The sequence below is a fragment of the Telluria sp. AIW5 genome, from assembly GCF_056680575.1.
The window spans coordinates 916,015-973,685 of the sequence record NZ_CM155289.1 but is presented as its reverse complement, the minus strand read 5'-3'; the positions used below and the strand labels follow the sequence as shown (position 1 = coordinate 973,685).

Sequence of the window (57,671 nt, the reverse complement as noted above, 5' to 3'; positions counted from 1 at the left end):
TGCTGCGGTCGCGAGTATGATGACGCGACCGCGCTGCTTCTCGCTTTGCAGCCAAACAATGAAGTCTTCACGGAAGGGGACGTGAGTAACTGCGAAACGACCTTTTGCAGCAATTCTGTGTTTGAAATCAGCAATGCATCGTTGGCTCATCAACCAATACAGCAAGCGGAAGAATTCCAGAGGATTGCGTTTGAGGATGGACACGATCGATTCGACTAAAGTGTCAATCGGCGTGAGCGTGCCGTCGAGATCGACCACCAAGGGCCCTTGGTTGCAGTACACAGTGTCCCTTATTAAATTAGTCATTTCTATCTTCAGTATGATGTTTCCTTAATGACACGGAATTATTACACCTACATATTCGCGAGTACATTTTTTTTTATCATTTATGTAGAAATTTCAGGATGCGATGCAACGGTTTGTAAAATTTCCAAATGGCAACTGTTAATTTTTAGCCTATTTAAGTTTTTTTTATCTCTTCGTAAAGATTCTGGCGCGCTTGAGGCCCTTCCTCTGCACGGCCGCGTCGCCGTAGTTCGCGCAGCGAACCGTAGGCAGTTGCGCTAGTCGCAAGGCCACGCTTAAGACACGCTGCCAACAACGTACTCGCTACGAATTTGCGCAGGTATCGGGCTCCGACGTGATGCGCACGACCTAACCGAGGCCCATCACTAGGCGCCCTCGGCCTTCGGCTATGGCTCGCCCTGGCAGCGCTTCATCGGCATCGCGGGGGCCAAGGTGCTGGGACTCGGTGTGTCGATGGGACCGGTGACCTTCTACCACGTCCTCGAGGATGCGCTCGGCGATGCGTTCCCGGTAGCGGTCTGGGACGAGCGCAGCTATCGCCTGCCCTGCCTGGACCGGGCAGGCCGGCGCTGGGAGGTGCCGGTGCGTCCTTTCGCACCCGCGGTCGCGGCGCGCCGGATCGACTACGCGGCACGCGAGGATTTGCGCGAGTGTTATCGCCAGGAATTCGAGCGCTCCGGGCTGCGCGTGAACGGCAAGATCGGCGATGCGCAGGCATGGTTCATCCCGGCGCAAGGCTTCTTCGACCATCTGCAGCGTCTCGCCGCCGACGATATCACGGTCTATTCGACACCCGAACAGCTGGCCGCCCGGCCGCTGTCGTAAAGCGCAGCATCAGCGCAGCGGCACTCCAGTGGCACCTCGCAGGCAAGCGCCCGTCCGCTGTGCCGCACGCGCCGCCATCCAGCGGTGGCGGCGCCGACTCCGCTTGTATATCTCCCTCGCCTCCCTATCCTGAAATAATCGTCAACGAACGGATGCGAGGTACGTGATGGACACCGTAGGGGGAATCGATATCGAAGAATTCGGGCGCGGCCTCGGGGGTACCGTGCTGCTGCCGGGCGACCCGGCGTATGACCAGTCGCGCATGGTGTGGAATGCGATGATCGACAAGCGCCCGGCGCTGATCGTGCGCTGCGCCGGGGCGGCCGACGTGCGAACCGCGGTCGACTTCGCCCGCAATAACGGCTTGCCGCTGGCGGTGCGCGGCGGCGGCCACAACATCGCCGGCAGCGCGCTGGTCAACGACGGCCTGGTGATCGACCTCTCGGCGATGCGCTCGGTGCAGGTGGCGCCGCACAGGATGCGCGCCTGGGTCGAGGGCGGTGCGCTGCTGCGCGACCTCGACCACGAGGCGCAGGCGTACGGGCTGGCGACGCCGCTCGGCATCAACTCGACCACCGGCGTCGGCGGCCTGACGCTGGGCGGCGGCTTCGGCTGGCTGACGCGCAAGCACGGTCTCGCCATCGACAACCTGGTCTCGGCCGACATCGTCACCGCCAGCGGAGAGCGGCTCCATATCGATAGCGACAATCACCCTGACCTGTTCTGGGCGATCCGCGGCGGCGGCGGCAATTTCGGAGTCGTCACCAGCTTCGAATTCGCCCTGCACCAGGTCGGCCCGCTGGTCACCGCCGGCCTGATCGTCTTTCCGTTTGCGCAGGCGGGTACGCTGCTGCGCAACTACCGCGACTATGTCGAAGCGATGGACGAGAATGTGTCGGTCTGGGCCGTGTTGCGCGGCGCCCCGCCGCTGCCCTTCCTGCCCGAATCGGTGCATGGCACCGGCATCATCGCCCTCGCCTTTTTTTCGCCGCTGCCGCCCGAACAGGTGCAGGGCGCCATCGACACCGTGCGCGGCTTCGGCACCCCGGTCGGCGAACACGTGGGCGCCGTGCCCTATAGCGCCTGGCAGCAGGCCTTCGATCCTTTACTGGTGCCGCCGGCGCGCAATTACTGGAAGTCGCACAATTTCAATACGCTGTCCGACGCCGCCATCGACGTCGTGATCGACTACGCCGGCAGGCTGCCCTCCCCGCAAAGCGAGATTTTCCTCGGCCTGCTCGGCGGCGCGGCGAATACCCGTGCGCCGGACGAGACGGCCTATCCGCACCGCGCCGCCCTGTACGCGATGAACGTGCACACCCGCTGGAACGAGCCGTCCGAGGATGCCGCCTGCCTGGCTTGGGCGCGCGAATTTTTCAAGACGGCGGCGCCCCATGCCGCGGGCAGCGTCTACATCAATTTCCTGAACGAGGATGAAGTCGACCGGATCGCCGAAGCCTACGGCCCGAACTACGCCAGGCTCAAGCAGATCAAGGCGCACTACGATCCGGACAATTTGTTCCGCACCAACCAGAACATCCGGCCCGGTGCTTGATACACGCCAGCGTGTATGTAAAGTACCGGGTCTCTTTGACATACCTGCGCGCATCCTGACGGCACCCGTCCTTCCCTGAAAGTAGAGCAGGCGGCCGCGTTCTAAATAAGCGTTAACAGACATTAACCAACCACAACGTCATATCGCCGCGCGCTTCCCATATGATATATTGGTTTCAATAAAAACGTGATTAGGAATTACAAGTGCAATTAATTCGCATATTGAAGAGTACACAGCCAAACGGGATGGTGCGTGTAACAGGTGTCGTTGAGTACAACGATGGGGTGGTTGAAGATTATTGGTTTGAGTTACCTGAATCGTATGAGCCGTCTTCAAGCGGCAATCCATGGCTGGCGATTCTGCTGCCGATTGCGGCCACACTTGGGGAAGACCTCAGCATTCCGCTCCCAGTAGATCCAGCGCTACTTCGCGGTGCCGAAAGCATCATGCGGCTGTGGAAGCAGTGGCGAAAAGAGATGCGGATAGTTGGCATCGCTACTGGGCCACTCCAAGCTGTGCCCGTTCAGAATCGCACGATGGCATCGTTCTTTTCAGCCGGCGTTGATTCGACCTTTACGGTGTTGCGTCGGCCGGATGTAAAACATTGGATAACGGTGCAAGGTTTCGATATGCCCGTTTCCAAAACTGAAGAGTTCGCACAACACTGTACTCGGCTTGCGGGAATGGCCAAGCACTATGACGCTACATTTATACCGGTGGTAACCAATATTCGGGAAACCCGTTGGCAAAAAGCGCATTGGGAACTAATTTCCCATGGTCCAGCTCTGGCTGCAGTCGCCCTTATGTTCGAACATCATTTCCATGAGGTTTTGATCCCCGCTTCTTACGACTATACCTGCTTGGACCCTTGGGGTTCGCATCCTCTCTCGGACCCGCTCTTTTCTACCGTTCATACGAAAATTGTGCACGAAGGAACCGCGTACACACGGACCGAGAAGATTGGGTATTTGTCTGGCGACAAAAAGGCCTTAAGTGAACTTCACGTTTGCTACCGGGGCGCTGACTCGAAAGGCCAGGACCATCGAAACTGCGGACGCTGCGAAAAGTGCTATCGGACGATGATCGCGCTTGACTTGTTTGGGAAGCTCGACGATGCAACTTTGTTCGATCGATCGACTTTTGACGTTAAGCGAATCTCCAGGATATACATCAGCCATGACCTTGATGAGAAATTCTTCATCAGTCTGCATCGCACCTCGGTTGAGCGGAATCGTCATGACATCGCCGATCAGATTTCAATTGCGATGAAGCGCTCCAAATACATCAAGAAGTTAGATCACCTTAGCAAGATTCCAGTTGTGTGGCGCCCAGCCCAAGCGCTGACGCGTTATCTGCTTCGCGATTCGCCCAAGTAACTTAAAGGTCCAAAGAGACTTTCACTTACGCAGGCATTTTGCGAAATCGTCGAAGGCACCGAAGGCTCGCTGCCGGCCACGCTCTCGCTCGCACAGGCCGACCGCCGGCGTTCCCGCGTCGCGCCGTGGTGCATCGCCGCGCCAGCGCAAATCGAAGAGCGCCGGATCGGCGAACAGGCCACGCTGCGGATGGCGCCCGAGATAGAGCTGCCAGACCGGTGTGTGCAGGTCGTCCCCCGCGCGCAGCACGCCGCCCTCGTCCGGGCGCAGGGGCCCGTCGACCAGGTTGCCGTCAAACGTGGCGCTGCTGGTCGGGAAGCGCACCTGCACCCCGGCCGTATCAAGCACCGTGTTGTCGACCAGCCGGGTGCCGGCCGCGCTGTTGATGTAAATGCCGACATCCGAACAGCCGGCCACCAGGTTGGCGCGCATGATGCCGCCATCGTGTTCGGTGATGCAGCGCCTGTCGCGGCAATACGGTTTGCCGCTGCCGCCGCCGCCAAAGGACAGGCCGATGCGCTGGCCGGGCTGCCCGCTGAGCGCCGCTTCGCACAGCACCACGTTGCGCTCGAACACGGTGCGCTCGGCGGCGCCCTTGGCAAACGCTCCATAGCTGGTGCGGTCGCCCCAGGCCTTGACGAAGTCGTGGATCAGGTTGCCGCGAATCATCCAGTCGCTGGCCGCGACGAGGTCGATCGGCGTGACCGGGTGCGAGGTTTTACGGGGCGCCCCGTTGCCCAGGGTGTTCGCTTCGATCAGGCCGGCATCTGGAAAGGTGCCGCCCTCGCCGTTGATTTTGAAATGGGCGTTGAAGTCGCGGATCGTGTTGTTGCGAGCGACGAAATGGTGGGCCTTGCCGACCACGTGGAAAGCGTGGTTGCAGTAGTCGTCCTGGTCGCAGGCGCCGCGCAGGCCCAGGTTTTCGAAACGCCAGTACGGCGCCGTCACCGTGAACCCTTCGCCGGTGGCGACGGCGATGGACACCGTGCCCGGGCGCGCCGCGCGCACGACGATCGGGGCCGCCGCCGTGCCGGGCCGACTCGCGTAGACGGTGGCGCGAAGCGCGTACTCTCCGGGCAGCAAGGTGATGACATCGCCCGGTACGGCATCGGCCATCGCCCGCCGCGCTTCCTCGATCGAGGCAACCAGCCGCTCGCGTCCCGGCGAGGCCGGCGGGCTTTCCGGCTGGGCGCCCAGGGTCAGCGGCGGCAGGGAATACGCTGCCGCCTGCCCGCGGTCGAGCTCGAGCAAGGTGGCTGAAGTAAAACGGCCCGCGCCTTCGATCACGGGGTTGTGGCCGCTCGTGCGCTTGAGGATGTAAGGGGCCAGCGCACGCGGCGTGACACCCTCGGACTGCAGATAAGCCAGGCCGGCGGCGCCGGCCGCTGCCGCCAGTACCAGCGGTACGGCCAGCACCGTGAACAGCTTCATGCGGTGGTCTTGATGTTGTGGCGGCTCATCAGGTCATACATGGTCGGGCGGCTGATGCCGAGGATCTCGGACGCCTTGACGATGTTGCCGTCGACCCGCGCCAGCGCTTTCACGATGGCCTTGTACTCGGCCTCGTCGCGCACTTGCCGCAGGTTGATCGGTTCCTCCTCCAGGCCTTCGCCCGGCAGCCCGAGGTCTTCCGCGACGATCGTGTTCCCATCGGCCATGATGACCGCGCGCTTGATGTAGTTTTCCATCTCGCGCACGTTGCCCGGCCAAGGATAAGCCTCGATGGCGGCGATCGCATCCGGCGCGAAGTGCAGCGCCTGGCGCGCTTCCTGGGCGCAGAACTTGTTTTTAAAATGGTGGGCCAGCAGCGCGGCGTCGCCTTCGCGTTCGCGCAGCGGCGGAATCGTCACCACGATCTCGGACAGGCGGTAATATAAATCCTCGCGGAAGCGGCCGGTGGCGCACAGTTCCTTCAGTTTCTGGTGGGTCGCGCAGACGATGCGCACGTCGACCGGGATTTCTTCGTGGCCGCCGATACGCTCGATCACGCGCTCTTGCAGGAAGCGCAGCAGTTTCGCCTGCAGCGGCATCGGCAAATCGCCGACTTCGTCGAGGAAGAAGGTGCCGCCATGGGCCAGTTCGACTTTGCCCTTGGTCTGCTTGGCCGCGCCCGTGAACGCGCCCTTTTCGTAGCCGAACAATTCGCTTTCCAGCAGGTTTTCGGGAATCGCCGCGCAGTTGATCGCCATGAAGCGCTCTTTGGCACGGGGCGACAGCGCGTGCACGGCGCGCGCCAGCACCTCCTTGCCGGTGCCCGATTCGCCCAGCAGCATCACCGAGGCCGAGGTCGGGGCGACCTTTTCGACGTTGCGGCAGATTTTGAGCATGGAGGGTGCGCGCGAGATCACGCCGGCCATCGGCGAATCGGCCTGTTGCTGCTGCATGCGGCGGTTTTCCTGCTGCAGTTCGTGCAGGAAGAAGGCGCGCTGGATCACCAGGTTCAGCACCTCGGGGTCGCAGGGCTTCTGGTGGAAGTCGTACGCACCGAGGCCGATCGCCTTCACCGCGTTCGCATGGTCCTGGTTGCCGGTCAGGACGATCACGCGCGTGTCCGGCGCCAGCGCCAGGATCTGCTGCAGGGTCGCCAGGCCCTCGGTCGAGCCGTCCGGGTCGGGCGGCAGGCCGAGGTCCATCGTCACCACCGCCGGCTCGTGGCGGCGGATTTGCGCCAATGCCGCTTCGCGGTCGCCGGCGACGGCGACGTCATAGGCATCGAGGCTCCACTTCAGCTGCTTTTGCAGGCCGGGGTCGTCTTCAATGATCAGGAGTTTCTGTTTGGTCTGGGTCACAGTGGTAAATCCTCGGGTCAGGCTGCACGGTCGACGAGCAGCGCATCCTGCTGGTACAGGGGCAGGATGACTTTGAAAGTGGTGCCGTGCGCGGGCCTGCTGGATACTTCCAGGCGCCCGCCCAGCTCATTGATGTATTCGCGGCTCTCGAACACGCCGATGCCCATGCCGGCCGACTTGGTCGACTCGAAAGGCTTGAACAGGCGCTCGCGAATAAAATCTTCGCTCATTCCTTCGCCGGTATCGGTGATCTCGATACGCACCGCATCGCCTTCCTGGTGCAAAGCGATGGTGACGCTGCCTTCTTTCGGCGTCGCTTCGATCGCGTTCTGGATCAGGTGGCCGACGACGCGCTCGAGGCGCTCGCGGTCGGCCAGCACGCGCAGGCCGGTATCGCGCACGTCCAGCTGCGGACGCGGCTCGAAGGCCGCCTTGTTCGCTACCGCCTGGCGCACGACCTGGTCGATTGCCAGCGGCACCGGCTTTTCCTCGACGTCGATGCGCGAGAGCTTTTGCAGCATCAGGCGCATCTTTTGCACCGAGAGCGACACCGTTTCCAGCATGTCGGCCTGGAACTCGGGGTTGTGCTTGTGCTTCTCGGCGTTCGCGTTCATCAGGGACAGTTGCGAGACCAGGTTTTTCAGGTCATGCACGACAAAGGTCGACATCCGGTTGAAGGACTCGAACTGGCGCGCCGTCATCAGTTCGTCGGCCGCGTCCTGCTGGGCGAGATAGCTGGCGGCCTGGCTGCCGGCGATCTCCAGCAAATCCAGCACTTCCCAGTTCAGTTTCACGCGGCTGCGCGCGGTATGCAGCACGACAAAGCCGAACAGTTTCGTCCCCATCATCAGCGGCACCACCAGCCAGCCGCGCGGGAAGGTGCGCAGCCATTCCGGCAGCACCAGGCCCTCGTATTTTGCCGGGTCGTCCGCGTATTCGTCGAGGTCGATCACCCACTGGGTCGATTCGAGGAAACGGCACAAGGCCGAGTCGCCCGGCTCAGCCACGTCCGGCAGCGGCACTTCCCAGCTCGCGACCGGCTCGAAGCGGCCGCTGCCTTGGCCCCCATCGCGCCGTTGCCAGAGCGCCCCGCCCGGGCTTTCGACCAGCGCCGCCACGGCCTGCACGGTGCGCGCGCCCAGGTGCGGGCCGGCCTCGGACAGGGTGCGCGTAAAACGCATCCACTCTTCGCGGTAGTCGTAGCCGTAGCTGTAGAAATGCTTGCTGATGAAGACCTTGAGCCAGGCGCGGAAGGTGCCCGAGAACAGGATCCCGGCCAGCAGCAGCAGCGCGCCGAACAGGAAGGTCACCTGCATCACCGTGCCCCAGCTGCCGCCGAAATAGCGCAGGTAGTAGCCGGCCGAGCCCATCGCCAGCAGGTAGATGGCCGAGCCGAACAGCGCGGCCGAGTGGAACATCGCGCGGCGCGACACGGCCAGCGGCGAGCGCCAGGATTTGGCGCGGCGCATCGACAGCGCCAGCAGCGGCACCGTCAGCGCATTGATGATGCCGCGCGCGGCCCAGATGTCGGGGTCGACTTCGCGGAACAGCATCGCGTGGCTGTACAAATAAAAGTCATAGGCGAACATGCCGCCGATGCCGAGGCAGGCGAATTTGATCGCCCAGCGTTCCTGCGTCGTCTTGTTGCGGTAGGCCTGCTCCACCAGCAGCATGCCGCCGACTGCCTGCACCACGCGCACCGTCACCGGCAGCACGCTGTCCAACAGGGCCAGGTCCCAGTAACCGAGACAGGCCGCGGTCAGCGCGAGCAGGTAGCAGATGGCCGCCGCGAACAGGGCCGGACGCAGCTTGAGGGGCAGGCGGCTGCCGGGCTGGCGCCAGTCGCCCAGCAGGACGACCAGGAACAGCGACCAGACGGCATTCCTCGCCACCTCGAAGCCGTTCGAGAGGCTGGTCCACATCAGGAGGTCGGTGGCGGCCCAGGCCAGCGAGGCGGCCCAGAAGCTCGATGCCAGGCAAGCGGCCACCAGCAGCGGCCCGTGCGCCCGCCCGCGCCAGCTCGTCAGGAGCGGCACGCCCAGCAGCAGGAAGCCGACGGCCGCGAGGCCGTAGCTGTAGGTGGCGATACTGGTCAGGGAAACACTATCCATGTAGAGAAGCCGGGCAAGTCATTATCGGCGTCCCGCCGTGGAGTCTCGGAAAGCGCGAGAAACCGTAGCGAGCCGAAGGAGTGTCGTCCGGGAAGCGCAGCTGTACGGAGGCACAGCGGGCTATCGCCTTGGCGGCGCAGGCCGACAATCCGACGCGCAGTAGGTTGATCTCGCTTTCCTCAGCGGCCGCTGCGGAATAGCACGACCTTCAACGTGTTAATAAGCACCAGGAAGTCGAGGAACAGGCTGTTGTTCTTCACGTAGTACAAGTCGTACTGCAGCTTTTGCAGCGCATCCTCGGCCGAGGAACCGTAGCCGTAGCGCACTTGCGCCCAGCCGGTGATGCCTGGCTTGATACTGTGGCGGACATTGTAGTACGGGACCACTTCGATCAGCTGCTCGACAAAGTAGGGACGCTCCGGGCGCGGGCCGACGAAGGACATCTCGCCCTTGAACACGTTCAGGATCTGCGGCAGCTCGTCGATACGGGTCTTGCGCATGAAGTTGCCGACGCGGGTGACGCGCGGATCGTTCTGCGCGGCCCATTGCGGCTTGCCGCTCTTTTCGGCGTCGGCGCGCATGCTGCGGAACTTGTGCACGAAGAAGCTCTTACCGTCCTTGCCGACCCGTTCCTGCGAATAGAACACCGGACCGCGGTCCTCGAACCAGACCGCCAGCGCGGCCAGCAGCATTAGCGGGAAGGTCAATGCCAGGATGATCGTGCTGCAGACCAGGTCGAAGGCGCGCTTCATGAAGATGCGGATGAAACTCTGGTCGAAACCGCCGCCAAAGACGAGCCAGCTCGGCTGGATCGAATCGACCCGGATCTGGCAGGTTTCGCGCTCGAAGAAGGTGGCGGCGTCGGTGACCTTCAAACCTTGCAGCTTGCAGTCGAGCAGTTCCTTGATCGGGAAGCCGCCGCGCCGGTTCTGCACCGAGACCACGATTTCCGACACGTTGTACTGGCGCGCCAGTTTGACCAGCGAATCGCCATCGCGCATTTTCAGCAGTTCCGACTGGGTGACGCAGAGTTCCTCGCCCGGCGCCGGGATGAAGCCGGCAACGTCGTAGCGGTGGTAGCGGTTGGCCCGTTCGGCCAGTTCGCAGCATTCCTTGGCCAGCGGACCGCCGCCCAGGAACATGATGCGCGACTGCAGGAAGCGTGCTTCCGAGGTCTTGAAGAAGACCATGCGCGCAACGAAGATGCCGACCGCCGCCAGCGCGAACACGATCAACAGGATGCTGCGGCCGAAGGCCAGGTCGGGCTCGATGTAGAACACGAGGGTCAGGATCAGGAAGCCCATCACGAACGAAGGCATCAGCTTCATCAGGAACGGGTGGCGCAGGCCTTCTTCGAAATCGAGCTGGTACATCCCCATGGCGCTCATGCTGAACACGATGGCCAGCGCGAACGCGACGGCCGAGGTGAAGAAATGGTCGAGCGATGGAATCGTCACCGTGGTGCCGACTTCCATGTAGCGCAGCGCCGCGCCCGCGTAGGCGGCGCCGAGCAGCACCAGCACTTCCACGAGCAGCAGCACGGATACGATCTTCGACACGTAATGGTTTGAAATCCTGAACACGTCAGCCTCCGATTCTTTTCACTTACCTGGATGCCACCTGGGGCGTCTGCACCAGCAGGTCGTTGACATACCAATCCATGGCCTGGCGCAGGCCTTCGCCGATCCGGTGCGTGGGCGCATAGCCCAGCAGCGCGGCGGCCTTGCCGATGTCGGCTTGCGAGTGGCGCACGTCGCCACGGCGGAAGCCGACATACTCCGGCTGGTGCGCGTCCACATGCGGGAAGCGCTCGCGCAGCAGGTCGCGCATCATCGCGTACAGGCCGTTCAGGCTGGTACGTTCGTTGAGCGCGACGTTGTAGACCTGGTTCGCCGCTTCCGGCCCTGCCATTGCCGCCAGCAGGTTCGCTTGCACGACATTCTCGATGAAGCAGAAATCGCGGCTGGTTTCGCCGTCGCCGTTGATGCGTACCGGCTGGTTGCGGATCAGCGCGGCGACCCACAGCGGGATCACGGCGGCGTAGGCGCCGTGCGGATCCTGGCGCGGACCAAACACGTTGAAGTAGCGCAGCCCGATCGATTCCATGCCGTAGGTACGGCCGAACACGTTCGCATACAGCTCGTTGACATACTTGGTCACGGCATACGGCGACAGGGGACTGCCGATCACGTCCTCGACTTTCGGCAAGGCCGGATGGTCGCCGTAGGTCGAGCTCGATGCGGCGTAGACGAAGCGGCGCACCTTGGCATCGCGCGCAGCGACCAGCATGTTCAGGAAACCGGTGACATTGGTCTCGTTGGTCGTGATCGGGTCGTCGATCGAGCGCGAGACCGAACCGAGGGCGGCCTGGTGCAGCACAAAATCGACGCCGGCGCAGGCGCGCGCGCAATCGGCCGGGACGCGGATATCGCCTTCGATGAAATTAAATTTCATCCAGGCGCCTTCCGTGACAGATTCTTTCACCTGCTCCAAGTTATGCCGATGCCCGGTGGCGAAATTGTCGAGTCCGGTCACACGTTGGCCGAGCTTGAGCAAGGCCTCGACCAGGTTCGAGCCGATGAAGCCGGCCGCGCCGGTAACCAGCCACTGATGGCTTTGCTGGCCCAGCTGCTGCCTGAGGTCTTGAATCTTATTCACAGTATTCACAACACTTTCTTGTTAATGCACGTCGCGCAGTTCGGACGGTGCTGAACGCACAAAGCCGCCGCGGTGGCGCGGCGGCTCGGCCCGTGCAACTTTTACAGGCGCCAGACGCAGTAGCCAGCCTCGCGGATGGCTTTTTCGTCGAATTGTGACTTGACGTCAATGAAGCAGCCGCCGTCGTTCAGCTTGGACTGGAAGTCGGTCAGCGACATCGCCAGCACTTCCTTGTGCGGCACGGCGGCGATCAGGGCATCGGCCTTCGGCAGGCTGTCCCAGCTTTCGAGCTTGATGCCGTATTCGTGCTCGGCTTCGCCGGCGTCGGCCATCGGGTCGTACACGTGGACGTCGACGCCGTAGCTTTGCAGCTCATGGACGATGTCGGCCACTTTCGAATTGCGCAGGTCCGGGCAGTTTTCTTTAAACGTCAGGCCGATCACGTTGACCTTGGCGCCCTTGATCTGGAAGCCCGACGAAATCATCGATTTCACGGTTTTCTCGGCCACGAACTTGGCCATGCCGTCGTTGATGCGGCGGCCCGCCAGGATGACTTGCGGGTGATAGCCCACCATCTCGGCCTTGTGGGTCAGGTAGTAGGGATCGACGCCGATGCAGTGGCCGCCGACCAGGCCCGGGCGGAACGGTAAAAAGTTCCACTTGGTGCCGGCAGCTTTCAGCACCTCCAGCGTATCGATGCCGATCTTGTCGAAGATCAGCGCCAGTTCGTTCATCAGGGCGATGTTCAGGTCGCGCTGGGTGTTTTCGATGACCTTCGCCGCTTCGGCCACCTTGATGCTCGAGGCGCGGTGCACGCCGGCGGTGATCACCGACTCATACAGCTGGGCAACGCTTTCCAGGGTGGCGGCGTCGTCGCCCGAGACCACTTTCAGGATCGTCGTCAGCGTGTGTTCCTTGTCGCCCGGATTGATGCGCTCCGGCGAGAAGCCGACGTGGAAGTCCTGCAGCCACTTCGTGCCCGAATGCTTTTCCAGCAGCGGGATGCAGATTTCTTCGGTGGCGCCTGGATAGACGGTCGATTCGAAGATGACGATGGCGCCCTTTTTGAGGTTCTTGCCGACCGTGGTGCTGGCGCCGATCAGTGGCGTGAAGTCCGGGTTGTGCGCGATGTCGACCGGGGTCGGCACGGCCACGATGACATAGTCCGCCTGCGCCAGCGCCGCCGGGTCGGTCGTCACTTCCAGCTGACGCGCCGCCTGCAACTGCTCGGTCGAGACTTCACCGGTCGGGTCAATGAATTTTTTGTAGTTCTCGATTTTCGACGCCGACAGGTCGAAACCGATCGTCCGTACTTTCTTGCCAAACTCCACTGCGAGCGGTAACCCGACGTAACCCAGTCCTACTACTGCAACGACCTGATCTGCTTTCATTATCAGCTTCCGATATCGAATAAAATTTTGCTATTATGCCAATATTTAATATAGCATGGGATGTAGAGGCGCTCAACACAGCACAGAAGTTTGTACGGGACCAACAACAGGTGTGCAAAAGTGGTGTTGTATTTGCATCCGTAAATTTTTGTTGTTTTTTTGCTCTCTGCAGCTGGCCAGGCTGGCCGCCCCCTGTTTGAACAGGGAACACAGGCGCTTCGCATACCAGAAACGCCGCACCGTTCGTATGACACTGTGCAATATAGCATTTTCTGTCTGACAAGTTCCGTAAGAAAATGAATCGTGCGCGCTGCACACATTTGGAACAACAACATGGAAAATGTTGTCGATCGTTTACAATCTTGCGCGTCCCATCATGCATCGGAGTAAAGACCGATCGCCACCGCAGGAGCAGCGCTTGAACGACCTTATATTCTCCTACCTCGACAACGGCGCCTCCGGCAACGATGCGCTCGACACGCTCGTGCGCAGCCACCCGGAAGGCAACGCCTACCAACTGTCCGCCTGGCGCCGCGCGGTTGCCGACGCCTACGGTCATCCCGGCAAGGTATTGGTGGCGAAACAGGGAGCGGAACTGGCCGGGATGCTGCCGCTGTGCGAAGTTGCCCGTCCCCTGTCGCGCCCGCGCTGGATTTCCTTGCCGTTTTGCGACCTCGGCGGGCCGCTGGCCGTTTCCGGCGCAGTCAACGACGCCTTGATGACGCGTGCCCGGCGCGACCTGGGTACCGCAGGCGCGGCGGGACTCGAATTGCGCTGCTCGGCGTCGGGTACGGAAGAGGACAGCGCGCTCGAGGGCCGCAAGGTGCGCATGCTGTTGGACCTGCCCGACAGCGCGGCGGCGCTGATGCAATCGTATCCACCCAAGCTGCGCAGCCAGGTGCGCAAGGCGGAAAAAAATGGTTTGACGTCGGAAGTGGTAAGCAGTTCCACCGCGGTCGGCGAGTTTTACGATGTGTACAGCCGCAACATGCGCCGGTTGGGCAGTCCCCCGCACAGCCGCGCCTGGTTCGACGCCATTCACCGCCATTACGGCGCGGCGGACGACATGTTCATGGTCGTCGTGCGCCACGAAGGCAAGGCGGTCGGCGCCGGCTGGGTGCTGCTGTGCGGACAAAATGCCGTCATTCCCTGGGCCTCGACGCTGGCCGAGTACAACTCGCTGGCGCCGAACATGCTCCTGTACTGGACGATCCAGTCGCACCTGTGCGAGACCGGCGTGCGCGTGTTCGACTTCGGCCGCTCGACGTTCGGCGAGGGCACCTATAAATTCAAGAAGCAGTGGGGCGCGCTGCCGGTGGCGCTCGACTGGCGCGAGTGGGATGCGCAAGGCGTGGCGGCGATCGCAGCGCCGGCGGCGGCAGGCGGCGCCGGCTCGTCCTTGCGACCGCTGATCGAAAGCGCCTGGCAACGCTTGCCGCTGGGCGTAGCGAACAGCCTCGGCGGACGCCTGCGGCGCTACATCACGCTATAACTTTGACCTGACAACGATTCGCGGCGGACCGGCAAGCCGTGCTGCCGCCTGCGATGATTTCGTTTTGTCAAGAAATTAGCACTACAATATGCTTTTTCGCTTAGGTCGTTCCCATGATTATTGAGCCGCGCGCTATCGCCATCATCGCTTCACGCGAGGATGTGTCGACCCTTAAAAACTGCATCGATTCGGTGATCCGTGCCGTCAAGGGCAGCACCGCAGTCATCGACGTCCTGGTGAACGGCAATGCCCAGCTTGCACGTGAGGTGGCACAGCTTCCTTTTAGCCCTTCGCCGGAATGCACGCTGCGGATCTGGAATATCAAACAGGGCGACAAGGCCCATGCCTGGAACGAATACCTGCACCATATCTGGCCCGGCGAAGGCAATGCATTTTTCCTCGATGGCTATGTCGAGGTCGACGACCAGGCCCTGAACGCGCTCGCGAGCGGGCTGATGGCTTCTGAGGCCGCATGGGGCGCAACCGGTGTGCCCACGAGTGGAAGATCGGCAGCGCGCCTGCGTGCCCAGATGCTGCGGGAAGGCGGATTCCACGGGAACCTGAACGTGATCCGCGCGCATGCAATGGAAAAATTGCGCGCCTCCGGATTCCGCCTGCCCCTGGGGCTGTACCGGACCGACTCCCTGATCGGCGCCCTGCTCATGTTCGGGCTGGACTCGGCGACCAACAGCTGGGACACCCGGCGCATCCTGGTCGAGCCAAACGCAGTATGGAAAGTGCGGGGGATCGAGAAGCTCACGTATCGCAATGTCGTCTCGCAATGGAAACGCACCCTGCGCCAGGCACAGGGCGTCCTGGAGAACCGCGCCGTGCGCGAGCATCTTGCAGTCAAGCGGCTTGCGCCCCACCTGCTTCCAGCGACAACGCACGAGCTCGTCAACCTGTGGATTAGCGCACAGCGTGACCAGGCGCGCAGCCTGTTCCGATCGCGCCCGCTTTGCGCTTATGCCGCGTGGAAGATGAAGATGCCCCGCGACTGGTCCGCAGCCTCGGTCGCGCCGGAGATGGTGGCCGTTATCGGCCGCGCCTGATTTTCTTCGAATTGGTCCACTGCCGCGGACCGGATAGCAGCCCGGCCGGGCTGCCTATCCCGGGGCCTTTGCGTTATCGAGTTTGATCAGGACCAGGCTACCCGAATGCGGCACCACTTCCCCAAGCGTTTCCAGCTCTTCCGTTAACTGCTTCGACACATTCTCTTTCCTGATCAGGATATAGGTTGCGCCATACTTGCGGATCAGTGTGCGGCGTTCGGCTTGCGGCGTGCCGAGTGAAAAGAAACGGGCGTTGTCTTTACTCCGCTCGGCGCCGTCGGCGATCATCAACTGCGGCCGCGGGCGTGCAATGACCTTGCCCTTGAGCGCCGTGATGGCGAGGGCGGGGTCGAACGAAGCGAACATCACCGCATTATCCGGCAGTTTTTCGGTGACCTTGCCCAGTTCCGGCAATACGTTCTGGCTCGGGTAGGATCCGAAAGACTTGCCGCTGACCCGCTCGTAGGCCGGGCGTACAAAATCGACTGCGCAGAATGCGATTTGCAGCGCGACGCAAACGATAAAGACGGTCCAGAGGTTGCGGGTTCTGCGATCGCTTCGCAATGCCGACATGCGCGGCCAGGTGGCCTGGGCAGGGACGGTCGACAGCAGCGCCCACACGATCGGCAGGTGCAGATAAATCACCGCATACGACAAGAACCGGTGTGCGACTGGATGCCCTATCAAACCGCCAAACAGATAGGCGCCGAAAACAGCCCCAAATCCGACGACCAGCTCGAGGTGCATGCGCTTTCGCGCCATTCCGACTAAAACCGGTATGCCAAACCAGGCCGGGCCGACCAGCAGCATGACCTTCAGGGCGTTGTAGAAGTCGGCAGCGCCACCGTTTTCCTTGTCCCCGGCACCGTAATACGTCAGTTCGATCGGATTGAAATAGGGCCACCACCAGGTGACCACGAGCCCGGCCGCCAGCAGCAGGAAGATGGTGATGCGGTTCCTGAGCGAACTCGCGGGCGCAAATAACAGGAATAAAGCCGAACCACCGAGGGCAAACAGGCCGCCCAGCTGATGGGAAACGAACATCAAGGCAGCCAGGAACGGCAGGGTTAACCAGTCGGATGTTCGGACCGCACCCTCGTTCAGCGCCCGGACAACGACACCCCAGGTAATGAAGGTAAGGGACAGGACGAAAGTCGCCGGATAGTAATTGTTATAAAAAATGGCACGCAACTCATAGAATCCCGTCCATACCCATGGGGTGCCCCAGGCGCATAACAACACGGCCATCAGGATCGTTGGTGCCCAGGCGTGCCGAAAATAGGCGCGTGCAAACATTCTGACGCCGATGCAAAACAGGACGGTGGTCAGTACGGCGCCGATCGCGATCGCGGTCGTCACCGCAATGCCCGTAACGTGCATCAGGTAGCCGAGGGCGACGAACAGCGGTATGAACTGGCGGTCGGGATCGTAGGTCGCGTAATGGGGATTGGTCGGGGCAACCAGGTTTTCCGACAGTACCCGGAGCGCCGAAGCATGTTCCCAATAATCGGAAAACCACTGGAAGGTCGGCAGCGGCAGGAAAAAGAAGGACAGCGCGGTAAGGACGCAAATGGTGACGGCGATCAGGCGGTAAGTGCTGGAGGCAACCGAACTTTCATGGCGACGCTCCTCGGTCGGCGTCTCGATGCTCATGGCTTGCATGTCGGGCGGTATCCTTGACTTAATTTTTTGATAATTTATTCGGCTGGGTTCGACACTGATTATAGTGTGCCGATAGTAACAAAAGCTAAATAAAATATTCGACCGCCCGGGATGTGTTTATCTGCTTGTTGCCGATATAGACGTGAAGGTGCCGCTACCGCGCCGCAAGCGCGTCGGGTACCAGAGGAATACAGGAAGGGGAATGTGTCGTATGTCGCACCAGGGAGCCTGGCGCGGGGTGGTGCGGCTGGCTGGGATCGAACCAGCGACCCTTGGCTTCGGAGGCCAATACTCTATCCACTGAGCTACAGCCGCACGGGGTAACGCGTCGGGCATCCTGAAAAGAAACGCCTGAGCGATGCGAAGGATACATTCTTTCGCGGCCCCCGTCCATGGAAAGTAGAACTTGCAAACGAGCCATGTGCCATGGGGCATCTTTTGAGACTATAATCGCCGATTGGCGGCCTTTCCAAAAAGTCATGCAGGAAGAACACACGCCGGATAGCAGGTTTTTTTAATCGTATTAAGGAAATCATGAGCGACGCACACAATGAACAATCGTTTATCCGGACACCCAAGCAACTGATCGGGGTGGTCGCAGGCTTCTTCCTGGTAATCGTGATCGGCATCATCCTGCTGGTCTCCTTCGTCACTAACGAGAAGCTGGAAGGCGCCGGCACCAACAGCCTGGGTCCGGAAGCGGTCGCCCAGCGTTTGCGCCCGGTCGCCGAAGAAGGTTTTACGCTGCGCGACGTCAACGCGCCGAAGGTCCTGCAAGCCGGTAATGCCGTCTACACGGCCGTCTGCGCCGCCTGCCACGCCACCGGCGCCGCGGGTGCGCCGAAGATCGGCGTCGCCGGCGACTGGGGTCCGCGCCTGGCGCAAGGTTACGACACGCTGGTCAAGCACGCGATCGAGGGTATCCGCGCGATGCCGGCCAAGGGCGGCAATCCGGATTTGGAGAATGTCGAAGTCGAGCGTGCCGTTGTGTACATGGCCAACCAGGGCGGCGCCAAATTCAAGGAACCGGCCGTGCCGGCAGCGGGCGCCGCGCCTGCAGCGGGTACCGAGGCCGCCGCGGCGCCGGCCGCTGCGAATGCCGCTACCGCGGCGCCGGTGGCCACCGCGCCGGCCAGCGCCACTCCGGCTGCTGCTGCTGCTGCTGCTGCCCCTGCCGCCGCCCCGGCTGCAGCACCGGCCGTCGCCAGTGCCGATGCCGGCAAGGCGCTGTTCAACAGCGCCTGCATCGCCTGCCATGGCGCCGGCATCGCCGGTGCGCCGAAAGTGGCCGACAAGGCCGCCTGGGCGCCGCGCATCAAGCAGGGCAATGCCGTGCTGTACGAACATGCCCTCAAGGGCTTCCAGGGTAAAGCGGGAGTCATGCCGCCAAAAGGCGGTTCGAGCGCGCCGGATGCCGATGTGAAGGCGGCGGTCGACTTCATGGTGGCCTCCTCACATTAAGGAAGCGCAACAAACCGGTTTTTTTATTGGGTCGCACGACAAAATGGCTATATAAATACACACATTTTCGCTTTCAAAACGAATAATGTTCGTAAAGAAATCGACAATGTTGTGTTGTATTTGGACGAAATTCAGAACAGCGGCTTTGATTTTGCTGTCGTTCAGTTTTGCTTTGGCGTAACCTTCAGAAATTCCATGGGGCAATAATTTATTCCCCAAAGTAACTCCTGAAGACCTGCCATGACACTCCCACTCCAACACTTTGCAATGCGAATTGCCGCAATCGCGGCATTCAGTACCACCCTCGTGGCCTGCGGCGGCGGCGGCGGTTCCAGCTCGACTGCGAGCGTGGCCCCGGCTTCAACTGCGGCACCCGCGCCGGCAGCGTCGGCCCCGATCGCCGCACCCGTCACCACCGCATCGACCGATGCAGGCGTCGCCGTGTCCCCCGCAGCGTTGCCGCAAGCGCCCGCTGCCGCTCCGGTCGAGGCGACCACTGCCGCGACGACGACAGCATACAGTGTATTCGGCATGGTCACCGACGTGCGCATCCAGAATACAACAGCCAGCGCCCAGGCCAACCTGCCGGTCACCTTCGGCCAGGTGTTTGCCGCCGGCGACCTGATGCCGGCCGATTCGCTGGTCGGCCGCTTCGACGACGGCACCACGATCCCGCTGCAGCTCGACGTCAAGGCAACCCATCCTGACGGTTCGGTGCGCCACGCCGTGGTGTCGGGCATCGTCCCGAGCCTGAACGCGAACGAAACCGTCAAGCTCTCGCTGATGAAATCGAACGCGCCCCACCCCGCCGGCATGGCAGCGAAAACCCTGCTGATGAACGGTTTCAGCTCGTCCGTGAGCGCCACGATCAACGGCGTGCGTTACAACGCCTCGGCCGACGACATCATCAAGAAGGGCGGCGCGGTCCAGACCTGGCTCGCGGGCGCGGTCGCCAACGAGTGGCAGGTGTCGGCACCGCTGACGACCGACGCCGGCGTGGCCCATCCGCACCTGACGGCCCGCTTCGCGATCCGCTGGTACAACGACATCAAGAAAGCCCGCGTCGATGTCACGCTCGAGAACAACTGGGCCTACGAGCCGAATCCACAGAACTTTACCTACGATGCCGAAGTGATGGTACGCGGGGCCGTCGTCTACGCGAAGCCGGGCCTGACCCACTTCCACCACAGCCGCTGGCGCAAGATGTTCTGGTGGGGCGGCGACGCCTCGCAGGCCCTTGTTAAGCACAACATCGGCTACCTGATCGCCACCCGTGCGTTGCCGAACTATGACCAGAGCGTCGTCGTGCCGGAAGCAACGTTTACCGAACTGAAGTCGAAATGGACCGGGACCGCTATCGAACCGATGGGCATTGGCATGGCGATTCCGTACATGCCGAGCACGGGCGGCCGCGTCGACCTCGGTCTGCTGCCAGGTTGGGCTGCCACCTACCTGCTGACGATGGAATCGCGCGCCAAGGAAGTCACGCTTGGCACCGCCGACCTCGCGGGCAGCTGGTCGTCGCACTACCGCGACAAGAAGACGGACCGCCCGATCAGCCTGATCGACTATCCGTACATGACTATTGCCGGTATCTCGACCGATACGCGCAATCCGGTGACCAAGCAGCTTGAGGCTTTCCCGAAGTGCGCGGTCGGTGCCAGCTGCACCTCTCCATATACCTACGATTCGGCGCACCAGCCAGCATTCGCCTACTTGCCTTACCTGGTGACCGGCGATTATTATTACCTGGAAGAGCTGCAGTTCTGGGCAATGGTAAATATATTCGGCACCAACCCTGGCTACCGTAACAACATTGAAGGCTTGCTGGAACCGGAACAGGTACGGGGCCAAGCTTGGAGCATGCGCACTTTGGCTGAAGCGGCTTATATCACGCCGGACGGTGACCGCCTGAAGTCGCATTTCGCACGCATCCTGACGAGCAACCTGGACTGGTACAACAAGACTTACACCGATAACCCGGCTGCCAACGTGTTTAGCGTGCTCGATATGAAGAGCGCGGTGGTGTACGAGAACAGGCGTGGCATTGCACCATGGCAGGACGACTTCTTCACCTCGGCGATCGGCCACGCTGCCGAACTGGGCTTCGCTGGCGCGAAGAAACTGCTGAGCTGGAAGGCTAATGCGCCGGTGATGCGCATGACCGATCCAGGCATTTGCTGGATCGACGGCGCCCTGTACTCGATGAACATCCGTGACTCGGCTACGTCGCCGCTGTACACCACCATGAAGCAAGCCGCGGATGCCAGCGAAACGGCGACCTTCCGCTCGCTCGAATGCGGCAGTGCTGCAATGGCGTCCTTCCTGAAACTGAAAGTAGGCGAAATGACGGGCTATTCGACGAGCATCGCGGGCTATCCTTCCAACATGCAGCCAGCCCTGGCCTATGCTGTCGACGCTGGCCTGCCAAACGGCGCCCTTGCATGGAGCAAGTTCATGGCCCGTACTGTAAAGCCGAACTACGGCAACAGCCCGGAATTTGCCATCGTTCCTCGCTAAGCCAGTCCAAAGACGCCCCGCTTCCGGTGGCCAACCCCAGCCGCCGCAAGGCCGCTGGGGTTTTTTCTTGCCGTGTGCCGACAGCCGGTTCGCCACTGACCTGCCGCAGCAGGATAAAAAAACACCGCCGGCGCAAGCCAGGCGGTGTTTTTTCGTGGCGCGTGATCCGGTGCTTACCAGATGATCACGCGGTCTTTCGGCGCCAGGTACATCTTGTCGCCCTGCTTGACCTTGAAGGCTTCGTAGAAGCCCGGCTGGTTTTTCAGGGTGCCGTTGGCGCGGTACTGGCCCGGCGAGTGCGGGTCGGTTTTCACTTGCGCGATCTGCGCCGGCTCGCGCATCTTCGAACGCCACACCTGTGCCCAGCCCGCGTACAGGCGCTGCTCGCCGGTCATGCCGCCGATCACGGGCGCTTTCTTGCCTTTCAGGGAGATCTGGTAGGCTTTCGCCGCGATCGCCAGGCCCGAATTGTCGGCGATGTTTTCGCCCAGCGTCAGTTCGCCGTTGACGTGGTAGCCAGGCAGCGGCTCGAACGCGTTGTATTGCGCGACCAGCATGTTGGTCTTGGCCTTGAAGTTTTTATGATCCGACGGGGTCCACCAGTCGCGCAGGTTGCCGTTGCCGTCGTACTGAGCGCCCTGGTCATCAAAACCGTGGCTGATCTCGTGGCCGATCACGGCGCCGATGCCGCCGTAGTTGACCGCGTCATCCGCGTTGGCATCGAAGAACGGCGGCTGCAGGATCGCGGCCGGGAACACGATCTCGTTCATCTCCGGGTTGTAGTAGGCGTTGATCGTCTGCGGCGTCATGCCCCACTCTTCGCGGTCGATCGGCTTACCGAGCTTGTTGATCTCGCGGTCCGCTTCGACCACGCGCGAACGCATCACGTTGCCGACCAGGTCGTCGCGCTTGACGATCAATGCCGAATAATCCTTCCACTTGTTCGGGTAGGCGATCTTCGGGGTGAACTTGGCCAGCTTGGCTTGCGCTTCCTTCTTGGTCGCCGGGCTCATCCAGTCGAGCTTGTCGATGCTCTGTTTATAGGCGGCCAGCAGGTTTTTCACCAGCGCTTCCATGCGCGCCTTGTGCTCCGGCGGGAAGTACTCGGCCACGTACAGCTTGCCCAGCGACTCACCCTGCGCACGCTCGACGGCGCTGACGCCACGCTTCCAGCGCGGTTCCATTTCTGTCACGCCCGACAGCGTCTTGCCGTAGAAATCAAAACGCTCGTCGACGAAATTCTTCGACAGGAAGTTGCCGTAGGATTCGATCAGGTGCAGCGACAGGTAAGCTTTCCAGGTGTCGAGCGAGGTCTTGTTCGAGACGTCGACGAAGGCCTTCAGGTAAGTCGGCTGGCCGACGATGACGTAGGTCGCCTTGCCGGACAGGCCGGAGGCATCCATCCAGCTCTTCCAGTCGTAACCCGGGGCGACCTTGCCCATGTCGGCCAGGTCGACCTTGTTGTAGGCCTTGACCGGGTCGCGCAGTTCGACCTTGGTCCATTGCACCCTGGCGATTTCGGTCTCGAAGTCGACGATGGCTTTGGCGTTGGCGGCGGCGTTCTTGTCGCCGGCCAGGGCCAGCATCTTCTCGACGTGGCGCTCGTACTTGGCCTTGGTGTCGGCCAGTTTTGCGTCGTCCGCCTTCAGGTAGTAGTCGCGGTCAGGCATGCCCAGGCCGCCCTGGCCGATGTCGGCGACGTACTTGGTCGAATCCTTGTTGTCCTGGTGGATGCCGAAGTCGAAAGGCACGCCGACGCCGATCTTGCCCAGGCGCGCCAGCATGGCCGGCAGCTCGGACTTGTCCTTCAACGCGGCGATCTTGGCCAGTTCGCCGGCAAGCGGGGTCGCGCCCAGCTGCTCCAGGCGCGCTTCGTCCATGAAGCTGGCGTAGAAGTCGCCGATGCGCTGGGCGTCGGTGGCGGCGGCCGGATTGCTCGCGGCGGACTTTTCGATGATGCCGCGCAGGCGCGGCATGGTGTTCTCGCGCAGCTGCATGAACGAACCCCAGCTCGCCTTGTCGGCCGGGATCTCGGTGTTTTTCAGCCACTTGCCGTTCAGGTATTCGAAGAAGTCGTCCTGCGGACGCACGCCCTGCTCGATGTATTCGGTGGCGATGCCAGCCGACAGGACCGGGGCCTTGGCGCTTTTGGCCGTCGAAGCAGCGGCGGCGGCGGCGCCTTCGGCCTGCGCGAAGCCGGCGATGAGTGCCAGCGTCAGGGCGCTCAGCATGTGTTTCTTCATGTGTGACTCTCCACTATTTTCGGGTTGGCGGCCGGCGCCTTGTGGGCACCGGCCGGATCGGTCGACATATGCATACGTCCCGTATCGACGGGCTTATGCCTGACCAGGTTGATGACTTTACCAGATCGTGACGCGATCTTTCGGTGCCAAATACATTTTGTCGCCTTCCTTCACGCCGAACGCTTCGTAGAAGGCCGGGTGGTTCATGACGGTGCCGTTGGCGCGGAACTGGCCCGGCGAGTGCGGGTCGGTTTTCACTTGCACGATCTGCTGCGCTTCGCGCATTTTGCTGCGCCAGACCTGGCCGAAGCCCATGAAGAAGCGCTGGTCGCCGGTCAGGCCGTCGATTACCGGGGCCGGCTGGCCCTTCAGCGAAATCGTGTAGGCTTTATAGGCAATGGCGAGGCCCGAGTTGTCGCCGATGTTCTCGCCCAGGGTCAGCTCGCCGTTGACGTTGTAGCCCGGGAGCGGGCTGTAGCCGTTGTACTGTTTCACCAGCATGTCGGTACGGGTCTGGAAGGCGGCGCGGTCCTCTTTCGTCCACCAGTCGCGCAGGTTGCCGTCGCCGTCGGACTGGCTGCCCTTGTCGTCGAAGCCGTGGCCGATTTCGTGGCCGATCACGGCGCCGATCGCGCCGTAGTTGACGGCGTCGTCGGCGCGCATGTCGAAGAACGGCGGCTGCAGGATCGAGGCCGGGAACACGATCTCGTTCATCGAGCTGCTGTAGTAGGCGTTCACCGTCTGCGGCGTCATGCCCCACTCTTCGCGGTCGATCGGTTGTCCCAGTTTCGTGATGTTGCGGTTGTACGCGAACGCCGAAGCGCGTCTCACGTTGCCCACCAGGTCGTCGCTGCGGATCGCCAGTTTCGTGTAGTCGCGCCACTTGTTCGGGTAGCCGATCTTCGGGGTGAACTTGGCCAGTTTGGCTTGCGCTTCCTTCTTGGTTGCCGGGGTCATCCAGTCGAGGGTGTCGATGCTTTCCTTGTAGGCGGCCAGCACGTTTTTCACCAGTTCTTCCATGCGCGCCTTGCGCTCGGCGGGGAAGTATTTGGCCACGTACTGGCGGCCCACCGCTTCGCCCATGGCGCCTTCGACGGTCGACACGCCGATCTTCCAGCGCGGACGGTTTTCGGTGACACCGGTCAGCGCGGTGCCGTAGAAGGCGAAGTTGGCGTCCACAAAGGCTTTTGAGAGGTAAGGCGAATATTCGCGCAGCAGCTGCCACTCGAAATACGATTTCAGGGTCGCCAGGTCCGTGTTGGCGACCACCTGGTTAAAGCCAGTCAGGTAGCTCGGCTGGGCGACGATGACGTAATCGAGTTTATTCGCGACGCCGGCCGCGGCCAGGGCCGCGTTCCAGTCGTAGCCCGGGGTCAGCGCGGCCAGTTCGCTCACGCTCATCTTGTTGTAGCGTTTGACCGGGTCGCGGTTCTCGACCTTGGTCCACTGCACCTTCGCCAGTTCGGTCTCGAAGGCGACGATGGCCTTGGCCTGTTCGGCGGCGTTCTTTTCGCCGGCCAGGCTCAGGACCTGCGCGACGTGTGCTTCGTATTTGGCGCGGGTGTCAGCCATCCGCTTGTCGTCGAGCTTCAGGTAGTAGTCGCGGTCCGGCATGCCGAGGCCGCCCTGGCCGATGTAGGTCGCGTATTTGGTGGAAGCGCGCGCATCCTGGCCGACGCGGATGCCGTAGGGCGTGGCGACGCCGATTTTCGACAGGTGTGCCACCAGGCCCGGGACGCCCTTCTTGTCCTTCAGCGTGCGGATGCGCTGCAGTTCGCTCGCCAGCGGTTTCACGCCCAGCTTCTCGAGGCGCGCTTCGTCCATGAAGCTGGCGTACAGGTCGCCGATCTTCTGGACCTCGGTGCCGGCCTTTTTCGTGCTGTCCTTCTGGGCGGCCTCGATGATCTCGCGCGCGTGCGCCTGGCTGTCGTCGCGCAGCTGCATGAAGGTACCCCAGCTGGCCTTGTCGGCCGGGATCTCGGTCGACTTCAGCCACTTGCCGTTCAGGTGAGTAAAAAAGTCGTCCTGCGGGCGCACCGAGGCGTCGATGAACTGGGTGTCGATCCCCGAGATCGGCGCGGCCGTGGCGCTTGCCGCGGCGACGGCCATGGGTGCGGCATTCGGCCTGGTGGTGTCGCCGGCATGGGCGAAGCTGGCCAGCACGGACAGGATCAGGGTACTCAGAAGGGTAGGTTTCAAGGGAATTCCTCGTTTGCCGATAGAAAACGCGCACCGGGCAACGTAGTCGTGCCCATGTGCACCAACAGGTGGTAACGCCGGCCCGGGCGGCGCCGGCACTGTCCATACAAGCACCTGTGTCGGCGACCGCGGCAGGGGTCATCCTGCAAGAATGCCCGATCCAGGCCCATCCGTCGAGAGGGAATGTGGCAAAAATGATGGCGCCCCGCCCCGCCGGCCATTTCAAGGGAAGCCTGTATTGACGGGCGCTATAGAAAACTGGAGGGAGCTTAAAAAGGCTGGGGTCAGGTCTGACATTCAGACACGGTCTCAACGATACCAGGCCGCGTAAGGCAGAGGTCGCGCCAAGGCGGGAGTCCGAATGTCAGACCTGACCCCAGCTCTTGACCTGGGCCGCGGCGGTGCTGGCTGCTTACAGCTTCATCTCGAAACGCAGGCCGAAGGTGGGGTCGGTGTGCGTGCTGGTCGTCACATAGCCGGCCGGCGCGGCGTAATAGCGGGCGCTCACGTAATCCTCGGCCAGCAGGTTGTTGACCGAGAGCCGCAGCTGGGTGGCGACGCTGAATTTCCACAGGCCGTACAGGTCGACCTGGCGCTTGACGCCGGCCCGGCTGGCTTCAAGCGGGCTGGTCTGCACCAGCACCGGCGGGGTCCAGTTGAGGCTGGCGCCCAGGGTCAGCGGGCGCGCCTTCATCCGGTAGTCGAGGCCGAGGTTCGCCGTCTGTTCGGCCTGGCCATCGAGCCGGTTGTTCGGTCCGGGGATGCCCTCGACACTCGACCAGAAGCGGCTGTAGTTACTGCGGAAGTCAATGTCCGCGCTGTTCGGCATCAGTTCGGCCAGCTGGAATTTCGCTTCCAGTTCGATGCCGCTGGTGCGCGCGCTGCCGATGTTCTGTGGGCTCGACAGGTAGCGCATGCCCTGGCTGGTCTGGCGCTCGACGATGACGCGCCGGATCAGGTTATCGACGTTGCGGATAAAACCGCTGGCGCTGAGGATGCCGCTTTTGCCCAGGTAGTGTTCGTAGGCCAGGTCGATGCCCTTGGCCAGCTCGGGTTTCAGGTTCGGGTTGCCGCTGCGGTCGGGACTGACGCGCGCGTTGTAGGTCGCGAACGAGGGAGAGGCGATCATGTCGTTCAGCGGCGCCGCCCGATAACTCTGGGTCAGGCTGGCACGCACCTGGTCCTTCTCGAAACCGGGAATACGCCATACGGTATGCAGGACCGGGCTCCAGACCCGGCTGGTATTGCTGACCTCCGTGCTGCTCCCGGTGCTGGTGGTGCGGATGCCCTCCCAGCGCAAACCAAGGTACATCGACCAGCGCTCGGTAATGTCCCATTCGTCCTGGGCGAACAGCGCCAGGCGGCGGGTAGACGCTTCCAGGTTGGCGCCGGAATCGTCGAACAGTGCGCCACCGTCGCTTTCCGCCACGTGCACCTGCGCCAGGTGCGCAGCCTCGACATCCCAGCCGACGGCCAGCAAATGACCTTTACCGAGTGGCGCGGTGTACTTGCCGCTGTGGGTGACGTTGCTGTTGCGGCTTTCGTCGACGTCGTTGAAGGTACGCAGCGTGGCGTCATTGGCATCCGAGGTATACCGCAGGCTCTCGCTGTCGCTGCGGCTGGCGCCGCCGCTCAGTTTGATGTCGAGCCTGGCGCCGCCGTCCATCTTGTGCAGCCAGTTGCCCATGGCGCGGACAAATTTCGAGTCCGACGCCGAGCCGGTGCGCAGCCGCGCATATTCGGCCGGCCGCGTGCCGCCCAGGTGGTCAATGAAGGTGTCGCTGCTGTTGTCGCCGCGGTTGATCCCGATGAAGGGTTGAAAAGTCAGCGTGTCGCCGTTGTCGAATTTATAGGACAGGCGCGGCGACAGGAACATGCCGCGCGTGCGCGAGTCGATTTCCGTGTGGATGTTCTGCTCGCGCGTCACCTTGTCATCGAGGTCTTCCTCGCGCACATAGCTGTCGCTGTCGCTGTGGCTGCGGCCGGCCATCGCATTCACGTTCATCTGCCAGGTCAAATTGCCGGACTGTCCGGGCAGCGCCAGCGACAGGTTCGGCGAGTGCAGCCCGGCGCTGATGTTGTCGCCCGCGCGCAATTGAATGTCCTTCTGGCGGTAGCCCTCGCGCAGCACGATGTTGATCGTGCCGGCGATCGCCTGCGTGCTGTGTTCGGCCACCGGCCCGCGCATCACCTCGATGCGCTCGACCTGCTCCGGCGGCAGCGATTCGATCGAAAAACCCGGAGGCGGACGCTCGCCGTTGATCAGCACTTGCGTGTAGCCGTTGCCGAGACCGCGCATGCGTACCGCGCCACCGCCGCCGCGTCCCGGCGGCCCGCCCATCGTCACGCCCGGCAGGCGTTTCAAAATGTCGCCGACGCTCGCGTCGCCATTGCGGTCGAGCTCTTCGCGGCCGAACACCATTTTCGAGGCGGTCGACAGGCGCCGCTGGTCGGTGTCGTTGGCGCGGGTGCCGGTGACCTTGACCTGGGCGACCGGGGCAGCCTTGGCGCTGGTGGCGGCAGGCTCATTGCGCGTGGGCGTGGCCGGCGCTGTCTCGGGCGCGGCTTGTGGGGCGGGATCGGTGTTCTGGCCAGCGGCCAGGGCAGAAGTGCCGGCCGCCCCCAGCAGGGCGAGGCAGGCAGTCTGGATCAGCTTGTTCATGTCGTTTTTATAGGAAGCGCCGCCGTAGGGCAGCACCATTGGTATTGACGTAGCCGGACATTCTAGCGGCTGCCGTCCAGCCTGCCTCACCCGTGGACATTTTTTACGTTGCGATACAAGGTCGGCCAGGAATGACCTGCGCAATCGCATACGCAACTCCGGGCAAAAAAAATGCCCGCGGAGGGGAACCGCGGGCGAAACCACTTTGGGGTGGAGAGAGAAAAACTGGAATCGACTATAGGACCGGCCACGGCCTGCTGTGTTCACTCTTACAATTACTTACCGGAAGTACAAGGCGCTTTACATTGGGGCCCGTTTGCGCGGGCGCACCCCGAACGAGGCGCGATTCGGGTTTATACTGGGGGCGCGCTATCTCATGCGTGCCAAGGCCTGATTCCCTTTTTTCCTCCTTCTTCCCGCCACCATCGACACCATGGGCTCCACCCTCAAGAACGCCGGCCTGGTTGCCGTCGGCCTCGCCGCCGGCGCCGCCGTCACCATGCAGTTCTCCGCGCTCGCCTACAAACCGGTCGAGCCGAGCATGCCGCTCGACCAGCTGCAGCAGCTGGCGAAGGTGGTCGAGGTGATCCGGTCCGATTACGTCGAGCCGGTCGAGGGCGGCACCTTGCTCACCAAGGCCATCTCCGGCATGGTCGATTCGCTCGATCCGCACTCGGCCTACCTCGACCCGGCCGCCTTTCGCGAATTGCGCGAAGGCACCGAAGGAAAATTCGTCGGGCTCGGCATCGAGATCGGGGAAAGCGACGGCGGCTACGTGGAAATCGTCGCGCCGATGGAAGACTCGCCGGCCGAACGCGCCGGCATCCTGGCGGGCGACCTGATCACGCGCATCAACGGCGCCGACGTGCGCGGCCTGGGCCTGGAAGAAGCGGTCAAGCGCATGCGCGGCACGCCCGGCAGCCGCGTCACGCTGACGATTGCCCGCGCCAGTGCGCCGCAGCCACTGGTACTCACCGTCGAGCGCCAGGAAATCGTGCAGAAAAGCGTCAAGGGCGGCATCGTCGAGCCGGGCTACGGCTGGCTGCGCATCGCCCAGTTCCAGGAACCGACCGTCGACGACATGGCGGATAAACTGGCCGAGCTGGCGCGCAAGGAGCCCCATTTGAAAGGCCTGGTGCTCGACCTGCGCAACGATCCGGGCGGACTGCTGCAAGGCGCGATCGGGGTCGCCGCCGCGTTTTTGCCCGATGGCGCGGAAATCGTTTCCACCAACGGCCAGCTGCTTGAGTCGCGGCAGCACTACTACGGCCGCCCGGAAGATTACATGCTGCGCAGTGGGCGCGATCCGCTGTCGGCCATCCCGAAAATCTATAAGACCCTGCCGCTCGTGGTGCTGGTCAATACCGGCTCGGCCTCGGCCTCCGAAATCGTCGCCGGCGCGCTACAGGACCACAAGCGCGGGGCGATTGTCGGCACCCAGACTTTCGGCAAGGGCTCGGTGCAGACGATCCGTCCGATCGGGCGCGACGCCGCCGTCAAACTCACGACGGCGCGCTACTTCACGCCGAGCGGGCGCTCGATCCAGGCGCGCGGCATCGTGCCCGATTTCGCGGTCGACGAAAACGCCGAGAACGACGGCCTGAATGCGCTGCGCCTGCGCGAAGCCGACCTCGACCGCCACCTGTCGGGCGACGGCGCCGGCGAAACGAAAACGCGCCCGGACGATATTTACGAGCAGATGGCCCTGCTCGATGCGGCGCGCGACCGCCAGCCGCTGGCCTACGGCGGCGCGGCCGATTTCCAGTTGCTGCAGGCGGTGAAGCACCTGAAGGGCCAGCCGATGCAGTTGTCGAAACATGCGCCGGGCGCCACGCTGGCCCACCACGAGTAGCCGGGCACGAAACGACAGCACGGGTGCGATGGTCACCCCGACAATTCCCAGGCCCGGGTTGATTGTGTAGAATCGCCGTCATTCACCGGGGAATCCCCCGTTATCTCCTTTGAAAGCCCCGACCATGAAACCTGTCGTCATCAGCGGCACCGGCCTGTTTACGCCTCCGTATTCCATCTCGAACGACGAGCTGGTGACGGCTTTTAATGCCTATGTCGAGCTGCACAACCTCGAAAACGCCGCCGCGATCGCGGCCGGCGAGGTCGCCGCACTGGAAGCCTCGAGCAGCGGCTTCATCGAGAAAGCCTCGGGCATCAAGTCGCGTTATGTGATGGAGAAGGAGGGCATCCTCGACCCTGCGCACATGACCTCGCGCATCACCGAGCGCGGCGACGACGAACTGTCGCTGCAGGCCGAGATGTGCGTGGCCGCCGCGCAGGATGCTTTGGCGCGCGCCGGCCGTACCGCCGCCGACATCGACATGGTGCTGGTCGCCGCCTCCAACATGCAGCGCGCCTACCCGGCGATGGCGGTCGAGGTCCAGGACGCGCTCGGCATCGAGGGCTACGGTTTTGATATGAACGTGGCCTGTTCGTCGGCCACCTTCGGCATCCAGACCGCGATGGCGGCGGTGCAGACGGGCCAGGCGCGCGCGGTACTCGTGCTGAACCCGGAAATCACCAGCGGCCACCTGAATTTCCGCGACCGCGACAGCCATTTTATTTTCGGCGACGCGTGTACGGCGATGATCATCGAGGCGGCCGATACGGCGGTGGGCGAGCACCAGTTCGAGATCCTCGAATCGAAGCTGAAAACCAAGTTTTCGAATAACATCCGCAACAACTTCGGTTTCATGAACCGTTTTGATGAAGCGGGCGTCGGCAAGGCCGATAAACTGTTCCGCCAGCAGGGCCGCAAGGTGTTCAAGGAAGTGTGCCCGATGGCCGCCGAGATGATCAAGGAAACGGTGCAAGCGGCCGGCCTGCAGATCCCGCAGGTGTCGCGCTACTGGCTGCACCAGGCGAACCTGAACATGAATTTGCTGATCGCCCGCACCCTGTTAGGCCGCGACGCCGAGCCGAATGAGGCGCCGGTGATTCTCGATACCTATGCGAACACCTCGTCTGCCGGGTCGATCATTGCTTTCCACAAGTACCAGGACGATTTGCCGCAGGGCGCGAACGGGGTGATTTGCTCGTTCGGGGCCGGGTATTCGATTGGGTGCGTGGTGGTGCGCAAGAAGTAATGACAACGGGGCGCGATGCCCCGTTTTTTTTGGTGCCTCGGCAGCCCGGCCTCCGCGCACACCGTGTCCACGCGGTACGGCATATGAGCAGGGGCACGCTTCACCAGGAATGACGTGCCCTACCGACTCACAAGCGCGCCGCCAGCTCCGCCCCTTCGCGAATCGCGCGCTTCGCATCCAGTTCGGCCGCCAGCACCGCCCCGCCGATCTTGTGGAACGCCGTCTTCGACGTCGCGCCCCCGATCGTCAATTCATCCAGGCTCTCCTGCCCCGCGCAAATCACGACATTGTCCACCTCCAGCACGCGCTGTTCGCCACCGACCGTGATGTGCAGCCCGGCGTCGTCGATCCGATCGTACTGCACCCCCGCCAGCATCTGCACGCCGCCCCGTACCAGCGCCGCGCGGTGCACCCAGCCCGAGGTTTTGCCGAGCCCCGCCCCGGGCCGCGTGCTTTTACGCTGCAACAGGTACAACTGCCGATACGGATGCGCCGCCACCGGTTTTATCAAGCCACCCTCCACCGTCGCATCCAGGTCGACGCCCCACTCCCCGGTCCATTTGGCAATCGGCTGCGGCAAGGGGTGGCTCGGATCGTGCAGCAGGAACTCGCCGGTGTCGAAACCGATGCCGCCCGCGCCGATGATCGCCACGCGTTTGCCCACCGGCGCCTTGTCGCGCAGGACGGACAAATACGACAGCACCTTCGGATGATCGATGCCGGGAATCGCCGGCATGCGCATGCGCACACCGGTGGCGACGATGACGTCATCGAAACCTGCCGCCAGCAACTCTTCGCGCGTCACGCGCTGGTTCAGTTGCACATTGACGCCGGTCGTTTCCAGCTTGCGCGTGAAATAGCGGACCGTCTCCGTAAACTCCTCCTTGCCGGGGATCCGCATCGCGACATTGAACTGGCCGCCGACCCCGTTCGAGGCCTCGAACAGCGTCACCGCGTGGCCGCGCTCGGCGGCCACCGTCGCCGCCGACAATCCCGCCGGACCGGCGCCGACCACCGCGATGCGGCGCGGTTTATCCGTCTTCGTGTACGCCAGTTCCGTCTCGTGGCAGGCGCGCGGGTTGACCAGGCAGCTGGCCCGTTTATTCGAGAAGGTGTGGTCGAGACAGGCCTGGTTGCAGCCAATGCACGTGTTGATCTCGTCGGCGCGGCCGCTGGCCGCCTTGATGACGAAGGCGGCGTCGGCCAGGAAAGGACGCGCCATCGACACCATGTCGGCGTCGCCGCGCGCCAGCACGTCTTCCGCCTCGGCCGGCATGTTGATGCGGTTCGAGGCGACGACCGGAATCGTCACTTCGCGCCGCAGGCGTCCCGCGACGCTGGCAAAGGCGGCGCGCGGCACCGAGGTGACGATGGTCGGAACGCGCGCCTCGTGCCAGCCGTAGCCCGTGTTGAGGATGGTGACGCCGGCCGCCTCCAGTGCCTGCGCGACCGTGACCACTTCTTCCCAGGTATTGCCGCCTTCGACCAGGTCCAGCACCGAATGGCGGTACATCAGGATGAACTCCGGACCGACGGCTTGGCGGATGCGGCGCACGACCTCGATGGCGAGGCGCATCCGGTTCTCGATCGGACCGCCCCAGCGGTCGGTACGCTTGTTGACGCGCGCGCACAGGAACTGGTTCAGTAAATACCCCTCGCTGCCCATCACCTCGACGCCGTCGTAGCCGGCCAGCTTCGCCAGTTTCGCGCAGCGGACATAGGCGCGGATCGTCGCTTCGATACCGCGCTCGGTCAGTTCTTTCGGCTTGAACTTCGAGATCGGCGATTTGATGGGCGAGGCCGACACGACGAAGGGTTGATAGCCGTAGCGCCCCGCGTGCAGGATCTGCATCAGGATCTTGCCGCCCTCTTCGTGCACGGCGCGGGTCACGCGGCGGTGATTAACCACGTCGCCGATGAAATTCAGGGTGCCGCCCAGCGGCAGCAGCCAGCCCTGGCGGTTGGGAGAGATGCCGCCGGTGACGATCAAGCCAACCCCGCCGGCAGCACGCTCGCGGTAGAAGGCGGCCAGTTTGCCGTAGTTATAAAAACGGTCTTCGAGGCCGGTGTGCATCGAACCCATGATCACGCGGTTTTTCAGCGTCGTGAAACCGAGATCCAGCGGGGTGAGGAGATGGGGGTAGGCGCTATTTGTCATCCCGGCATTAAACCGGGAATCCGTGGAGTCGTGGTTCTAAACGTAGGGTGGGCGCCCCGCGCCCACGCGGACGGTTGCGCCATGTTGGCGGGTCGACGCGGCGATAACGGCAATCAATGACGACGCGTGACGCGGATTATCCGGGAACGCGTTTTCTGGATGCGGGCGGCCGGGTTGAAAACCGTTTAACGTGACGCGGCGTTTCGCGTGGGCATGCCCACCCTACGAACTGCACACGCGTCGATTACACCAGATGGCTTTGCGGCGCGCGCAACTCGGCGAACTGCTCGATGCTGCCAATTTTGACCGTCACCGGATTCAGGCTCGCATTCGGCGACAGCGAGCGCCAGGCGAATTTCCACTCCTGTTCCTGGGCCTCGGCGGCGCTTTTGGTAAATGCCGCGCCCAGCGGCGAACGGCTGCCGTATTCGACGGCGCCGTCGATGCCGGCCCAGTTCGGCAGTGCGCGCTGGACGGCGCGGTGCAGGCGCTCTCCGAATTCTTCGCTGTTATGGATGACGAGGCAGCAGTCGGCAGGTCCGAGTACCTCGAACAGGGATTTGCTCCAGGCTTGCGAGAAGGAGACGGTCAGGAAACCGTTACCTGGCAGCAGCCGGAACTGGCCTGCCTTCAATGCCTGCTCGAGCTCGTCGCGCATGCCATACAGGTGCAGGGTGGGTGGGCGCTGGTAGTCGTGCATGTAAGACTCGATTCGATGTGAAGGTATTTAAAATTAAGTGCGGCGCTGGCCCGGCACCAGGCTGGCGTCGTGGCGGATGCGCATGAAGCGCGACGAAATAAAAATCTCGCGCAGGAAAAACGTGAAGCTGAAGATCAGGCCGAACACCGCCAGCACGAAGAAGGCGGCAATGTACTTGTCGAGCTTGATGTTCGCGCTGTCTCCCAGGAACAGCATCGCGATCACGAGGCAGACCAGCAAACCGCAGCCGGTGCTCGAGGTGATCGCGTAGTTGATCAGGTGCGAGCGCTTGTACAGGGTTTCCAGTTCCGCGGTGTATTCGTCGTTCGGTCCGATCCGCAGGCGGTCTTCCAGCACGCGGGTGCGGTCGATGATGCGCGCCAGCCGGTTGGTCAGCACCGTCAGCTTGGTCGCCACGCCCGTCAGCAGGAAGACGGGCGCAATCGCCAGCTGGATCATGTGGCCGATGTCGCTAATCTGGATATTCATGGAAACACGTTTATTCGCATTGTTGGTCCATCATGGGTAGTGTAGCAGCCGCGGACCCGGCTCAATCGAAGCGGCCGTGTCTCTTGAACTGTTCGGTCGCGCCGACCAGCGCACGCGCGATGCCCAGTTCGAGGGCGCCGTGTCCCGCATCCGGGATCATGCGCATGACCGAACCCGGCCAGGCGCCATGCAGGCGGTGCGCCGACAGCGGCGGGCAAATCACGTCGTAGCGGCCTTGCACGATGACGGCCGGCAGGTGGGCAATGCGGCCGAGGTTACTGATCAGCTGGTCTTCCTCGAGGAAGGCGCCATTCGCCATGTAATGCGCTTCCAGGCGTCCGACACCCAGGTCGAGCGTGTCGGAGGGCTGCTCTTCTTCCTGCGGCAGCAGGAACACCCTTCTCCCCTCGAAGCGGCTCCACGCGCGCGCCGCCGGCCAGTACAGGGCCGGGTCGTCGCACAGCAGGCGGCGCGCATACGCTTGCAGCAGGTCGGCGCGCTCGTCGATCGGAATCGGGGCGATGAATTCGGCGTACAGTTCCGGATAAAACCATTGCACGCCGTGGAGGAACCAGTCGACTTCGGCCTTCGTGCACAGGAAAATCCCGCGCAGCACGAAACCGAGGCAGCGTTCCGGATGGCGCTCACCGTAGGCGAGCGCCAGGGTCGAACCCCAGGAACCGCCGAACACCAACCAGCGCGAGATGCCGAACATGACGCGCAGGCGCTCGATGTCGTCGATCAGCAAGCCGGTCGTGTTGTTACGCCATTCACCCAGCGGCGTCGATTTGCCGGCGCCGCGCTGGTCGAACAGGATCACGCGGTAGGAATGGGGATCGAAAAAGCGCCGGTGCTGCGGAGACAGGCCGGCGCCGGGGCCGCCGTGCAGGAACAGCACCGGGATGCCGTTCGGGTTGCCCACCTCTTCCCAGTAGATCGTGTGCAGATCATCGACGGCCAGCATGCCGTGGCGGGTCGGTTGGATCGGCGGAAACAGCGACGGCGGGGTGGCGGGCATGGCGGCTCTCTTGATGTTCGAGCAAGGATTGTAGCGTACGGCCCCACCGTTTCAGAAGAAGGTATTGTAGGCCCCGCGCACGTGGTAATCGTCGTCGACGCCGAGGAGCAGCGGCCACTTGTCGAAGGTGGTGCACGGGTGCGAAATGCCGCAGCCGACCAGGTCGCCTACCGCCAGCTCGCTGCACAGGGGATGGCCTTCCGGCAGGCGCAGGTAGGCATGCTGGTCGTTCAGTTTGAAAATGCTGCAGCCCGGCGGCAAGGCGTGCGGCGCGCCGGGGCCGGGACGGTGGTACAGCAGCGGCACCGGCAGGTCGGCGTCGTAGGAGGCATCTCTCTTGCCCATCGTCAGGATCGCCAGCGTCGGTTCCGGGCGCGACTGCACCATGGCCCATACCTCGAGGGCGGGTTGCAAGCCATCGTGCTCCCCTTCGCGTGCATTCAGTTCGCCGATCAGGCGCTCATACATCCCGTGATCGCTCGTCAGGTAGCAGCCGCTGCGCAGCACGGCGCGTACCGGCCGCGACAGCCCCGACACGTCCTGGACGCCGCGCGCGACCAGGTCGAAATAGGACGAGCCGCCGGCCGACAACAGGATCTCGGCGCCGGTAAATAAGCCTTCGTCGTCGCTGCTGCGCACGAGTTCGGCCAATTGCAGGAGGAAAGCGTTCACAGCGGCCAGGTCTTGTTCGCGCTGGTCGGTCACCAATAGCCCTTCATAGCCCTCGAAGCCGGCCAGCTGCAGGCCCGGCGCACCCGCGATCGCGCGCGCCACCGTGATCGCTGCCTCCGGCGTACGGCAGCCGGCGCGCTTGCCCTCCAGGCCGAGTTCGACCAGCACCGGCAGCGGCCGCGCCAGCGGGTGCATCGCCACCGCTTCGGCCAGGCGCGCGACGCCGGCCAGCGAATCGGCCAGCACGATGCATTCGAAGTGCGGGTCGGCGTGCAGCAGGGCCAGCACCGCCTTGATGTCGCTGGGCGCCACCAGCTGGTTCGCCAGCAGCACGCGGCGCACCCCGAAGCGGTGCGCGACCTGGATCTGCGTGGCGTTCGCCATGGTGATGGCCCAGGCCCCGTTGGCCAGCTGGGCGCCGAACAGCTGCGGGCTCATCGTCGTCTTGCCGTGCGGCGCCAGCGTCACCTTGTACCGCTCGCAAAAACGCCGCATCCAGTCGAGGTTGTGGCGCAGGGCCGCCGTTTTCAGGACGGCCACCGGAAAGCTGGTATCGGCATGCAGCACATTCCAGCCCTGCACGCCGATCGCGCCCTGGCGCAACGGTTCGGTAATGGGTAAACCTTTTACGCCCGGCTGCAATAACTGTTCGTCAAGGGAGGCCAGGGCCAGGCCGTCGTAGGGGAGGATGTGCATGCGCGATTGCCTTATTCGACAGGGTCGTTGCGGGAAGCCGACCGCTGGCGCAGCCGCGCCTGCAGGTCGGCGCGCAGGTGGGCGTGCGAGGGCGTCAGCCCGTATTCGTCGGGTGTATAGGTGATGCCGGGCAGGATGCCGTCGGCCTCGATTTGCGGCAGCAATTCATCGAACAATTCCTGCAGACCGAATTCCTGCGCCACATAGCCCTCCCACTCGAGCACGGCGCATTGCATGGCCAGCTCGCAGGTGGGCCAGAGCGGGAAAACGAGGGCGCCGTCGTCGGTCTTGCCGATGGCCCAGCCGTCGCGGACCAGGCCCCAGACACGGCCGGTATCGGCCACGCGCCGAATAAAATGTTCGTAGCGCAGCTGCTTGGGAAGATTGACTACGGAAGAGGTTTCGCTGGCATCCATGGGGCGATCGGCTTTGCAGTGGGTCTGGTAGAGGATACAAAAAACGGCGCAAACCGGCCGCGCTCTTGCGAAGGAAGGCGCCCAGTGCCCATCACGCCGTCGCGATCGTACCCATTCCGGGGATGATCGTTCCCACAATGGGAATGCAGCGCGATGCCTGCGCCATCTTCCCTGCCCGCTTTGTGTGCAGCACCCAAAGCGCCGCCGGTCCGGCGGGCATAAAAAAAGCACCGCCCGGTTTGAAAACCGGCACGGTGCTTTCGGGTCAATCCGGAACGCCGATCAATACATGTGCTGGCCACCGTTGATCGCGATGTTCGCGCCCGTCACGAACGCTGCTTCGTCCGACGACAGGTATGCGACCAGGCCGGCCACTTCGTCCGGCTTGCCGAGGCGGCCCATCGGGATCTGCGGGATGATTTTGCTTTCCAGCACTTCGGATGGAATCTCCATCACCATCTTGGTGCCGATATAGCCCGGCGAAATGGTATTCACGGTCACACCCTTGCGTGCCACTTCCAGCGCCAGCGCTTTCGTGAAACCGTGCATGCCGGCTTTCGCGGCCGAGTAGTTGGTCTGGCCAAAGGCGCCCTTCTGGCCGTTCACGGACGAGATGTTGATGATGCGGCCCCAGCCGCGCTCGACCATGCCGTCGCACACGGGTTTGGTCATGTTGAACACGGAATCGAGGTTGGTCTTCATGACCGCGTCCCAGTTCGGCTTGTCCATCTTTTTGAAGGTCATGTCGCGCGTGATGCCGGCGTTATTGACGAGTACGTCCACCGGGCCGACTTCGCGCTCGACCTGGGCCACGCAGGCTTGCGCCGAATCGTAGTCGGCCACGTCGCAGGGATAGGCCTTGAAACTGAACCCCTGGTCGCGCATCGAGGCCAGCCAGCTCTCGGCCTTGGTGTTGCCCGGCGAGTGAGTCGTGACGACCGTGTACCCGAGCGCCGCCAGCTTGATGCACACGGCCTCGCCCAGGCCGCCCATACCGCCCGTTACCAATGCTACTCGTGCCATTGTCTTCTCCTGTTTTGTCCGTCGTTATTGGGAGCCCCGATCGACCTGTTGCCGGTCGAATTGTCGTGGCCCCCTTTTTAAGAACCACAAGCCTGCTTAGTCGCGCTCCACCGCCAGCGCCACGCCCATCCCGCCACCGATGCACAGGCTGGCCAGGCCACGCTTGGCGTCGCGCCGGACCATTTCGTGCAGCAAGGTCACCAGCACGCGCGCGCCGGACGCGCCGATCGGGTGGCCCAGCGCAATGGCGCCGCCGTTGACGTTGATCTTCGAGGTGTCCCAGCCCATTTCCTTGTTGACCGCCACGGCCTGTGCGGCAAAGGCTTCGTTAATTTCCATCAGGTCGACCTGGTCGTGGGTCCAGCCGGCCTTTTGCAGGCACAGGCGCGAGGCCGACACCGGACCCATGCCCATGATGGTGGGATCGAGGCCCGAGGACGAATAGGCCTTGATGCGCGCGATCGGGGTCAGGCCCAGTTCGCGGGCTTTCGAGGCGCTCATCATGATCACGGCGGCGGCGCCGTCGTTCAGGCCCGAAGCATTGCCTGCGGTGACAGTGCCTTCCTTGTTGAAGGCCGGGCGCAGGCTCGACAAGGCCTCGATCGTGCTGCCCGCTTTCGGATACTCGTCGGTATCGAACACGACCGCGCCCTTTTTGGATGGGATCTCGATCGGCAGGATCTCGTCCTTGAATTTCCCGGCCGCCTGCGCCGCTTCGGCCTTCAGTTGCGAGTTCAGCGCGAATTCGTCCTGCTCGGCGCGCGAGATCTCGTACTTGCGCGCGACATTCTCTGCCGTCACGCCCATGTGGTACTGGTTGTACACGTCCCACAGGCCGTCGACGATCATGGTGTCGACCAGTTTTGCGTCGCCCATGCGGAAACCGTCGCGCGAACCGTTCAGCACGTGGGGCGAGGCGCTCATGTTTTCCTGGCCGCCGGCGATGACGATGCTAGCGTCGCCGCAGCGGATCGCCTGGGTCGCCAGGTGGGTGGCTTTCAAGCCGCTGCCGCAGACTTTATTGATGGTGTAGGCCGGCACCATGTCGGGCAAGCCGCCCTTGATGGCGGCCTGGCGCGCCGGGTTCTGGCCGGCGCCGGCGGTGAGCACCTGGCCCATGATGACTTCACTGACGGTGGCCGGGTCGATGCCGGTTTTTGCGAGCAGCTGGCGGATCACCTGCGCGCCGAGTTCGGCGGCAGGGATCTTGGCGAGCGACCCGCCGAATTTGCCGACCGCGGTGCGGCCGGCGGCTACGATGACGACGTCTTCCATTATTCTCTCCGATACTGGCTGAGCCAGGGTTTGAGGGGGCAGCGATACGCTCGGTGCGCTCTGTAGCGATGGAGTGTGCACCCGGATAGGGTGCAGGGCTGCCGATTCGGCCTGGCGGAAACCTCGAATGGTAGGTTTCGCACCTGCGTTTACGTTTGAGCAAAGTCAATCTTATCAGCTTATCCACGGAAAACAACCAGTAAAGACGATAGGTCGACGATGGGTTTCAAAGCCGTGTTTTCCGGCAAAATACGGAACAGCACCGCAGCCTCAGTTGCCCTATGGAATGATGGGGGAAATGCTGCCCTTTTCAGCAAATTTCACAGTAGAATGCACGGGCTCATCCAACCTGATCCGTTTATGTCGAAAAGCCCGTCCAGCCTGCCCATCGAAATCAAGATTTCCACGGTCGTCGCCATCTCGGCGATCCTGCACTCGGTCGATCCGATTGCGATCGATGCGGCCCTCAAGCAGATGACCGGCGGCGTCTCGGACTTTTTCGAAGATGAATTCGCGGTGATCGACGTCGGCGCCATTGCCGCCGAGACCACGTATATCGACTGGCGCGCGCTGGTCGACCTGCTGAAAAAATACCGCCTGAACGCGGTGGCGGTGCGCGGTGCGACGCCTGCGATGAGCGATGCCATCAAGGCACGCGGCCTGGCGCTCGACGACGGCGCCGGCGCCGAGCGTGCGCGCGAGGATGTGGCGGCGGCAACCGCCGCCAGCGCCGCCGTCACGATCGTGCCGGTGCAGCAGCCGGCGCCGCAAGCCCAGCCGCAACAGCCGCAACAGGCGATGCCGGCACAGGCGGCGTTGCCGGCGATGATCGTCGACACGCCGGTGCGTGCCGGCCAGCGCGTGTATGCGCGCGGCTGCGACCTGATCATCACGGCAGCGGTCAACAATGGCGCCGAGATCATTGCCGACGGCAGCATCCACGTGTACGCGCCAATGCATGGGCGCGCGCTGGCCGGCGCCTCGGGCAATGCCGAGTCGCGCATTTTTGGTTTGTCGCTGCAACCGGAACTGGTGTCGATCGCAGGCGTGTACCGCACCTTCGACGACGGCTTCCCTGCCGAGCTGGCACGCCAGCCGGCGCAAATTCGCCTGGTCGGCGACCGGCTCGATATATCATCTCTGACTTCGCATCGCTGAGTCCGGCTTCGCCGCGCGCATAAAATGGCCAACCCGGCCAGGCATTGACCAGATACTGTAAAGGACATTTTTGTGGCAAGAATTATTGTTGTAACGTCCGGTAAGGGCGGCGTGGGCAAAACCACCTCCAGCGCAAGCTTCTCGACCGGCCTGGCCCTGCGCGGCCACAAGACCGCCGTGCTCGACTTCGACGTCGGCCTGCGCAACCTCGACCTGATCATGGGTTGCGAACGCCGCGTGGTGTACGACCTCGTCAACGTCGTGAATGGCGAGGCGACGCTGAACCAGGCCCTGATCAAGGACAAGCACTGCGACAACCTGTTCATCCTGCCGGCCTCGCAGACGCGCGACAAGGACGCCCTGTCGGAAGACGGCATCGAGCGCGTGTTGAACGAACTGGTCAAGATGGACTTCGAGTTCATCATCTGCGATTCGCCGGCCGGTATCGAGCATGGCGCGCTGATGGCCCTGACCTTCGCCGATGAAGCGCTGATCGTGACCAATCCGGAAGTGTCGTCGGTGCGCGATTCGGACCGCATCCTCGGCATCATCCAGGCCAAGTCGCGCCGCGCCCAGACCGGCGGCGAGCCGGTCAAGGAACACCTGCTCATTACCCGTTATTCGCCGAAGCGCGTCGAAAACGACGAGATGCTGTCGTATCAGGACGTGCAGGAAATCCTGCGCATTCCGCTGATCGGCATCATCCCGGAATCGGAATCGGTGCTGCACGCCTCGAACCAGGGCAACCCGGCGATCCATTTCAAGGGCACCGACGTGGCCGAAGCCTATGAAGACGTGGTCGCCCGTTTCCTGGGCGAAGACCGCCCGCTGCGCTTCACGAATTACGAAAAGCCAGGCCTGCTGCAGCGCATCTTTGGGGCAAAGTGACATGGCCCTGCTCTCATTCCTGTTCCCAGAAAAGAAGAAGAGCGCGACCGCGGCCAAGGAACGGCTGCAGATCATCATCGCCCGCGAGCGCACCAACCGCGCAGGTCCCGACTTCCTGCCGGCGCTGCACCGCGAACTGATCGAAGTGATTTCGAAGTACACCAAAGTCAACGCGGACGACATCAAGATCTCGCTCGACCGCCAGGGCAACCTGGAAGTGCTCGATGTGAACGTGGTGCTGCCGGACGCCTGACGGCCCCTCCGCTCCCGCTCAGATACAGGCGTCCGGCAACCCCGGGCGCCTTTTCTTTTTCCGGCCCGGCCACCTCCCCGCCTCATGCCGGCCTGGCCTTGCGTCATCCACGAACCTTGTAGGACTGCGCCTCAGCCCCACAGCCGGTTACTTGTTAAATACGCCAGCAAGTTAGTAAATGGGTGAAACACTGTTGTTTTTTGTCCATTAATGTTGCATTTTTGCTGCAACAGGTCAAGCTGGCTCCTGCCCTCATAAACTGTCGGAATTGAGTGATCGCATAGGGAGAACTGATGAGAATGGAATTCCTTGAGGCAACTTCCGCCTTCTTTCGATAAAAAATGAAAATTAACGATTAGCATTATTTTGTCAAAGTCTGCTATAGTCGGTTTAACGTTGTAGGACTCATCCTACAGTATGAATTTGACAATGTGTGTGCGCCCATGAGAATAGCCGTCCTTGATAATGACCGTAGTCAGGCAGACCTGGTTTGCCAGGTGCTGAGTGCCGCTGGCCACAGTTGCCAGTTCTTTGACAACGGCAAGGAGATGCTGGCGCAGATGCGCAAGGACAGCACCGACCTCCTGATCATGGACTGGCCCGCAGGGGACGTGGAGGCGGCCGATATCCTGCGCCGCGCCAAGGAAAAGATGGCGCCCGACGCTCCGTCGATGTTCCTCGTCAGCGGCAGCGCGGAAGACGACATCGTGGCCGGCATGGCCGCCGGCGCCGACGATTACCTGGTCAAACCGCTGCGCCGCGGCGAGCTGGTCGCCCGCGTCTCGGCCCTGCTGCGCCGCGCCTATCCGGCCCAGACCGGTACCGAACAGCTGCAATTCGGCTCCTACGTGTTCGAAACGCGTCCGGGCCGCCTGCTCAAAGACGGCAGCGTCATCGAAGTCACCCAGAAAGAGTTTTATCTGGCCCTGCTGTTCTTCCGCAACATCGGCCGCCCGCTGTCGCGTGCCTATATCCACGAAGCCGTCTGGGTCCGCGAAACGGCCGTTCCCTCGCGCACCATGGACACCCATGTTTCGCGCGTACGTAACAAGCTGAGCCTGCGTCCGGAAAATGGTTTCAGGCTGGTGCCGGTGTATAGCTACGGATACCGTCTCGAAAAGCTCGGCGCCGCCTGAGATTGTGTAGGGTGGGCGCCCCGTGCCCACCGTTGTTATTACCCCCTTGGCAACGACTGCGCAACGTTTCGCGTGGGCACAGGGCGCCCACCCTACCCCATGCGCGCATGGGGGTATAATGGCTGTCACAGTCTCCCTCCATTTTTTCCCAGCATGCAACTGCTCGCCGTTGGCCTGAACCACACGACCGCACCGGTCTCGCTGCGCGAGCAGCTGGCGCTCGGGCCCGAGCAGCTCGGGCGTGCAGTCCACTCGGCGCGCGAATGGTTCGGCCGTTTCGGCAGCTCTGACGCGCCCGGCGGCGACGAAGCGGCCATCCTCTCCACCTGCAACCGCACCGAACTGTATGCCGCGAGCGGCGTGGCCAACCCGCTCGACGCCTCGGCCCAGTTCCTGGCCCACTACCACGCCCTGAATTTCGCCGAGCTGCGCCCGCACCTGTACATGCTGCCGCAGGACGACGCCGTGCGCCACGCTTTCCGCGTCGCCTCCGGCCTCGATTCGATGGTGCTGGGCGAACCGCAGATCCTGGGCCAGATGAAGGATGCGGTGCGCACCGCCGATGAAGCCGGGGGCCTCGGTACCTATTTGCACCAGCTGTTCCAGCGCAGCTTCGCCGTCGCCAAGGAAGTACGCACCACCACCGAGATCGGCGCCCACAGCGTGTCGATGGCGGCCGCCTGCGTGCGCCTGTCGCAGCGCATTTTCGACAGCATCGCCGACCAGCACGTGCTGTTCATCGGCGCCGGCGAGATGATCGAACTCTGCGCCGCCCACTTCGCCGCACACAACCCGAAATCGATCACGATCGCGAACCGCACCATGGAACGCGGCGAGTCGCTCGCCACCCGCCTGAACGCACGCGCGATCCGCCTGGCCGACCTGCCGCAGCAACTGTCGCAGTTCGACATCGTCGTCTCCTGCACCGCCTCGACCTTGCCGCTGATCGGCCTCGGGCTGGTCGAACGTGCCATTAAAGCGCGGCGTCACCGCCCGATCTTCATGGCCGACTTGGCGGTTCCGCGCGACATCGAGCCGGAAGTCGCGCGCCTGGACGACGTTTTCCTCTACACGGTCGACGACTTGGCGCAAGTGGTGCAGACCGGCATGGAAAGCCGGCAGGCAGCCGTCGCCCAGGCCGAAGCCATCATCGAACACCGGGTCGCCTCTTTCATGCACTGGATCGGCGACCGCGCCGTGGTGCCGGTCATCCAGCAACTGCATGAGTCGAGCGAGGCCCTGCGCCTGGCCGAACTCGAACGCGCGCGCAAACTGCTGGCGCGCGGCGAAGACGCCGACGCCGTGCTGGAAGCGCTGTCGAAGGGCTTGACCGCCAAATTCCTGCACGGTCCGCAACAGGCGCTGCACCGCGCCGAAGGCGACGAACGCGCGCGCCTGGCCAGCCTGCTCCCGCAGCTGTTCCGCGGCCGCCGTTAGCGTCTTTTACGCTGCAGTTGCGCCCGCAGTGACTACACGTGGGCGTGTCCCGGCGCCCCTGCGCCTTCCGTAACAACTCTCTCCGAATCCGCTATGAAACCATCGATGCTGGCCAAGCTGGACCAACTCGCGAACCGCCTGGTCGAACTCGACGAATTGCTGACCCATGAAGGCGCCACCGCCAACATGGACAATTATCGGAAGATGACGCGCGAACACGCCGAAATCGGCCCGCTGGTCGCGCTCTACCGGCAATACCAGGAAGCGAATGGCGACATCGCCGCGGCCCAGGAAATGCTGGCCGACCCGGAAATGAAGGAATTCGCCCAGGAAGAAATCGAGTCGGCCAAATCGCGCCTGGCCGCGCTCGACCTCGACCTGCAAAAAATGCTGCTGCCGAAAGACGAAAACGACGAGCGCAACATTTTCCTCGAGATCCGCGCCGGCACCGGCGGCGACGAATCGGCCCTGTTCGCAGGCGATTTGCTGCGCATGTACACCCGCTTTGCCGAGCGCAATCGCTGGCAGGTCGAGATGGTGTCGGAATCAAACTCGGACCTGGGGGGCTACCGCGAAGTGATCGTGCGCGTGATCGGCAATGGCGTGTACTCGAAACTGAAATTCGAGTCGGGCGGCCACCGCGTGCAGCGCGTGCCGGCCACCGAAACCCAGGGACGCATCCATACCTCGGCCTGCACGGTGGCCGTGATGCCCGAGGCGGATGAGGTCGAGGACGTCAACATCAACCCGGCCGATTTGCGCATCGACACCTACCGCGCATCCGGCGCCGGCGGGCAGCACATCAACAAGACCGATTCGGCGGTACGCCTCACGCACCTGCCGACGGGCATCGTGGTCGAATGCCAGGACGACCGCAGCCAGCATAAAAACAAGGCGCAGGCGATGAAGGTGCTGGCCGCGCGCATCAAAGACGTGCAGTTGCGCGAACAGCAATCGAAAGAGGCCGCCACCCGTAAAAGTCTGATTGGCTCGGGCGACCGCAGCGAGCGCATCCGCACCTATAACTTCCCGCAGGGCCGCCTGACTGACCACCGCATCAACCTGACGCTGTACAAGCTGGACTTCATCATGGATGGCGACCTGACGGACCTGACCAATGCGCTGGCGGCCGAGCACCAGGCGGAATTGCTCGCAGCATTAGGCGATTAAGTCCACGTTAAGACAAGCACGTCTTGCCAATGTGAAAATACGGCAGCGGTTCCGCGTATGCGAGAATCGCGTCCATCTCCCGACCCCGAAAGCCGCTACGCGATGCCACGTTCCCGCTCCGTCCTCCTGATCATTGCGCTCGTCAGCTTTGCGCTGGTCGGCGCCGCCCTCTACCTGCAGCACGTCCACGACATGCTGCCCTGCCCCTTGTGCGTGATCCAGCGCTATGCCTTCCTCGGCATCGGCTTCGCCGCCCTGATTGGCGCATTGGGCAATAAAATCCGTGGCGGTGCCGGCGTGGCGCTGCTGGCGGCGCTGGGTGGACTGGCCGTCGTCGGCAAGCATTTATATATCCTGGCCCACCCCGGCTTTTCCTGCGGTATCGATCCGATGGAAACGATGCTGAACAAGATTCCGACCGCCACCATGCTGCCCTGGCTGTTCAAGGCCGAAGGCCTGTGCGAAAACGCCACCGACGGGCTGTTCGGCCTGTCGATCCCGCAATGGTCGGCCCTCTGGTTCGTGCTGCTGGCGCTGGCCCTGGTCCGGGTACTGCTTGCCGGGCGCCGCGCGCGATGACCATTGCACCTGGCGCCACGGTGGGCGCGCTGCAGGCCGGCCTGCCGCTCGACGCGCTGGAAAACCGCATCCTGCTGTGCCATGTGCTGGGCCTCACCCGCGTCGGCCTGATCACGAATTCCGAACGGGCGCTCAATGAGAGCGAGGCGGCGCGCCTGGCTGCGCTGGTCGAACGCCGCGTCCAGGGCGAGCCGATCGCCTACATCGTCGGGCAGCGCGAGTTTTTCGGCCTGCCCTTCCAGGTGAATCCGGCCGTGCTGATTCCCCGTCCGGATACCGAACTGATCGTGGAACTCGCGCTGGAACGCCTGGCGCCGCGCGCACGCCTGCTCGACATGGGCACCGGCAGCGGCGCGATTGCGGTGTCGGTGGCGCATACGCGGCCCGATGCGCTGGTGACGGCGCTCGACGTCAGCGAGGAGGCGCTGGCCGTGGCGCGCGCGAATGCGGCAGCCAATCGCGCTACCGTGCGCTTCCTGCGCAGCGACTGGTTTACAGCCTTGGGTAGTGAAGAATTCGACCTGATCGCCTCGAATCCGCCCTACATCGCTTCCGGCGACGAACACCTGGTGCAGGGAGACTTGCGCTTCGAGCCGAGCGGCGCGCTGACCGATTTCGCCGACGGCCTGTCGGCGCTGCGTACGATTGTCAAAGGCGCGCCCGCGCACCTGGTGCAGGGCGGCTGGCTGCTGCTGGAACACGGGTATGACCAAGCGGGGGCCGTGCGCGCGCTGCTGGCCAATGCCGGGTATGGCGAAGTGCAGAGCTGGCGCGACCTGGGCGGGATCGAGCGCGTCAGCGGCGGACGACGCGGGTAAATCGGCGGCCCATGCATAACGTAGGGTGGGCACTTGTGCCCACGCGGTGATACGGAGAGGCGAGATCGTCGCGCGCGATAACGGAGCCCGTACGTATCACCGCGTGGACTCGGGAGTCCACCCTACGTCCCCGCAGTGCGCGCCCTTCCTCAGGGCGTTGCTACAATGCCCACTCCGCCACCTCCCCTTCCCGATGCGCCGCCTGTTCACTTTCCTCGTCCTGCTATCCGCCCTGTCCCACGGCATCGCCCACAGCGCGCCGGGCCCGGCGGCGGCCTTGTTCGAGCGCGACTGGCAATGGCGCCTGGAACACCATCCCGAATACGCGACCACGATCGGCGAACGCCGCTACAACGACCGCCTGTCCGACCTTTCACTGGCCGCGGCGAAGGGCGAGCGCGAGCACCTGCGCGCCATGCTCGAGGAAGCGCGCGCCATCGACCGCGCCGCTTCCAGCGCGCAAGAGCGCCTCTCGCTCGACCTCTTCACCTTCGACAAGGAGCGCCGGCTCGCCACACTGGCCTTCACGCCAGTCGATCCGCAGCCGCTCACGAGCTGGGATGGCCTGCAGGTGCGGCTGCCGCGCCTCGTCGCCCAGACGCCGTTCGCCACCGAAGAGGACTACCGCAACTACATTGCGCGCCTGAACGCCTTGCCGGGCCACGTGGACGGCCTGATCGAAGCGCTGCGCGAAGGCATCCGTACCGGCTGGACGGCGCCAAAGACCAGCGTACGCGGCGTGCCCGAGCAGTTGCGGGTACTGCGCGAACACCTGGCCGATGGCCCCATGGGCGCGCCGCTGCGCCGCATTCCCGCCACCATCGACGTCAAACTGCGCGAGGAATTGCTGACCGCCGGCACCACGGCCCTGAACGACAACGCGGCACCCGCCCTGCGCCGGCTGGAAGACTTCGTGCGCACCGAGTATTTACCGGCCGCGCGCGACACGCTGGGCGCCTCCAGCCTGCCGGGCGGTCCCGGCTACTACGCCTTCCTCGCCCGCAAGGCCACCGGCAGCGAGCTGACGCCGGCCGAGCTGCACGCGCTTGGACTGAAGGAAGTGGCGCGCATCCGCGCAGCGATGCTCGAGACGGTCCGGCATACCGGCTTTCGCGGCAGCCTGCCCCAGTTCCTCGCCTTTGCACGCTCGGATAAACGCCTGTTCGCGCACGATGCCGAGGCGCTGCTGGCGCGCTACCGGCGCACGATCGAGCGCGCGCAAGCGCGCCTGCCTGGCCTGTTCGGCACGATTCCCGAGGAAGAGATCGGCGTCAAGCGCCTGGGCCTCGCGGGCGGCAGCGGCCAGGTGGCGGCGTATTACGAAGCCGGCACGCCGGAGCGCAGCGCGGCCCTGGTCGTCAATACCGAGCGCCTGGACAGCCAGCCGCTGTGGGAAGTCGAGACGCTGGCACTGCACGAAGCCGTACCGGGCCACCACCTGCAGGTGGCGCGTGCCCGGTCGCTGCGCGAACTGCCGGCCTTCCGCAGAAAAGGCTGGGACGACGCCTATGGCGAGGGCTGGGCCACCTATGCCGAGAGCCTGGGGCCGGAACTGGGCTTTTTCCGCGATGCGTTTTCCCGCTTCGGCTACCTGAACGACGACATGTTCCGCGCCGCCCGGCTGGTGGTCGACACCGGCATCCACGCGCTCGGCTGGTCGCGCCAGCAGGCGCTCGACTACCTGAACGCGAACACGGCGAATGCACAACAGGACAACGAAGTCGAGGTCGACCGCTACATCGCCCAGCCTGCCCAGGCGCTGAGCTACAAGGCGGGCCAGCTGCGGTTCACGGCCTTGCGCGATAAGGCGCAGCTGGCCCTCGGCCCGCGCTTCGACCTGCGTCGTTTCCACGACGCGCTGCTGGGCAATGGCGTGCTGCCGCTGCCGCTGCTCGAGCGGCAGATGGGAAAATGGTTATCGGTTCAATTGGGCGGGCCGGAGGTGCCGGCCCCGGCACCAGCGCCGGCGGCAGCCCCGGCCAAGCAGGCTGATGAGGCTCCACCCGCCGCGCCGGCGCCGGGGAAGCAGCCTGCCGCAACGCCCCCTGCCGCGCCGGCGAAACCACCCGCGGCAGCGCCTGCGCCCGCTGTGAACAAGCAGCCCGCCGAGACGAACGCGCCGCCGCCAAACCCACCGCCGCACCGGTGAAGCCGGCCGCCCCGGCACCTGCACCGGTACCGAATAAACGTCCCGGCGACGCGCCGGCAGCCGCGCCCGCCCCTGCCCCGGCGGCATCCGATTAACACCGTCCGCCGCCATCGATCCCGGGTGACATCGGTCGCCGGCCGGAAATGGACCAGCCGCCGACGCGCTGTCCGAATTTCGGTTACTCTCTGCCCAATCGCTATTGGCAGTATAAGAAAGGAAACACCCGTGTCGAACCAACTGACCCGCCGCCTGGCCCTGCTGGACGACGATGCCCACCGTGGCCTGCTCGGCCAGGGCCTGCGCGGCATCGAACGCGAAACCCTGCGCGTCGACCCGCAAGGCCAGCTCGCGCGCACGCCACATCCGGTCCAGCTCGGCTCGGCGCTGACCAACCCGCAAGTCACGACGGACTACGCCGAGGCGCTGCTCGAATTCATTACCCCGGCCGAGCACGACATCGGCCTGGCGCTGCACCGCCTCGATGCGATCCACCGCTTCGCCTATTCGAAGCTGGGCGACGAAATGCTGTGGAGCTCGTCGATGCCGGGCGAACTCCCGCCCGAAGAAGAGATCGAGATCGGCTGGTACGGCAGCTCGAACATCGGCATGCTCAAGCACGTGTACCGCCGCGGCCTGGCGCTGCGCTACGGCAAGGCGATGCAGTGCATCGCCGGCATCCACTACAATTATTCGCTGCCGGAACAGCTGTGGCAAGTGCTGCTGGCCAGCGAAGGCATCCCGGAAGAACGGAGAAGCGCCCTGCGCGACTTCCAGTCCGAAAGCTATATCGCCACCATCCGCAACTTCCGCCGCTACAGCTGGCTGCTGATGTACCTGTTCGGCGCCTCGCCGGCCCTGACGAAAAGTTTTCTCCGCGGGCGCGAGCATGCGCTGGAGACCCTGTCCGACGACACCCTGTACCTGCCGTATGCCACCAGCCTGCGCATGAGCGACCTGGGCTACCAGAACGATGCCCAGTCCGGCCTGCGTCCGCACGAGAACAGCCTGGAAAGCTATGTCACGAGCCTGATGGATGCGGTCAACCGGCCCTACGCGCCCTACGCGGAAGTCGGCACGAAACGCGATGGCGAGTGGATTCAATTGTCGACCAATGTGCTGCAGATCGAGAACGAATACTATTCGACGATCCGTCCGAAGCGCGTGATCCGCACCGGCGAGCGTCCGGTGCAGGCCCTGTGCAACCGCGGCGTGCAATACATCGAGGTGCGCTGCCTGGACGTCGACCCGTTCGAGCCGATCGGCATCAGCATCGAGACCGGCCGCTTCCTCGACGCTTTTTTACTCTTCTGTACCTTGGAGGAAAGCCCGATGATCAGCGCCGCCGAGGGCCAAATCCACGCCCGCAACTTTGCGCGCACGGTGAAGGAAGGCCGCAAGCCGGGCCTCACGCTCACGCGCGATGGCGAGGAAGTGTCGCTGCAAGCCTGGGCCGACGAGCTGATCGAACGGATCCGTCCGCTGGCGCGCCTGCTCGACGAAGAGCACAACGAGAGCGGCGTGCACGAAGCATCGCTGGCCCAGCAAAAGGCCAAGGTCGCCGACCCGGACAAGACGCCGTCGGCACGCGTGCTGGCGGAAGTACGCAAGCTCGGCTCGGCCGCGGCCTTCGGGCTGCAGCAGAGCGAGCTGCATGCGGCCTATTTCCGCGAAAGCCCGCTGATGCCGGCCGAGGAAGCGGTATTCGCCGAGATGGCGGCCGCCTCGCTGGCCGAGCAGGCGATCGTCGAGCAACAGGACACGGGCAGCTTCGACGACTTCGTGGCGGCGTACAACACCAGTACACTGTGCGGTAACAACGCGTAAATAAACGGCTTCTGCATTGCCGCTGCGCGGAACCCGCACTGCAGGAGGCGCCTTGCTCACTTTTTATAACGAACACCATGCCCTGCACCGCGCGAAATCGGCGCAGCTCGACGGGCAAGCGGGTGCGTTCGAAAAGCCCGGGCAGGTCGAAGCGGTGCTAAACGAGCTGCAGCGGCGCGGGCTGGGCGAGATCGTCACGCCGCACCGCGCGCCCCTCGTGTCGCTCGAACGCATCCACACCCCGCGCTACCTGCACTTCCTGCGCAGTGCCTGGAGCGAGTGGAGCGCACTCGACCCGGCGCATGCCGGCCAGGATGCACGGGCATCAAACTGGCCGATCCGCGGCACCCGCAGCGACATCGAACCCGACAGTTTTAGCGGGCGCCTCGGCCTGTATTCGAGCGACGCCACGGTACTCACCGCCGGCACCTGGAATGCCGCCAAGACCGGCGCCGACTGCGCCATCAATGCCGCGCACGCGTTGCGCCTGGGCCAGCGCGGCAGCTTTGCGCTGACCCGCCCGCCCGGCCACCATGCCGGCGCCGATTATTTCGGCGGCGGCTGTTTTTTGAACAATGCGGCGCTGGCGGCCCAGCACCTGCTCGACGACGGCCTCAAACGGGTGGCCATCCTCGACATCGACTACCACCACGGCAGCGGCACGCAGGGCATTTTCTATGCGCGCAACGACGTGCTGACCATCTCGCTGCACGCCGATCCGCGCCTTGATTTCCCCTATTATCTCGGCCACGCCGACGAAACGGGCATCGGCGACGGCAGCGGCTACAACATGAATCTGCCGCTGGCGCGCGGCGCTACCGCATCTCACTGGCTGGCGGCGCTGGAAACGGCCTGCATCAAGCTGGGCATGTTCGCGCCCGAGGCGCTGGTGGTGTCGCTCGGCGTCGGCGCGAACGCAATCGCAACCGCGAGCGGGGCCGCAAGCGGGACCGCAAGCGGGAAATTCTCCCTGCACGGCGCCGACTACCTGCGCATCGGCGAGCGCATCGCCTGGCTCGGCCTGCCGACCGCCTTCGTGTTCGAGGGCGGGCAAGCCGGGGCCCGGGTCGCAGCCGATAACGGCATTCACACGGTCAACGTGCTCGAAGGCTTCGAGACGGCGGCCCATACTTAACCCACGGATTTTTCTACATGATCGAATGGCAATGGAGCAGCTTCGCCGAACTGAGCGGCGCGCAGCTGTATGAAGTCCTGGCACAGCGCCAGCAAGTGTTCATCCTCGAACAGACGTGTTTGTACCCGGACATCGACGGCTACGACCTCGACGCCCACCACCTGCTCGGCTGGCGCGACATCGGCGGACGGCGCGTGCTGGTGGCCTACCTGCGCTGCCTGGCGCCGGGCGCGAAATACGACGAGATGTCGCTCGGACGCATATTGACCACCAACGACGTGCGCGGCAGCGGCGCCGGGCGCGAACTCGTCGCGCACGGCATCCAGTACGCCGAGCGGCTGCATCCGGGCCACCGCATCCGCATCGGCGCCCAGCAGCGGCTCGAAAAGTTTTACCAGGATTTTGGATTCAACACCGTCTCCGCCCCTTACGACGAAGACGGCATCATGCACATCGACATGCTGCGTTAAGAGCCTATCCCAGTAGTCCGGGGGAAGCTGATGGCGATGCATGGCAAGCGCGGGCAAGGCGCGAGGAGGCCGCATGGCTGGCCACGAATTTTCCAAATGCGCGACGAGCTCCGCCGCACGCGTTTGTCAGGCGCGCCAGCAGCGACTCCGGGCTGCTGGGACAGGCTCTAAGCTTATTTCAGCAGGCCGGATTTGCGCGGGTCCGGCATTTTGAAGGCGGCGATGACGGCCAGCGCGCACATGCCGCTGACGTACCAGTAAAAACTCTGCTCCATGCCGGCCTGCTTGAACAAGAGCGCCACGTATTCGGCCGAACCGCCGAAGATCGCGTTGGCGACCGCATACGACAGGCCGACGCCGAGGGCGCGTATCTCGACCGGGAACATCTCGGCCTTGACCAGGCCGCTGATCGAGGTGTACAGGCTGATGATCGCCAGCGCGCAGATGATCAACATGCCGGCCACGTACGGGTTGGTGACGCCGTGCAGGGCCGACATGATCGGTACCGTGCACAGCGTCGCCAGGGCGCCGAACCAGATCATGGCGGTGCGCCGGCCGATCCGGTCCGACATCGCGCCAAACACCGGCTGCAGGCACATGTAGACGAGCAGCGCCACCGTCATCACGGCGCTGGCGGTTTTCTTGTCCATGCCGGCCGTGTTGACCAGGTATTTCTGCATGTAGGTCGTGAACGTATAGAAAATCAGCGAGCCGCCGGCCGTAAAGCCCAGCACCGTGATGAAGGCGCGCTTGTGTTTCAGCAGCCCCTTCAGGCTGCCCGCTTCCTTGCTGTTGCGCTCGGATTCGGTCGTCGTTTCGGCCAGCGAGCGGCGCAGGTAGAGCGAGACCAGCGCGGCGGCGGCGCCGCAGACGAAGGGAATGCGCCAGCCCCAGGCCTTCAGTTCCGGCTCGGTCAAGAGTTGCTGCAGGACCACCAGCACCAGCAGCGCCAGCAACTGGCCGCCGATCAGCGTGACGTACTGGAACGAGGCGAAGAAGCCGCGCCGTCCCGGCAGCGCCACCTCGCTCATGTAGGTGGCGCTGGTGCCGTATTCGCCACCGACCGACAGGCCCTGGAACAGGCGCGCCAGCAGCAGCAGGGCCGGCGCCGCGGTGCCGATCGTCGCATAGGTCGGCAGCACGGCGATCATCAGCGAGCCGCCGCACATCATCAGCACCGAGATCATCATCGAATTCTTGCGGCCGTATTTATCGGCAACGCGGCCGAACAGCCAGCCGCCGACCGGACGCATCAGGAAACCGGCGGCGAAGATGCCGGCCGTGTTCAATAACTGGGTGGTGGGATTCCCGGACGGGAAGAAGGCCGAGGAAAAATACAGGGCACAAAACGAATAAATATAAAAGTCGAACCATTCGACCAGGTTGCCCGACGAGGCGCCGACGATTGCCAGCACGCGCTGGCGCGGTGTCAGTTCCTGGATTTCCTGGGAGGTAAGGTGTTCCGCCATGCTAGTCTGCTCCGTTGATTGCACGATGGGCGACCCGTTGCGGTCGCCCTTTCCTATTATCGTACATAGAGCCGATGGATGAATGGCGCGCCCAAGCGCCGCCCGTGTGGCGGATGACGCACACGGTCTGCGCTAGCGAAGGCGTACGCGTGATCGTGGCGCTTGTGCGCGCCGGCCGATCACTCGACTTTGGTGAGCTCCACCTCGAACAGCAAGCCCGCATTCGGCGGGATCGGCCCGCGTCCGCTGCTGCCGTACGCCAGGCTCGACGGAATCGACAGGCTGCGCTTGCCGCCCACCTTCATGCCGACCAAACCCTGGTCCCAGCCGGCGATCACGGCGCCGATGCCCAGGGTAAAACCCACTGAGCCGGTCTCGAACTGCGCACCTTTGTGCTCAGGCGCACTCGCGCTGTAATACCAGCCGGTGTAGTTGACCGTGAGTTTGCGGCCGCCGGCGGCCGCGGCGCCGGTGCCGACCACGCTGTCTGTTACCACCAGCGCGGCCGGGTTGCCGACGGCAATGGAAGGTGCGTTGCTGTCGCCGCCGCCACCGCCGCAGGCGGTGAGGCTCAGCACGGCCGCGCAGCAGGCGGCGAGAACGGGAAATTTATAAGACATGGGCAAGCTCGCGCAGTGGGTGGCTAAAGAACCACCGCACCTTACCCGAGGCCAGCCCCGCAAACTGTCCGCCTTTTGTACGGCTTTTGTATCAGATCTCGACTTGCGTACCGAGCTCGATGACGCGGTTCGGGGGGATCTGGTAATAGTCGGCGGCGGCGCGTGCATTGCGCGACATCGTCGCGAACAGGTGCTCGCGCCAGGGCGCCATCCCGCGCCCCGGGGTCGAGATCACGGTCTGGCGCGCGATGAAGAACGAGGTTTCCATCATCTCGAAGGGTAGCCCGAGGATGGCGCAACGCTTCATCACGTCCGGGATATGCGGTTCGTCCTTGAAGCCGTAGTGCACGTTCAACTGGAAGCAGTTGTGCCCGAGTTCCACCACCTGCACCTGCTCGGGCGGCGCTACCCAGGGTTCTTCCCGTATGTGCACGGTGAGAAAGACGACGCGCTCGTGCAGCACCTTGTTGTGCGACAGGTTGTGGAGCAGCGCATGCGGCACGCCGTCGGTTTCTCCGCGCAGGAAGATCGCGGTGCCGGGCACGCGCGACGGTGGGCCGACAAACAGCGACTGTAAAAAGGCCTCGAGCGGGATCGCGTGTTTTTCCAGGTTTTCAAACACCAGTTCGCGCCCGCGCTTCCAGGTCATCATGCCGGTCAGCAGGATCGCGCCCAGCAGCAGCGGGAACCAGCCGCCGTGCAGCAATTTCAGCGTACTGGCCGAGAACAGGGCGATATCCATCAGCATGAAGAAACCGGTGGCGCTGATGCAGACGGCCAGCGGCAGCTTCCAGCGGTAGCGCGTGACGAAGAAGGTCAGGATCGTCGTGGCAAGCATCGTGGCGGTCACGGCGATGCCATAGGCGCCGGCCAGGCGGTCGGAAGAGCCGAAGCCGACCACCGCGATCAGGACCACGCTCAACTGGATCCAGTTCACGGCCGGGATATAGATCTGGCCGATCTCGCTTTCCGAGGTGTGCAGGATGCGCATGCGCGGCAGCAGGCCGAGCATGATCGCCTGTTTCGTCATCGAATAGGTGCCGGAAATGGTCGCCTGCGAGGCGATCACGGCCGCCATCGTGGACAGCACGACCAGCGGATACACGCTCCAGCTGCCGAGTTGGCGGAAGAAAGGATTTTCTATGGCCGTTGGATCGGTGATCAGCAGGCCGCCCTGCCCCAGGTAGTTCAGCGCCAGCGCCGGGAACACGATCAGGAACCAGGCGACGCGGATCGGCTTCTTGCCGAAGTGGCCCATGTCGGCGTACAGGGCCTCGGCGCCGGTCAGCGCCAGCACCACCGCGCCCAGGGCGACGAAGGCGATAAAGCGGTTTTCGGCGATGAAGCGCGCCGCATGCAGCGGATTCAAGGCTTCCAGGATCACCGGCGCTTTCGCGATATTGATCACGCCCATGACCGCCAGCGCGACGAACCAGACAATCATCACCGGGCCGAACCAGCGCCCGATGCCGGCCGTGCCATGGCGCTGCAGGCTGTACAGGCCGACCAGCACCACGACCGCCAGCGGCACGACATAGTGCGACAGCGCCGGCGTCGCCACCTCCAGGCCCTCGATCGCGCCCAGCACCGAAATGGCGGGGGTGATCACGCTGTCGCCATAGAACATGGTGGCGCCGAACACGCCGAGCATCATCAGCGGGTGGTACCAGCGCGAGGCCCTGGTGACGGAATTCAGGACCAGCGCCATCAGCGCCATGATCCCGCCCTCGCCGCGGTTGTCGGCGCGCAGCATGAGGGTCACGTACTTCAACGAGACGATCAGGGTCAGTCCCCAGAAGATCAGGGAGACGATGCCGAGCAGGTTGGGAGTGGTCAGCCCGAGGCCGTGGGTGGGGTCGAAGATAGTCTTGAGGGTGTATAGCGGGCTGGTACCGATATCGCCGTAGACGATACCCACCGCAGCCAGCGTCATTGCCGCCAGGCCGCTCTTATTGTTTTGCGACGTCAAGATTGCACCATATTGTTGTTCTGGTGCAGCGCACCATAAAATATCGACAAGAAAATTGCAAGGACTATTCGATGTGCGCCTTCGCCCGGGGCACGCATCGTGGATAGCGTTGCAAGTTTGCCCGAAGGCGGCTCGGCTGGTCGCGCGTTAGCACGGTACTGGCCGCGCCAGCGGACAAAACGGAGAATGCCGGCAAGCCTACCTTAATTCACCGATAATACTCGGCTGGCAACTCACTCCCTCTTTCCCTCATGCGTACCGGCATCCTTTCCGCCGCCCTGGCCTTCCTGTGCTGGGGCCTGTTCCCCCTGTATTTCCACGCCCTCGGCGAAGTGCCGGCGCTGCAGATCCTGGCCAACCGCATGCTCTGGTCGCTCGCCTTTTTATTGATCGTGCTGGCGCTGCGGCGCCAGTGGGGATGGCTGAGACAGGTACGCCAGCCGCGCATCTTCTGGAGTTTCGTCGCCTCGGCGATCCTGCTGGCCGGCAACTGGCTGCTGTATATCTGGGCCGTCAACAACGGCCACGTGATCGAAGCGAGCCTCGGCTATTTCATCACGCCGCTGGTCAACATCATGTTCGGGTACCTGTTATTGAAGGAACGCCTGCGCCGCCTGCAGTGGGCCGTGATCGCGATTGCCGCCCTCGGCGTCGCCTGGCTGACCTGGCAGTCGGGCACCGCGCCGTGGATCGCACTCGGCCTGGCGGCGACCTTCGGCGGCTACGGTTTATTGCGCAAGACCGCCGCG

44 protein-coding genes and 1 tRNA gene (2 of these 45 only partly in view) are annotated in these 57,671 nt (G+C 63.5%); 22 read left to right on the top strand and 23 right to left on the bottom strand.

Going from position 1 to position 57,671, the window contains the following annotated elements; all coding sequences use genetic code 11:
* Nucleotides 1–306, bottom strand: the 5' portion of a protein-coding gene (locus AC1MEM_RS04340; RefSeq protein WP_499475567.1) for a UbiA family prenyltransferase. The gene continues 1,158 nt to the left of window position 1, outside the view; the window shows 306 of its 1,464 coding nt (coding positions 1–306); its start codon is at nucleotides 304–306; its stop codon lies beyond the left edge, outside the window.
* 432 nt (nucleotides 307–738) lie between these two features.
* Between AC1MEM_RS04340 and AC1MEM_RS04335 the strand changes: the two genes are divergently transcribed.
* The 3 genes from AC1MEM_RS04335 (at nucleotide 739) to AC1MEM_RS04325 (ending at nucleotide 4,062) form a co-directional block, all read left to right on the top strand.
* Nucleotides 739–1,131, top strand: a complete 393-nt coding sequence (locus AC1MEM_RS04335) for an AAC(3) family N-acetyltransferase (RefSeq protein WP_499475566.1) — start codon at nucleotides 739–741, stop codon at nucleotides 1,129–1,131.
* A gap of 166 nt (nucleotides 1,132–1,297) precedes the next feature.
* Nucleotides 1,298–2,686 (top strand): FAD-binding oxidoreductase, encoded by a 1,389-nt coding sequence (locus AC1MEM_RS04330; RefSeq protein WP_499477561.1) that lies wholly within the window; start codon nucleotides 1,298–1,300, stop codon nucleotides 2,684–2,686.
* Nucleotides 2,687–2,889: 203 nt separating this feature from the next.
* The gene (locus tag AC1MEM_RS04325) at nucleotides 2,890–4,062 is read left to right on the top strand and encodes a hypothetical protein (RefSeq protein ID WP_499475565.1); all 1,173 of its coding nucleotides are present in this window, start codon (nucleotides 2,890–2,892) and stop codon (nucleotides 4,060–4,062) included.
* A 21-nt stretch (nucleotides 4,063–4,083) separates the two neighbouring features.
* On the opposite strand, the gene AC1MEM_RS04320 is transcribed toward AC1MEM_RS04325, so the two are convergent.
* The 6 genes from AC1MEM_RS04320 to AC1MEM_RS04295 form a co-directional block, all read right to left on the bottom strand.
* Nucleotides 4,084–5,493, bottom strand: a complete 1,410-nt coding sequence (locus AC1MEM_RS04320; protein WP_499475563.1) for a right-handed parallel beta-helix repeat-containing protein — start codon at nucleotides 5,491–5,493, stop codon at nucleotides 4,084–4,086.
* Entirely contained in the window at nucleotides 5,490–6,851 is a 1,362-nt protein-coding gene (prsR, locus tag AC1MEM_RS04315) for a PEP-CTERM-box response regulator transcription factor (RefSeq protein ID WP_499475561.1), read from the bottom strand. The genes AC1MEM_RS04320 and prsR overlap by 4 nt, the downstream gene beginning before the upstream one ends.
* 17 nt (nucleotides 6,852–6,868) lie before the next feature.
* Nucleotides 6,869–8,962, bottom strand: coding sequence for an XrtA/PEP-CTERM system histidine kinase PrsK (prsK, locus tag AC1MEM_RS04310; protein ID WP_499475560.1), 2,094 nt, complete (start codon nucleotides 8,960–8,962; stop codon nucleotides 6,869–6,871).
* A 179-nt stretch (nucleotides 8,963–9,141) separates the two neighbouring features.
* Nucleotides 9,142–10,545, bottom strand: coding sequence for a TIGR03013 family XrtA/PEP-CTERM system glycosyltransferase (locus AC1MEM_RS04305; protein WP_499475559.1), 1,404 nt, complete (start codon nucleotides 10,543–10,545; stop codon nucleotides 9,142–9,144).
* Between the two features lie 22 nt (nucleotides 10,546–10,567).
* The gene (locus tag AC1MEM_RS04300) at nucleotides 10,568–11,620 is read right to left on the bottom strand and encodes an SDR family oxidoreductase (protein WP_499475558.1); all 1,053 of its coding nucleotides are present in this window, start codon (nucleotides 11,618–11,620) and stop codon (nucleotides 10,568–10,570) included.
* Between the two features lie 101 nt (nucleotides 11,621–11,721).
* Entirely contained in the window at nucleotides 11,722–13,011 is a 1,290-nt protein-coding gene (locus AC1MEM_RS04295) for a nucleotide sugar dehydrogenase (RefSeq protein ID WP_499475556.1), read from the bottom strand.
* 418 nt (nucleotides 13,012–13,429) lie between these two features.
* On the opposite strand from AC1MEM_RS04295, the gene AC1MEM_RS04290 reads away from it, so the two are divergent.
* Both AC1MEM_RS04290 and AC1MEM_RS04285 read left to right on the top strand, forming a co-directional pair.
* Nucleotides 13,430–14,503, top strand: a complete 1,074-nt coding sequence (locus tag AC1MEM_RS04290) for a GNAT family N-acetyltransferase (protein WP_499475554.1) — start codon at nucleotides 13,430–13,432, stop codon at nucleotides 14,501–14,503.
* 113 nt (nucleotides 14,504–14,616) lie between these two features.
* On the top strand, nucleotides 14,617–15,555 hold the full coding sequence (locus tag AC1MEM_RS04285; protein WP_499475553.1) for a hypothetical protein: 939 nt from the start codon (nucleotides 14,617–14,619) through the stop codon (nucleotides 15,553–15,555).
* A gap of 54 nt (nucleotides 15,556–15,609) precedes the next feature.
* On the opposite strand, the gene AC1MEM_RS04280 is transcribed toward AC1MEM_RS04285, so the two are convergent.
* Nucleotides 15,610–17,217 carry a putative glycosyltransferase family protein gene (locus AC1MEM_RS04280; protein ID WP_499475551.1) on the bottom strand — a complete coding sequence of 536 codons (1,608 nt, stop codon included), beginning with the start codon at nucleotides 17,215–17,217 and terminating at the stop codon, nucleotides 15,610–15,612.
* Nucleotides 17,218–17,456: 239 nt separating this feature from the next.
* Nucleotides 17,457–17,532, bottom strand: a tRNA-Arg gene (locus AC1MEM_RS04275).
* A gap of 219 nt (nucleotides 17,533–17,751) precedes the next feature.
* On the opposite strand from AC1MEM_RS04275, the gene AC1MEM_RS04270 reads away from it, so the two are divergent.
* A complete protein-coding gene (locus AC1MEM_RS04270; protein ID WP_499475550.1) occupies nucleotides 17,752–18,678 on the top strand; it encodes a c-type cytochrome in 927 nt (308 codons plus the stop codon).
* Between the two features lie 267 nt (nucleotides 18,679–18,945).
* Complete coding sequence (locus tag AC1MEM_RS04265) at nucleotides 18,946–21,198, top strand: RIFT barrel domain-containing protein (RefSeq protein WP_499475548.1); 2,253 nt, start codon at nucleotides 18,946–18,948, stop codon at nucleotides 21,196–21,198.
* Nucleotides 21,199–21,371: 173 nt separating this feature from the next.
* On the opposite strand, the gene AC1MEM_RS04260 is transcribed toward AC1MEM_RS04265, so the two are convergent.
* The 3 genes from AC1MEM_RS04260 to AC1MEM_RS04250 form a co-directional block, all read right to left on the bottom strand.
* Entirely contained in the window at nucleotides 21,372–23,441 is a 2,070-nt protein-coding gene (locus AC1MEM_RS04260) for a M13 family metallopeptidase (protein WP_499475546.1), read from the bottom strand.
* Between the two features lie 117 nt (nucleotides 23,442–23,558).
* Nucleotides 23,559–25,640, bottom strand: coding sequence for a M13 family metallopeptidase (locus tag AC1MEM_RS04255; RefSeq protein WP_499475544.1), 2,082 nt, complete (start codon nucleotides 25,638–25,640; stop codon nucleotides 23,559–23,561).
* Between the two features lie 412 nt (nucleotides 25,641–26,052).
* On the bottom strand, nucleotides 26,053–28,302 hold the full coding sequence (locus AC1MEM_RS04250) for a TonB-dependent receptor plug domain-containing protein (protein ID WP_499475543.1): 2,250 nt from the start codon (nucleotides 28,300–28,302) through the stop codon (nucleotides 26,053–26,055).
* Between the two features lie 433 nt (nucleotides 28,303–28,735).
* Here AC1MEM_RS04250 and AC1MEM_RS04245 point away from each other — a divergent pair, with 433 nt between their 5' ends.
* Both AC1MEM_RS04245 and AC1MEM_RS04240 read left to right on the top strand, forming a co-directional pair.
* Complete coding sequence (locus AC1MEM_RS04245) at nucleotides 28,736–30,154, top strand: S41 family peptidase (RefSeq protein WP_499475542.1); 1,419 nt, start codon at nucleotides 28,736–28,738, stop codon at nucleotides 30,152–30,154.
* 124 nt (nucleotides 30,155–30,278) lie between these two features.
* Complete coding sequence (locus AC1MEM_RS04240; RefSeq protein WP_499475541.1) at nucleotides 30,279–31,400, top strand: beta-ketoacyl-ACP synthase III; 1,122 nt, start codon at nucleotides 30,279–30,281, stop codon at nucleotides 31,398–31,400.
* A gap of 127 nt (nucleotides 31,401–31,527) precedes the next feature.
* Here AC1MEM_RS04240 and AC1MEM_RS04235 read toward each other — a convergent pair whose 3' ends face one another.
* From AC1MEM_RS04235 to AC1MEM_RS04200, 8 genes are all read right to left on the bottom strand, one after another.
* Nucleotides 31,528–33,558, bottom strand: a complete 2,031-nt coding sequence (locus AC1MEM_RS04235; protein WP_499475540.1) for a 2,4-dienoyl-CoA reductase FMN-binding domain-containing protein — start codon at nucleotides 33,556–33,558, stop codon at nucleotides 31,528–31,530.
* Between the two features lie 244 nt (nucleotides 33,559–33,802).
* Nucleotides 33,803–34,258 carry a hypothetical protein gene (locus AC1MEM_RS04230; RefSeq protein ID WP_499475539.1) on the bottom strand — a complete coding sequence of 152 codons (456 nt, stop codon included), beginning with the start codon at nucleotides 34,256–34,258 and terminating at the stop codon, nucleotides 33,803–33,805.
* A 33-nt stretch (nucleotides 34,259–34,291) separates the two neighbouring features.
* The gene (locus AC1MEM_RS04225) at nucleotides 34,292–34,747 is read right to left on the bottom strand and encodes a DUF2721 domain-containing protein (RefSeq protein ID WP_499475538.1); all 456 of its coding nucleotides are present in this window, start codon (nucleotides 34,745–34,747) and stop codon (nucleotides 34,292–34,294) included.
* 61 nt (nucleotides 34,748–34,808) lie between these two features.
* Nucleotides 34,809–35,765, bottom strand: coding sequence for a prolyl aminopeptidase (gene pip / locus AC1MEM_RS04220; protein WP_499475536.1), 957 nt, complete (start codon nucleotides 35,763–35,765; stop codon nucleotides 34,809–34,811).
* Between the two features lie 51 nt (nucleotides 35,766–35,816).
* Nucleotides 35,817–37,133 carry an amino acid deaminase gene (locus tag AC1MEM_RS04215; RefSeq protein WP_499475535.1) on the bottom strand — a complete coding sequence of 439 codons (1,317 nt, stop codon included), beginning with the start codon at nucleotides 37,131–37,133 and terminating at the stop codon, nucleotides 35,817–35,819.
* 11 nt (nucleotides 37,134–37,144) lie between these two features.
* Entirely contained in the window at nucleotides 37,145–37,549 is a 405-nt protein-coding gene (locus AC1MEM_RS04210) for a DUF2750 domain-containing protein (RefSeq protein ID WP_499475533.1), read from the bottom strand.
* A 282-nt stretch (nucleotides 37,550–37,831) separates the two neighbouring features.
* A complete protein-coding gene (gene phbB, locus AC1MEM_RS04205; protein ID WP_499475532.1) occupies nucleotides 37,832–38,572 on the bottom strand; it encodes an acetoacetyl-CoA reductase in 741 nt (246 codons plus the stop codon).
* A gap of 96 nt (nucleotides 38,573–38,668) precedes the next feature.
* On the bottom strand, nucleotides 38,669–39,847 hold the full coding sequence (locus tag AC1MEM_RS04200; protein ID WP_499475531.1) for an acetyl-CoA C-acetyltransferase: 1,179 nt from the start codon (nucleotides 39,845–39,847) through the stop codon (nucleotides 38,669–38,671).
* A 360-nt stretch (nucleotides 39,848–40,207) separates the two neighbouring features.
* On the opposite strand from AC1MEM_RS04200, the gene minC reads away from it, so the two are divergent.
* The 12 genes from minC to AC1MEM_RS04140 all read left to right on the top strand — a co-directional run bounded on the left by minC (nucleotide 40,208) and on the right by AC1MEM_RS04140 (nucleotide 52,864).
* The gene (minC, locus tag AC1MEM_RS04195) at nucleotides 40,208–41,005 is read left to right on the top strand and encodes a septum site-determining protein MinC (RefSeq protein ID WP_499475529.1); all 798 of its coding nucleotides are present in this window, start codon (nucleotides 40,208–40,210) and stop codon (nucleotides 41,003–41,005) included.
* 72 nt (nucleotides 41,006–41,077) lie between these two features.
* Nucleotides 41,078–41,893: a septum site-determining protein MinD gene (minD, locus tag AC1MEM_RS04190; RefSeq protein ID WP_499475527.1), complete on the top strand. Its 816-nt coding sequence runs from the start codon at nucleotides 41,078–41,080 to the stop codon at nucleotides 41,891–41,893.
* A 1-nt stretch (nucleotide 41,894) separates the two neighbouring features.
* Nucleotides 41,895–42,146, top strand: coding sequence for a cell division topological specificity factor MinE (minE, locus tag AC1MEM_RS04185; RefSeq protein WP_192052476.1), 252 nt, complete (start codon nucleotides 41,895–41,897; stop codon nucleotides 42,144–42,146).
* 443 nt (nucleotides 42,147–42,589) lie between these two features.
* A complete protein-coding gene (locus AC1MEM_RS04180) occupies nucleotides 42,590–43,282 on the top strand; it encodes a response regulator transcription factor (protein WP_499475526.1) in 693 nt (230 codons plus the stop codon).
* Nucleotides 43,283–43,435: 153 nt separating this feature from the next.
* Nucleotides 43,436–44,719 carry a glutamyl-tRNA reductase gene (gene hemA / locus AC1MEM_RS04175; protein ID WP_499475524.1) on the top strand — a complete coding sequence of 428 codons (1,284 nt, stop codon included), beginning with the start codon at nucleotides 43,436–43,438 and terminating at the stop codon, nucleotides 44,717–44,719.
* A gap of 93 nt (nucleotides 44,720–44,812) precedes the next feature.
* Nucleotides 44,813–45,889: a peptide chain release factor 1 gene (prfA, locus tag AC1MEM_RS04170; protein WP_499475523.1), complete on the top strand. Its 1,077-nt coding sequence runs from the start codon at nucleotides 44,813–44,815 to the stop codon at nucleotides 45,887–45,889.
* A 102-nt stretch (nucleotides 45,890–45,991) separates the two neighbouring features.
* A complete protein-coding gene (locus tag AC1MEM_RS04165; RefSeq protein WP_499475522.1) occupies nucleotides 45,992–46,468 on the top strand; it encodes a disulfide bond formation protein B in 477 nt (158 codons plus the stop codon).
* A complete protein-coding gene (gene prmC / locus AC1MEM_RS04160; RefSeq protein WP_499475520.1) occupies nucleotides 46,465–47,286 on the top strand; it encodes a peptide chain release factor N(5)-glutamine methyltransferase in 822 nt (273 codons plus the stop codon). Before AC1MEM_RS04165 ends, prmC begins: the two co-directional genes overlap by 4 nt.
* A 193-nt stretch (nucleotides 47,287–47,479) precedes the next feature.
* Nucleotides 47,480–49,435 carry a DUF885 domain-containing protein gene (locus AC1MEM_RS04155; protein ID WP_499475519.1) on the top strand — a complete coding sequence of 652 codons (1,956 nt, stop codon included), beginning with the start codon at nucleotides 47,480–47,482 and terminating at the stop codon, nucleotides 49,433–49,435.
* Between the two features lie 225 nt (nucleotides 49,436–49,660).
* Entirely contained in the window at nucleotides 49,661–51,259 is a 1,599-nt protein-coding gene (gshA, locus tag AC1MEM_RS04150) for a glutamate--cysteine ligase (protein WP_499475518.1), read from the top strand.
* Between the two features lie 52 nt (nucleotides 51,260–51,311).
* Nucleotides 51,312–52,394, top strand: coding sequence for a histone deacetylase family protein (locus AC1MEM_RS04145; RefSeq protein ID WP_499475516.1), 1,083 nt, complete (start codon nucleotides 51,312–51,314; stop codon nucleotides 52,392–52,394).
* Nucleotides 52,395–52,411: 17 nt separating this feature from the next.
* Nucleotides 52,412–52,864, top strand: a complete 453-nt coding sequence (locus AC1MEM_RS04140) for a GNAT family N-acetyltransferase (RefSeq protein ID WP_499475514.1) — start codon at nucleotides 52,412–52,414, stop codon at nucleotides 52,862–52,864.
* A gap of 173 nt (nucleotides 52,865–53,037) precedes the next feature.
* On the opposite strand, the gene AC1MEM_RS04135 is transcribed toward AC1MEM_RS04140, so the two are convergent.
* The 3 genes from AC1MEM_RS04135 to AC1MEM_RS04125 form a co-directional block, all read right to left on the bottom strand.
* Nucleotides 53,038–54,333 carry an MFS family transporter gene (locus AC1MEM_RS04135; RefSeq protein WP_499475513.1) on the bottom strand — a complete coding sequence of 432 codons (1,296 nt, stop codon included), beginning with the start codon at nucleotides 54,331–54,333 and terminating at the stop codon, nucleotides 53,038–53,040.
* A gap of 179 nt (nucleotides 54,334–54,512) precedes the next feature.
* Entirely contained in the window at nucleotides 54,513–54,953 is a 441-nt protein-coding gene (locus AC1MEM_RS04130) for an FKBP-type peptidyl-prolyl cis-trans isomerase (RefSeq protein ID WP_499475511.1), read from the bottom strand.
* A gap of 91 nt (nucleotides 54,954–55,044) precedes the next feature.
* Nucleotides 55,045–56,922 (bottom strand): potassium transporter Kup, encoded by a 1,878-nt coding sequence (locus AC1MEM_RS04125; RefSeq protein WP_499475510.1) that lies wholly within the window; start codon nucleotides 56,920–56,922, stop codon nucleotides 55,045–55,047.
* A gap of 251 nt (nucleotides 56,923–57,173) precedes the next feature.
* Here AC1MEM_RS04125 and rarD point away from each other — a divergent pair, with 251 nt between their 5' ends.
* Nucleotides 57,174–57,671, top strand: partial view of an EamA family transporter RarD gene (gene rarD / locus AC1MEM_RS04120; protein ID WP_499475509.1) — the 5' portion only. Its footprint extends 396 nt past the window's final position; only the first 498 of its 894 coding nucleotides appear in the window; it begins with the start codon at nucleotides 57,174–57,176; the stop codon falls past the right edge of the window.

What these genes read in the sequence shown, in the direction of transcription:
- AC1MEM_RS04140 (WP_499475514.1), top strand. Translation starts at nt 52,412, where the DNA reads ATGATCGAATGGCAATGGAGCAGCTTCGCCGAACTGAGCGGCGCGCAG.
- AC1MEM_RS04240 (WP_499475541.1), top strand. Translation starts at nt 30,279, where the DNA reads ATGAAACCTGTCGTCATCAGCGGCACCGGCCTGTTTACGCCTCCGTAT.
- AC1MEM_RS04165 (WP_499475522.1), top strand. Translation starts at nt 45,992, where the DNA reads ATGCCACGTTCCCGCTCCGTCCTCCTGATCATTGCGCTCGTCAGCTTT.
- hemA (WP_499475524.1), top strand. Translation starts at nt 43,436, where the DNA reads ATGCAACTGCTCGCCGTTGGCCTGAACCACACGACCGCACCGGTCTCG.
- phbB (WP_499475532.1), bottom strand. Translation starts at nt 38,572, where the DNA reads ATGGCACGAGTAGCATTGGTAACGGGCGGTATGGGCGGCCTGGGCGAG.
- AC1MEM_RS04320 (WP_499475563.1), bottom strand. Translation starts at nt 5,493, where the DNA reads ATGAAGCTGTTCACGGTGCTGGCCGTACCGCTGGTACTGGCGGCAGCG.
- AC1MEM_RS04285 (WP_499475553.1), top strand. Translation starts at nt 14,617, where the DNA reads ATGATTATTGAGCCGCGCGCTATCGCCATCATCGCTTCACGCGAGGAT.
- AC1MEM_RS04210 (WP_499475533.1), bottom strand. Translation starts at nt 37,549, where the DNA reads ATGGATGCCAGCGAAACCTCTTCCGTAGTCAATCTTCCCAAGCAGCTG.
- AC1MEM_RS04250 (WP_499475543.1), bottom strand. Translation starts at nt 28,302, where the DNA reads ATGAACAAGCTGATCCAGACTGCCTGCCTCGCCCTGCTGGGGGCGGCC.
- AC1MEM_RS04225 (WP_499475538.1), bottom strand. Translation starts at nt 34,747, where the DNA reads ATGAATATCCAGATTAGCGACATCGGCCACATGATCCAGCTGGCGATT.
- AC1MEM_RS04130 (WP_499475511.1), bottom strand. Translation starts at nt 54,953, where the DNA reads ATGTCTTATAAATTTCCCGTTCTCGCCGCCTGCTGCGCGGCCGTGCTG.
- AC1MEM_RS04135 (WP_499475513.1), bottom strand. Translation starts at nt 54,333, where the DNA reads ATGGCGGAACACCTTACCTCCCAGGAAATCCAGGAACTGACACCGCGC.
- AC1MEM_RS04280 (WP_499475551.1), bottom strand. Translation starts at nt 17,217, where the DNA reads ATGCAAGCCATGAGCATCGAGACGCCGACCGAGGAGCGTCGCCATGAA.
- AC1MEM_RS04180 (WP_499475526.1), top strand. Translation starts at nt 42,590, where the DNA reads ATGAGAATAGCCGTCCTTGATAATGACCGTAGTCAGGCAGACCTGGTT.
- pip (WP_499475536.1), bottom strand. Translation starts at nt 35,765, where the DNA reads ATGCCCGCCACCCCGCCGTCGCTGTTTCCGCCGATCCAACCGACCCGC.
- prfA (WP_499475523.1), top strand. Translation starts at nt 44,813, where the DNA reads ATGAAACCATCGATGCTGGCCAAGCTGGACCAACTCGCGAACCGCCTG.
- AC1MEM_RS04330 (WP_499477561.1), top strand. Translation starts at nt 1,298, where the DNA reads ATGGACACCGTAGGGGGAATCGATATCGAAGAATTCGGGCGCGGCCTC.
- AC1MEM_RS04200 (WP_499475531.1), bottom strand. Translation starts at nt 39,847, where the DNA reads ATGGAAGACGTCGTCATCGTAGCCGCCGGCCGCACCGCGGTCGGCAAA.
- minE (WP_192052476.1), top strand. Translation starts at nt 41,895, where the DNA reads ATGGCCCTGCTCTCATTCCTGTTCCCAGAAAAGAAGAAGAGCGCGACC.
- AC1MEM_RS04245 (WP_499475542.1), top strand. Translation starts at nt 28,736, where the DNA reads ATGGGCTCCACCCTCAAGAACGCCGGCCTGGTTGCCGTCGGCCTCGCC.
- AC1MEM_RS04215 (WP_499475535.1), bottom strand. Translation starts at nt 37,133, where the DNA reads ATGCACATCCTCCCCTACGACGGCCTGGCCCTGGCCTCCCTTGACGAA.
- AC1MEM_RS04295 (WP_499475556.1), bottom strand. Translation starts at nt 13,011, where the DNA reads ATGAAAGCAGATCAGGTCGTTGCAGTAGTAGGACTGGGTTACGTCGGG.
- AC1MEM_RS04155 (WP_499475519.1), top strand. Translation starts at nt 47,480, where the DNA reads ATGCGCCGCCTGTTCACTTTCCTCGTCCTGCTATCCGCCCTGTCCCAC.
- AC1MEM_RS04270 (WP_499475550.1), top strand. Translation starts at nt 17,752, where the DNA reads ATGAGCGACGCACACAATGAACAATCGTTTATCCGGACACCCAAGCAA.
- minC (WP_499475529.1), top strand. Translation starts at nt 40,208, where the DNA reads ATGTCGAAAAGCCCGTCCAGCCTGCCCATCGAAATCAAGATTTCCACG.
- AC1MEM_RS04230 (WP_499475539.1), bottom strand. Translation starts at nt 34,258, where the DNA reads ATGCACGACTACCAGCGCCCACCCACCCTGCACCTGTATGGCATGCGC.
- AC1MEM_RS04260 (WP_499475546.1), bottom strand. Translation starts at nt 23,441, where the DNA reads ATGAAGAAACACATGCTGAGCGCCCTGACGCTGGCACTCATCGCCGGC.
- prmC (WP_499475520.1), top strand. Translation starts at nt 46,465, where the DNA reads ATGACCATTGCACCTGGCGCCACGGTGGGCGCGCTGCAGGCCGGCCTG.
- AC1MEM_RS04265 (WP_499475548.1), top strand. Translation starts at nt 18,946, where the DNA reads ATGCGAATTGCCGCAATCGCGGCATTCAGTACCACCCTCGTGGCCTGC.
- AC1MEM_RS04235 (WP_499475540.1), bottom strand. Translation starts at nt 33,558, where the DNA reads ATGACAAATAGCGCCTACCCCCATCTCCTCACCCCGCTGGATCTCGGT.
- prsK (WP_499475560.1), bottom strand. Translation starts at nt 8,962, where the DNA reads ATGGATAGTGTTTCCCTGACCAGTATCGCCACCTACAGCTACGGCCTC.